The sequence below is a fragment of the Erythrobacter litoralis genome, assembly GCF_001719165.1.
Taxonomy (GTDB): Bacteria; Pseudomonadota; Alphaproteobacteria; order Sphingomonadales; family Sphingomonadaceae; genus Erythrobacter; species Erythrobacter litoralis.
The window spans coordinates 1680962-1735820 of sequence record NZ_CP017057.1 but is presented as its reverse complement, the minus strand read 5'-3'; the positions used below and the strand labels follow the sequence as shown (position 1 = coordinate 1735820).

The 54859-nt window shown below is 65.6% G+C and carries 59 protein-coding genes and 1 tRNA gene (2 of these 60 cut by a window edge); 22 read left to right on the top strand and 38 right to left on the bottom strand.

From position 1 onward, the window contains the following. Both dnaG and Ga0102493_RS08250 read right to left on the bottom strand, forming a co-directional pair. Window positions 1-1665 carry the 5' portion of a DNA primase gene (gene dnaG / locus Ga0102493_RS08255; RefSeq protein WP_051697616.1) on the bottom strand. It extends 264 nt beyond the left edge of the window, so 1665 of the gene's 1929 nt are visible here — the first part of the coding sequence; it begins with the start codon at window positions 1663-1665; its stop codon lies beyond the left edge, outside the window. Between the two features lie 67 nt (window positions 1666-1732). Then, the gene (locus Ga0102493_RS08250) at window positions 1733-2185 is read right to left on the bottom strand and encodes a GatB/YqeY domain-containing protein (RefSeq protein WP_034901340.1); all 453 of its coding nucleotides are present in this window, start codon (window positions 2183-2185) and stop codon (window positions 1733-1735) included. Window positions 2186-2349: 164 nt separating this feature from the next. Between Ga0102493_RS08250 and carA the strand changes: the two genes are divergently transcribed. The 5 genes from carA to greA all read left to right on the top strand — a co-directional run bounded on the left by carA (window position 2350) and on the right by greA (window position 8745). Continuing rightward, window positions 2350-3540 carry a glutamine-hydrolyzing carbamoyl-phosphate synthase small subunit gene (gene carA / locus Ga0102493_RS08245; protein ID WP_034901342.1) on the top strand — a complete coding sequence of 397 codons (1191 nt, stop codon included), beginning with the start codon at window positions 2350-2352 and terminating at the stop codon, window positions 3538-3540. Window positions 3541-3746: 206 nt separating this feature from the next. Continuing rightward, window positions 3747-4274, top strand: a complete 528-nt coding sequence (locus Ga0102493_RS08240; RefSeq protein WP_034901344.1) for a hypothetical protein — start codon at window positions 3747-3749, stop codon at window positions 4272-4274. Then, window positions 4274-4795 (top strand): hypothetical protein, encoded by a 522-nt coding sequence (locus Ga0102493_RS08235; protein ID WP_034901345.1) that lies wholly within the window; start codon window positions 4274-4276, stop codon window positions 4793-4795. The genes Ga0102493_RS08240 and Ga0102493_RS08235 overlap by 1 nt, the downstream gene beginning before the upstream one ends. Continuing rightward, window positions 4795-8130, top strand: coding sequence for a carbamoyl-phosphate synthase large subunit (gene carB, locus Ga0102493_RS08230; RefSeq protein ID WP_034901347.1), 3336 nt, complete (start codon window positions 4795-4797; stop codon window positions 8128-8130). The genes Ga0102493_RS08235 and carB overlap by 1 nt, the downstream gene beginning before the upstream one ends. Window positions 8131-8268: 138 nt before the next feature. Continuing rightward, complete coding sequence (gene greA, locus Ga0102493_RS08225) at window positions 8269-8745, top strand: transcription elongation factor GreA (protein WP_034901349.1); 477 nt, start codon at window positions 8269-8271, stop codon at window positions 8743-8745. Between the two features lie 19 nt (window positions 8746-8764). Here greA and Ga0102493_RS08220 read toward each other — a convergent pair whose 3' ends face one another. From Ga0102493_RS08220 to Ga0102493_RS08195, 6 genes are all read right to left on the bottom strand, one after another. Next, the gene (locus Ga0102493_RS08220) at window positions 8765-9280 is read right to left on the bottom strand and encodes a GNAT family N-acetyltransferase (protein ID WP_034901351.1); all 516 of its coding nucleotides are present in this window, start codon (window positions 9278-9280) and stop codon (window positions 8765-8767) included. A 4-nt stretch (window positions 9281-9284) separates the two neighbouring features. Then, window positions 9285-9515: a DUF4170 domain-containing protein gene (locus Ga0102493_RS08215; protein ID WP_034901878.1), complete on the bottom strand. Its 231-nt coding sequence runs from the start codon at window positions 9513-9515 to the stop codon at window positions 9285-9287. Window positions 9516-9655: 140 nt separating this feature from the next. Beyond that, the gene (locus Ga0102493_RS08210) at window positions 9656-10267 is read right to left on the bottom strand and encodes a hypothetical protein (RefSeq protein ID WP_034901352.1); all 612 of its coding nucleotides are present in this window, start codon (window positions 10265-10267) and stop codon (window positions 9656-9658) included. 115 nt (window positions 10268-10382) lie between these two features. Then, window positions 10383-10703: a hypothetical protein gene (locus Ga0102493_RS08205; protein WP_034901353.1), complete on the bottom strand. Its 321-nt coding sequence runs from the start codon at window positions 10701-10703 to the stop codon at window positions 10383-10385. Window position 10704: 1 nt separating this feature from the next. Continuing rightward, on the bottom strand, window positions 10705-11241 hold the full coding sequence (locus Ga0102493_RS08200; protein ID WP_051697619.1) for a phage holin family protein: 537 nt from the start codon (window positions 11239-11241) through the stop codon (window positions 10705-10707). 4 nt (window positions 11242-11245) lie between these two features. Continuing rightward, a complete protein-coding gene (locus Ga0102493_RS08195; RefSeq protein WP_034901354.1) occupies window positions 11246-11848 on the bottom strand; it encodes a hypothetical protein in 603 nt (200 codons plus the stop codon). A 272-nt stretch (window positions 11849-12120) separates the two neighbouring features. Between Ga0102493_RS08195 and eno the strand changes: the two genes are divergently transcribed. After that, window positions 12121-13410, top strand: a complete 1290-nt coding sequence (gene eno / locus Ga0102493_RS08190) for a phosphopyruvate hydratase (protein ID WP_034901355.1) — start codon at window positions 12121-12123, stop codon at window positions 13408-13410. A gap of 9 nt (window positions 13411-13419) precedes the next feature. Here the strand turns inward: eno and Ga0102493_RS15720 are convergent, their stop codons facing one another. From Ga0102493_RS15720 to Ga0102493_RS08160, 6 genes are all read right to left on the bottom strand, one after another. Continuing rightward, the gene (locus tag Ga0102493_RS15720) at window positions 13420-14157 is read right to left on the bottom strand and encodes a MarR family transcriptional regulator (RefSeq protein WP_083228518.1); all 738 of its coding nucleotides are present in this window, start codon (window positions 14155-14157) and stop codon (window positions 13420-13422) included. Window positions 14158-14482: 325 nt separating this feature from the next. Continuing rightward, a complete protein-coding gene (locus tag Ga0102493_RS08180; protein WP_034901356.1) occupies window positions 14483-14773 on the bottom strand; it encodes a hypothetical protein in 291 nt (96 codons plus the stop codon). A 117-nt stretch (window positions 14774-14890) separates the two neighbouring features. Then, window positions 14891-15313 (bottom strand): 6,7-dimethyl-8-ribityllumazine synthase, encoded by a 423-nt coding sequence (gene ribH / locus Ga0102493_RS08175; RefSeq protein ID WP_034901358.1) that lies wholly within the window; start codon window positions 15311-15313, stop codon window positions 14891-14893. A gap of 5 nt (window positions 15314-15318) precedes the next feature. Beyond that, window positions 15319-16566, bottom strand: a complete 1248-nt coding sequence (ribB, locus tag Ga0102493_RS08170) for a 3,4-dihydroxy-2-butanone-4-phosphate synthase (protein ID WP_034901360.1) — start codon at window positions 16564-16566, stop codon at window positions 15319-15321. Between the two features lie 144 nt (window positions 16567-16710). Beyond that, a tRNA-Lys gene (locus Ga0102493_RS08165) sits at window positions 16711-16786 on the bottom strand. 102 nt (window positions 16787-16888) lie between these two features. Continuing rightward, complete coding sequence (locus tag Ga0102493_RS08160) at window positions 16889-17248, bottom strand: hypothetical protein (RefSeq protein WP_034901362.1); 360 nt, start codon at window positions 17246-17248, stop codon at window positions 16889-16891. Between the two features lie 213 nt (window positions 17249-17461). Between Ga0102493_RS08160 and Ga0102493_RS08155 the strand changes: the two genes are divergently transcribed. Continuing rightward, on the top strand, window positions 17462-18172 hold the full coding sequence (locus Ga0102493_RS08155; protein WP_051697621.1) for a helix-turn-helix transcriptional regulator: 711 nt from the start codon (window positions 17462-17464) through the stop codon (window positions 18170-18172). A gap of 10 nt (window positions 18173-18182) precedes the next feature. Here Ga0102493_RS08155 and rodA read toward each other — a convergent pair whose 3' ends face one another. From rodA to Ga0102493_RS08130, 5 genes are all read right to left on the bottom strand, one after another. Next, window positions 18183-19325, bottom strand: coding sequence for a rod shape-determining protein RodA (gene rodA / locus Ga0102493_RS08150; protein WP_034901364.1), 1143 nt, complete (start codon window positions 19323-19325; stop codon window positions 18183-18185). 5 nt (window positions 19326-19330) lie between these two features. Next, window positions 19331-21424 (bottom strand): penicillin-binding protein 2, encoded by a 2094-nt coding sequence (gene mrdA / locus Ga0102493_RS08145; protein WP_034901367.1) that lies wholly within the window; start codon window positions 21422-21424, stop codon window positions 19331-19333. Beyond that, window positions 21421-21984: a hypothetical protein gene (locus Ga0102493_RS08140; protein ID WP_034901368.1), complete on the bottom strand. Its 564-nt coding sequence runs from the start codon at window positions 21982-21984 to the stop codon at window positions 21421-21423. Before Ga0102493_RS08140 ends, mrdA begins: the two co-directional genes overlap by 4 nt. Next, on the bottom strand, window positions 21981-22886 hold the full coding sequence (gene mreC / locus Ga0102493_RS08135; RefSeq protein ID WP_034901371.1) for a rod shape-determining protein MreC: 906 nt from the start codon (window positions 22884-22886) through the stop codon (window positions 21981-21983). The genes Ga0102493_RS08140 and mreC overlap by 4 nt, the downstream gene beginning before the upstream one ends. 61 nt (window positions 22887-22947) lie before the next feature. Further along, complete coding sequence (locus Ga0102493_RS08130) at window positions 22948-23991, bottom strand: rod shape-determining protein (RefSeq protein ID WP_034901373.1); 1044 nt, start codon at window positions 23989-23991, stop codon at window positions 22948-22950. Window positions 23992-24181: 190 nt separating this feature from the next. Here Ga0102493_RS08130 and mutL point away from each other — a divergent pair, with 190 nt between their 5' ends. Both mutL and Ga0102493_RS08120 read left to right on the top strand, forming a co-directional pair. After that, complete coding sequence (mutL, locus tag Ga0102493_RS08125; RefSeq protein ID WP_034901377.1) at window positions 24182-26053, top strand: DNA mismatch repair endonuclease MutL; 1872 nt, start codon at window positions 24182-24184, stop codon at window positions 26051-26053. 124 nt (window positions 26054-26177) lie between these two features. Beyond that, entirely contained in the window at window positions 26178-26810 is a 633-nt protein-coding gene (locus Ga0102493_RS08120) for a class I SAM-dependent methyltransferase (RefSeq protein ID WP_034901379.1), read from the top strand. Window positions 26811-26814: 4 nt separating this feature from the next. Here the strand turns inward: Ga0102493_RS08120 and Ga0102493_RS08115 are convergent, their stop codons facing one another. From Ga0102493_RS08115 to pth, 4 genes are all read right to left on the bottom strand, one after another. Further along, window positions 26815-27615 (bottom strand): DUF1206 domain-containing protein, encoded by an 801-nt coding sequence (locus Ga0102493_RS08115; RefSeq protein ID WP_069297486.1) that lies wholly within the window; start codon window positions 27613-27615, stop codon window positions 26815-26817. An 87-nt stretch (window positions 27616-27702) separates the two neighbouring features. Next, window positions 27703-28803 (bottom strand): redox-regulated ATPase YchF, encoded by a 1101-nt coding sequence (ychF, locus tag Ga0102493_RS08110; RefSeq protein ID WP_034901383.1) that lies wholly within the window; start codon window positions 28801-28803, stop codon window positions 27703-27705. 64 nt (window positions 28804-28867) lie between these two features. Next, window positions 28868-29173 (bottom strand): hypothetical protein, encoded by a 306-nt coding sequence (locus Ga0102493_RS08105; RefSeq protein ID WP_051697623.1) that lies wholly within the window; start codon window positions 29171-29173, stop codon window positions 28868-28870. A gap of 45 nt (window positions 29174-29218) precedes the next feature. After that, window positions 29219-29788 (bottom strand): aminoacyl-tRNA hydrolase, encoded by a 570-nt coding sequence (pth, locus tag Ga0102493_RS08100; RefSeq protein WP_034901388.1) that lies wholly within the window; start codon window positions 29786-29788, stop codon window positions 29219-29221. Window positions 29789-29899: 111 nt separating this feature from the next. Between pth and Ga0102493_RS08095 the strand changes: the two genes are divergently transcribed. Next, window positions 29900-30112 (top strand): hypothetical protein, encoded by a 213-nt coding sequence (locus Ga0102493_RS08095; RefSeq protein ID WP_150132443.1) that lies wholly within the window; start codon window positions 29900-29902, stop codon window positions 30110-30112. A 79-nt stretch (window positions 30113-30191) separates the two neighbouring features. Here the strand turns inward: Ga0102493_RS08095 and Ga0102493_RS08090 are convergent, their stop codons facing one another. The 7 genes from Ga0102493_RS08090 to Ga0102493_RS08060 form a co-directional block, all read right to left on the bottom strand. After that, a complete protein-coding gene (locus Ga0102493_RS08090; RefSeq protein ID WP_034901393.1) occupies window positions 30192-30878 on the bottom strand; it encodes a 50S ribosomal protein L25/general stress protein Ctc in 687 nt (228 codons plus the stop codon). 124 nt (window positions 30879-31002) lie between these two features. Beyond that, window positions 31003-31944 (bottom strand): TraB/GumN family protein, encoded by a 942-nt coding sequence (locus Ga0102493_RS08085; protein ID WP_051697625.1) that lies wholly within the window; start codon window positions 31942-31944, stop codon window positions 31003-31005. Beyond that, a complete protein-coding gene (locus Ga0102493_RS08080) occupies window positions 31941-32852 on the bottom strand; it encodes a TraB/GumN family protein (RefSeq protein WP_034901397.1) in 912 nt (303 codons plus the stop codon). Before Ga0102493_RS08080 ends, Ga0102493_RS08085 begins: the two co-directional genes overlap by 4 nt. Window positions 32853-32925: 73 nt before the next feature. Then, the gene (locus Ga0102493_RS08075; protein ID WP_034901399.1) at window positions 32926-33366 is read right to left on the bottom strand and encodes a hypothetical protein; all 441 of its coding nucleotides are present in this window, start codon (window positions 33364-33366) and stop codon (window positions 32926-32928) included. After that, window positions 33363-33563, bottom strand: coding sequence for a helix-turn-helix transcriptional regulator (locus tag Ga0102493_RS08070; protein WP_034901401.1), 201 nt, complete (start codon window positions 33561-33563; stop codon window positions 33363-33365). Before Ga0102493_RS08070 ends, Ga0102493_RS08075 begins: the two co-directional genes overlap by 4 nt. Beyond that, window positions 33563-33949 (bottom strand): hypothetical protein, encoded by a 387-nt coding sequence (locus Ga0102493_RS08065; protein WP_069297485.1) that lies wholly within the window; start codon window positions 33947-33949, stop codon window positions 33563-33565. Before Ga0102493_RS08065 ends, Ga0102493_RS08070 begins: the two co-directional genes overlap by 1 nt. 232 nt (window positions 33950-34181) lie before the next feature. After that, window positions 34182-34544: a UrcA family protein gene (locus Ga0102493_RS08060; protein WP_034901406.1), complete on the bottom strand. Its 363-nt coding sequence runs from the start codon at window positions 34542-34544 to the stop codon at window positions 34182-34184. Window positions 34545-34845: 301 nt separating this feature from the next. Here Ga0102493_RS08060 and Ga0102493_RS08055 point away from each other — a divergent pair, with 301 nt between their 5' ends. The 3 genes from Ga0102493_RS08055 to ppdK all read left to right on the top strand — a co-directional run bounded on the left by Ga0102493_RS08055 (window position 34846) and on the right by ppdK (window position 40664). Next, window positions 34846-35712, top strand: a complete 867-nt coding sequence (locus Ga0102493_RS08055) for a glycine--tRNA ligase subunit alpha (protein ID WP_034901889.1) — start codon at window positions 34846-34848, stop codon at window positions 35710-35712. Beyond that, the gene (gene glyS, locus Ga0102493_RS08050; protein ID WP_034901408.1) at window positions 35712-37826 is read left to right on the top strand and encodes a glycine--tRNA ligase subunit beta; all 2115 of its coding nucleotides are present in this window, start codon (window positions 35712-35714) and stop codon (window positions 37824-37826) included. Before Ga0102493_RS08055 ends, glyS begins: the two co-directional genes overlap by 1 nt. Window positions 37827-37952: 126 nt before the next feature. Then, a complete protein-coding gene (gene ppdK, locus Ga0102493_RS08045; RefSeq protein ID WP_051697629.1) occupies window positions 37953-40664 on the top strand; it encodes a pyruvate, phosphate dikinase in 2712 nt (903 codons plus the stop codon). Between the two features lie 3 nt (window positions 40665-40667). On the opposite strand, the gene Ga0102493_RS08040 is transcribed toward ppdK, so the two are convergent. Continuing rightward, window positions 40668-41429, bottom strand: coding sequence for a class I SAM-dependent methyltransferase (locus Ga0102493_RS08040; RefSeq protein ID WP_034901412.1), 762 nt, complete (start codon window positions 41427-41429; stop codon window positions 40668-40670). Window positions 41430-41501: 72 nt separating this feature from the next. Here Ga0102493_RS08040 and Ga0102493_RS08035 point away from each other — a divergent pair, with 72 nt between their 5' ends. The 7 genes from Ga0102493_RS08035 (at window position 41502) to arsB (ending at window position 47661) form a co-directional block, all read left to right on the top strand. Further along, the gene (locus Ga0102493_RS08035) at window positions 41502-42290 is read left to right on the top strand and encodes a ComF family protein (protein WP_051697632.1); all 789 of its coding nucleotides are present in this window, start codon (window positions 41502-41504) and stop codon (window positions 42288-42290) included. A gap of 451 nt (window positions 42291-42741) precedes the next feature. Next, window positions 42742-43140, top strand: coding sequence for a phosphoribosyl-AMP cyclohydrolase (gene hisI / locus Ga0102493_RS08030; protein ID WP_236922187.1), 399 nt, complete (start codon window positions 42742-42744; stop codon window positions 43138-43140). Window positions 43141-43184: 44 nt separating this feature from the next. Continuing rightward, entirely contained in the window at window positions 43185-43667 is a 483-nt protein-coding gene (locus Ga0102493_RS08025) for a MerR family transcriptional regulator (protein WP_051697634.1), read from the top strand. Window positions 43668-43719: 52 nt separating this feature from the next. After that, the gene (locus tag Ga0102493_RS08020) at window positions 43720-45525 is read left to right on the top strand and encodes an acyl-CoA dehydrogenase C-terminal domain-containing protein (protein ID WP_034901414.1); all 1806 of its coding nucleotides are present in this window, start codon (window positions 43720-43722) and stop codon (window positions 45523-45525) included. A gap of 251 nt (window positions 45526-45776) precedes the next feature. Continuing rightward, window positions 45777-46109 (top strand): ArsR/SmtB family transcription factor, encoded by a 333-nt coding sequence (locus tag Ga0102493_RS08015; protein WP_034901416.1) that lies wholly within the window; start codon window positions 45777-45779, stop codon window positions 46107-46109. Next, the gene (locus Ga0102493_RS08010; protein ID WP_034901420.1) at window positions 46106-46594 is read left to right on the top strand and encodes an arsenate reductase ArsC; all 489 of its coding nucleotides are present in this window, start codon (window positions 46106-46108) and stop codon (window positions 46592-46594) included. Before Ga0102493_RS08015 ends, Ga0102493_RS08010 begins: the two co-directional genes overlap by 4 nt. Further along, entirely contained in the window at window positions 46591-47661 is a 1071-nt protein-coding gene (gene arsB / locus Ga0102493_RS08005; protein ID WP_034901423.1) for an ACR3 family arsenite efflux transporter, read from the top strand. Before Ga0102493_RS08010 ends, arsB begins: the two co-directional genes overlap by 4 nt. A gap of 202 nt (window positions 47662-47863) precedes the next feature. Here arsB and Ga0102493_RS16610 read toward each other — a convergent pair whose 3' ends face one another. The 6 genes from Ga0102493_RS16610 to tyrS all read right to left on the bottom strand — a co-directional run bounded on the left by Ga0102493_RS16610 (window position 47864) and on the right by tyrS (window position 52844). Further along, window positions 47864-48112, bottom strand: coding sequence for an energy transducer TonB (locus tag Ga0102493_RS16610; protein ID WP_081845540.1), 249 nt, complete (start codon window positions 48110-48112; stop codon window positions 47864-47866). Further along, window positions 48022-48804 carry a hypothetical protein gene (locus Ga0102493_RS08000; protein ID WP_051697636.1) on the bottom strand — a complete coding sequence of 261 codons (783 nt, stop codon included), beginning with the start codon at window positions 48802-48804 and terminating at the stop codon, window positions 48022-48024. The genes Ga0102493_RS16610 and Ga0102493_RS08000 overlap by 91 nt, the downstream gene beginning before the upstream one ends. Before the next feature lie 43 nt (window positions 48805-48847). Continuing rightward, window positions 48848-49768 (bottom strand): cysteine synthase A, encoded by a 921-nt coding sequence (gene cysK, locus Ga0102493_RS07995; RefSeq protein ID WP_034901426.1) that lies wholly within the window; start codon window positions 49766-49768, stop codon window positions 48848-48850. A gap of 1 nt (window position 49769) precedes the next feature. Further along, window positions 49770-50987: an MFS transporter gene (locus Ga0102493_RS07990; RefSeq protein ID WP_034901428.1), complete on the bottom strand. Its 1218-nt coding sequence runs from the start codon at window positions 50985-50987 to the stop codon at window positions 49770-49772. A 163-nt stretch (window positions 50988-51150) separates the two neighbouring features. Beyond that, window positions 51151-51489: a PilZ domain-containing protein gene (locus Ga0102493_RS07985; RefSeq protein ID WP_174544536.1), complete on the bottom strand. Its 339-nt coding sequence runs from the start codon at window positions 51487-51489 to the stop codon at window positions 51151-51153. A gap of 116 nt (window positions 51490-51605) precedes the next feature. After that, the gene (tyrS, locus tag Ga0102493_RS07980; RefSeq protein WP_034901434.1) at window positions 51606-52844 is read right to left on the bottom strand and encodes a tyrosine--tRNA ligase; all 1239 of its coding nucleotides are present in this window, start codon (window positions 52842-52844) and stop codon (window positions 51606-51608) included. Window positions 52845-52934: 90 nt separating this feature from the next. On the opposite strand from tyrS, the gene Ga0102493_RS07975 reads away from it, so the two are divergent. After that, window positions 52935-53462 (top strand): DOMON-like domain-containing protein, encoded by a 528-nt coding sequence (locus Ga0102493_RS07975; RefSeq protein ID WP_034901436.1) that lies wholly within the window; start codon window positions 52935-52937, stop codon window positions 53460-53462. A gap of 8 nt (window positions 53463-53470) precedes the next feature. Here the strand turns inward: Ga0102493_RS07975 and Ga0102493_RS07970 are convergent, their stop codons facing one another. Next, entirely contained in the window at window positions 53471-53968 is a 498-nt protein-coding gene (locus Ga0102493_RS07970; RefSeq protein ID WP_034901438.1) for a TspO/MBR family protein, read from the bottom strand. Between the two features lie 107 nt (window positions 53969-54075). Here Ga0102493_RS07970 and Ga0102493_RS07965 point away from each other — a divergent pair, with 107 nt between their 5' ends. Continuing rightward, a protein-coding gene (locus Ga0102493_RS07965; protein WP_034901902.1) for an exo-beta-N-acetylmuramidase NamZ family protein crosses the window boundary here: on the top strand, window positions 54076-54859 show its 5' portion. It continues 413 nt past the right edge of the window; 784 of the gene's 1197 nt are visible here — the first part of the coding sequence; its start codon is at window positions 54076-54078; the stop codon falls past the right edge of the window.

The window sequence follows — 54859 nt, the reverse complement described above, 5'->3', positions numbered from 1 at the left end:
CAACGCAACAGCTTCGGCCAGTTCCTCGCGCGCTTCGTCCGGTGTGGTCCCTTCTCTGAGGAAGGCGTATCGATTGTCGACCGGCGGGGCGGGAATGCCTTGCGGAAGGGATATGGCGTTTCGCCCGTGCGAATCAAGCGTTTCGGACAGTTCGATGAGCGATTCGATCGCGGGTGCGGCTTTCGGGTCATGCCGGGCGAGCCGCGAGAGCGCCTCGACATGCCCTGCGATCCATTGCGGATGGCGCACGAAACCGGCCATGACCGCCGCCATCAGCGAACTGCGCGCACCGCCTTCGATGACCGCGCGCAGAGCCTTGCGCGCTTCGGGCGATAATGCGGGCGTGCGCGCCGGGCCGCCCTGCCAGCGGCCTGCCTGCGGGGCCGCGCGCTGGGGGCGGGGCGGATAGGCGAAAGCGGAAAACCGGTCGAGCAATTCGCGCCGGTAGAGCGCGCGGATGTCGGTATCGGCAATCCGGTCGACATGCTCCATCAGCCGCGCCTTAAGCCCGGCCTTCGCCTCCGGGCTGTCGAGACTGTGCGCGTCGCGTTCATATTCCCACAGCGTGTCGAGCAGGCTCGCAGGCTCGGCCAGCAGCGCCTCCATCGCCTGCGCTCCCTTCTCGCGCACCAGATCGTCGGGATCGAGCCCGGCGGGCAGCCTTACGATGCCGAGCGTGCGGGAGGGCTTCAGCAGCGGCAGCGCTCGGGCGATCGCGCGCATCGCCGCCTTCTGCCCCGCCGCATCGCCGTCGAAGCACAGCAAGGGCCGTTCCACCATCCGCCACAGCATTTCGAGCTGCGTTTCGGTGAGCGCGGTGCCCAGCGGCGCGACGGCATCGGGAAAGCCCGCCTGCGCCAGCGCGACAACGTCCATGTAGCCTTCGACCACGATCACCCGCCCGGACTGGCGCGAGGAGGGCGCGGCGCGGTGGAGATTGTAGAGCGTGCGGCCCTTGTCGAACAGCGGCGTGTCGGGGGAATTGAGATATTTCGCCACCCCCTCCCGCTTGTCGAGAATGCGCCCGCCGAACGCGATCACGCGGCCGCGCGCATCGTGGATCGGCAGCATGACCCGGCCCCGGAAACGGTCGTACATCGCGCCGTCATCGCTGCGGATGCGCATGCCGGTATCGACCAGCATCTCGTCCTCGAACCGGCTCAGCGCGCGGGCGAGGGCCTGCTTGTCCTCGGGTGCATAGCCGAACCCGAATTCGCGGCATGTCGCGGAGGTAAAGCCGCGTCCCTTCAGGTAATCGAGCGCCGCGCGCCCGTTCTCGCCCGACAGCTGCTGCACGAACCAGTCCTGCGCCGCGCTCGTCACGTCGATCAGGGTCGCGCGCTGTTCGGCCCGCTGCGCGGCGACCGGGTCAGGCGCGGGTACTTCCATCCCGGCTTCGGCGGCAAGCTCCTTGATCGCGTCCATGAAGGCGAGCCCGCGCTGTTCGATCATCCAGCTGATGACATCGCCATGCGCGCCGCAGCCGAAGCAATGGTAGAAACCCTTGTCGTCGCTGACGGTGAAGCTGGGCGTGTTCTCGGAATGGAACGGGCAGCACGCCTTCCATTCGCGCCCCGCCTTGGTGAGCTTGGTGGTGCGCTGGATCACGCTCGACAGGGTGATCCGCGCCCGCAGCTCGTCCTTCCATTGCGGGGTGATGGTCATGGCGCGAGAGTGCGCGGGTTGGCCGGCGCGATCAAGCGCATCTGTGCAAGACCCTGTGCCAAACCCCTCAGCTCAGCGATTGCTTGACCAGCGCGCTCGCCATCTTGCCGTCGAGCACCGCGCCGTGGCGCTTTTTCAGCTCGCCCATGACCGCGCCCATGTCCTTCATGCTGGCGGCGCCCGTTTCCGCCTTGATCGTGTCGATCGAGGCCATGACGTCCGCCTCGCTCATCATCTGGGGGAGGAATTCCTCGATCACGGCGAGTTCGCCCTTCTCGCGCTCGGCCAGTTCCGCCCGGCCGCCGCTTTCGTACATCTCGATCGATTCGCGCCGCTGCTTGGCCATCTTCTGCAGCACGCCGGTGACCAGTTCGTCGTCGTCGGTCTGCTTGTCGCTCGTGCGCAGTTCGATGTCGCGGTCCTTGATCTTCGCCGCGATCTGGCGAAGCGTGTTCGTGCGCTCCTTTTCGCCGCCCTTCATCGCCTGCACGGTCGCGGCCTTGATGTCGTCCCTGATCATTGCGGTTTGTCCCGATTGGTCCTGTTAACTGTGGATGAGATGAATATGGGGCGCGACCTATCGCATTGGAAGCGCCGCGCCTAGCTTGACGAGGGGGATGCTGCGCCCTAGCGGATGGGACTTAGCACGCATTGCCGGTCAACCTCTTCCAACGGAGCGCCCCCATGGCCCTTTCCGCCTCTACGCCTGCGCAACCGAAAGGTGCGACGGGATGCCTCGTTCTGGCCGACGGAACGGTCATCTGGGGGAGGGGCTTCGGAGCCGGGGGCGCGGCGGTGGGCGAGGTGTGCTTCAACACCGCGATGACGGGCTATCAGGAGGTGATGACCGATCCTTCCTATGCCGCCCAGATCGTCACCTTCACCTTCCCGCACATCGGCAATGTCGGGGCCAATGCCGAGGACATCGAAAGCGCGTTCCAGAACGGGGTCGAAAGCGCGGTCGGCTGCGTGGTGCGCGAGGATGTGACCGAACCCAGCAATTTCCGCAGCCTCGAACGCTTCACCGAATGGATGGTGGCGGCGGGCAAGATCGGGCTTTCGGGCGTCGATACGCGCGCGCTGACCCGCCGCATCCGCAAGGCTGGCGCGCCCAATGCGGTGATCGCGCATGATCCCGAGGGCAATTTCGACATTCCCGCGCTGGTCGGACGCGCGCGCGAATGGGCCGGGCTCGAAGGGATGGACCTCGCCAGCCGCGTCAGCCGCGAAAAGAGCGAGGAATGGAAGGGCGGCCACTGGACGCTCGGGGCCGGCTATGGCGAGGCCGGATCGGAAAAGCCGCACGTCGTCGCGCTCGACTACGGGTCGAAGGACAACATCTTCCGCAATCTCGTGCGTGCGGGCGCAAAGGTGACGGTGGTCCCTGCCCGGGCGAGCTTCGAGGAGATCATGGAGCTTGCGCCCGACGGCGTATTCCTGTCGAACGGCCCCGGCGATCCGGCGGCGACCGGCGAATATGCGGTCCCGGTGATCCGGCAATTGCTCGATGCGGACGTGCCGATCTTCGGGATCTGCCTCGGTCACCAGATGCTTGCGATCGCGGCGGGGGCGAAGACGATCAAGATGCACCAGGGCCACCGCGGCGCGAACCATCCCGTGCAGCGCGTGGGGACAGGCTGGGGCGAAACCTCAGGGCTGGTCGAGATCACCAGCATGAATCACGGTTTCGCCGTCGATGCCGACACCCTGCCGGAAACGGTCGAACAGACCCACGTTTCGCTGTTCGACGGGACGAATTGCGGCATTGCGATCAAGGGCAAGCGGGCGTTCGGCGTGCAATATCACCCCGAGGCCTCGCCGGGGCCGCAGGACAGTTTCTACCTGTTCGAGAAGTTCGTCGGGGGGCTGGTGTGAGGTTGCCTGCGTCGCTTTCCTCCAATTCCCTCAGGCCCGATCTTCCTTCCGCTTGGGGAAGCGTCGGGGGCAGGGGTTCGGCGGAGAAAGGGCGGGGCTTCGTCTCGGACGTCGAACTCCCTTTTCCCGGCTTCTTCGCCCGGGGGAGGGGGTTTCTTGTATTTGCCGCTGCGTTCGCCGCACCACTCGCCGCCCAAAACCCCGCGATGACCCAGCCGCCGCTCGCCGAATGGCCCGGCGCGGAGATCGCCAGCGGCGTTGCGTTCCAGGGCGATGGCTCGGTCACGCTTCAGGCGGGGGAGGGCGGGCTGCCCGTGCTCGCCTTCTGGCGGCCGGTCTTGTTCCGCGAGGACACCGACAGGCCCGTCGCGGGGCGCATGGACTGCCTTGTCGCCGCCAGCGAGGCTCCGTTCGCCGATGATGCCTTCGACCCCGAAGCGCGCCACGATGCCGTCGCCGATCGCCGCCGCGAACAGGGCTTCTACGACCGCAAGCGCCTGCGCGATTACGGCGAGAGCGTCCGCCGGCTCGATGTCGTCGGGCGCCGCCACAATCCCTCTCGGCCCTATGTCCTCACCTACGTGCTCGTGCGCGATGGCGAGCGGCTGATCGACATTCGTCGCAATTGCACCTTCGTCCACGGCGACGGGGTCGGCAATCCCGACGTGCTGCCCTATGTCGAACGCTACACGCGGCTGATCTTCGATTTCGGACCCGAGGGAGCCACCGGCTGATGCGCACTGCCCTGACATTGCTTGCCGCAAGCCTTGCGCTTGGCGGGTGCTCGCTGATCTGGCCGGAGGACGAACGCGTCGGCGGCGAAGACGCCGATGACTGCGCCGCGCGGGTTGCAAAGCTGCTTGGCCCCGGCTCGAACTTTCGCCTCTACGAAGGCGAGGCGGGCGTGCCGACCTTCACCTACGACATCACCAAGCTGGGACTGGAAGAGGTGCAGGCGCTGCTGCGCAAGGGCGGGGACGAAACCGCCGGCACGCGAACGATGAACCAGACCAACATGACCTCGACAGCGGTGGAGGAATTCATGAACCGCGAGGTGGATGAAAAGGGTGCCTTCTTCCTCGGCCGCGACCCGGCGCTCTACCGCGTGCGCGGGCAGCGCCAGCCGGTCGAAGGCATGATCGCGAACGGCTGTGAACGCCAGGAGGCCGACATGCGCCTGATCGACATTGCGATATCCGCCTCCGCTTCCAAAGCCGCCGCAGACAGCGAACAAGAACAAGAGACCGACAGCTGATGCCCAGACGCACCGACATTTCCTCCATCCTCGTCATCGGCGCAGGCCCCATCATCATCGGGCAGGCGTGCGAATTCGATTATTCGGGCACGCAGGCGATCAAGGCGCTGAAGGAGGAAGGCTACCGGGTGATCCTGGTGAATTCGAACCCGGCGACGATCATGACCGATCCGGAATTTGCAGATAGCACCTATGTCGAACCGATAACGCCGGAAATCGTCGCCAAGATCATCGCCAAGGAAAAGCCCGACGCTCTGCTGCCGACGATGGGCGGACAGACCGCGCTCAATTGCGCGCTGAAGCTCGACGAGATGGGCGTGCTGGCCCAATACGGGGTGGAGATGATCGGCGCGCGCGCGGACGCGATCGACAAGGCGGAAAACCGCCAGCGTTTCCGCGAGGCGATGGACGCGATCGGATTGGAAAGCGCGCGCTCGGGCGTCGCCAACACGTTGGACGAAGCGCGCGAGGTGCTGGAGCGCACGGGCCTTCCCGCGATCATCCGGCCCTCCTTCACGCTCGGCGGGACGGGCGGCGGGATCGCCTACAACACGCAGGAATTCGAACGCATCGTGCGCGAAGGGCTCGATGCCTCCCCCACCACAGAGGTCCTGATCGAGGAATCGCTCCTCGGCTGGAAGGAATACGAGATGGAGGTGGTGCGCGATTCCAAGGACAACGCGATCATCATCTGCGCGATCGAGAACGTCGATCCGATGGGCGTTCACACCGGCGATTCCATCACCGTCGCCCCGGCTCTGACGCTGACCGACAAGGAATACCAGATCATGCGCTCGGCCAGCATCGCGGTGCTGCGCGAGATCGGGGTCGAGACGGGCGGCTCCAACGTCCAGTTCGCCGTGAACCCGAAGGACGGGCGGCTGATCGTGATCGAGATGAACCCGCGCGTTTCGCGCAGCTCTGCGCTGGCATCGAAGGCGACCGGCTTTCCAATCGCCCGCGTCGCGGCGAAACTGGCGGTCGGCTACACCCTCGATGAACTCACCAACGAGATCACCGGGGCGACGCCTGCCAGTTTCGAGCCGACGATCGATTACGTGGTGACGAAGATACCGCGCTTCGCCTTCGAGAAGTTCAAGGGCGCCGAAGCCACCCTTTCGACCGCGATGAAATCGGTCGGCGAAGTCATGGCGATCGGGCGCAATTTCCAGGAATCGATGCAGAAGGCGCTGCGCGGACTGGAGACGGGGCTCGACGGGTTCAACCGCGTGCCCGAACTCGAAGGCGTGGCCAAGGACGTGATCACCGCCGCCCTGTCGCGCCGTACGCCCGACCGGATCCTGAAAGTGGCGCAGGCCTTTCGCGAAGGGCTCACCATCGAGGAGGTCGCCGCCGTGACCTTCTACGATCCGTGGTTCCTGCGCCAGATCCACGCCATCATCGAAGCCGAACGCGAAGTGCAGGCGGACGGCCTGCCGCGCGATGCCGAAGGGCTGCGGCGGCTGAAGGCAATGGGCTTTTCCGACCGACGGCTCGCCACGCTCGCGGTGCGTTCGGTCGGCGTTGCGGGCGGGCTTGCCGAAACGCAGGCAAAGCGGTCCGGGCTGCTGCACGACGCGCTCCAGGCGATGGCGGGTGCGACCAGCGAGGACGAGGTGAGAAAGCTGCGCGCGAAGCTCGGCGTCTATCCCGTCTTCAAGCGGATCGATAGCTGCGCCGCCGAATTCGAGGCGATCACGCCCTACATGTATTCGACCTACGAAGCGCCCAGCTTCGGCGAAGCGGAATGCGAGGCGGATCCCTCCGACCGCAAGAAGATCGTCATCCTTGGCGGCGGACCGAACCGGATCGGGCAGGGGATCGAATTCGACTATTGCTGCGTCCACGCCTGCTTCGCGCTCGCGGAGGCGGGGTTCGAGACGATCATGGTCAATTGCAATCCGGAAACCGTCTCGACCGATTACGACACTTCCGACCGGCTCTATTTCGAACCGCTCACGGCCGAGGACGTGCTCGAGATCCTGCGGGTCGAACAGAGCAAGGGCGAGCTGGTCGGGGTGATCGTCCAGTTCGGCGGGCAGACGCCGCTCAAGCTGGCGCAGGCGCTGGAGGATGCAGGGATTCCCATTCTCGGCACCAGTCCCGACGCGATCGACCATGCCGAGGACCGCGAACGCTTCGCCAGGCTCGTCAACAAGCTCAAGCTGAAACAGCCCGACAACGGGATCGCCTATACCCGTGACGAAGCGGCGGCGGTGGCGGCGCGGATCGGCTATCCGGTGTTGCTGCGGCCCAGCTTCGTGCTCGGCGGGCGAGCGATGGAGATCGTCGATTCCGAAGCCCAGCTGGACGATTACATCGCCAATGCAGTCACCGTGTCGGGCGAATCCCCGGTGCTGGTCGACCAGTACCTGCGCGACGCGATCGAGGTCGATGTCGATGCGCTGTGCGACGGAACCGAGGTCCGCGTCGCCGGCGTCATGCAGCATATCGAGGAGGCGGGCGTCCATTCGGGCGACAGCGCCTGCACCCTGCCGCCCTATTCGCTGCCGCCTGAAATCATTGCGGAGATGGAACGGCAGGCCGAATTGCTCGCACGCGCCCTCAACGTCGTGGGCCTCATGAACATCCAGTTCGCGGTTAAGGACGGCGAGGTCTATCTCATCGAGGTCAACCCACGCGCGAGCCGCACCGTGCCGTTCGTCGCCAAGGCGATCGGCCAGCCGGTGGCCAAGATCGCCGCGCGGGTCATGGCAGGCGAAAAGCTCGCCGATTTCGAACCCTTCCGCCGCGACCTCGATTACATGGCGGTAAAGGAGGCGATCTTCCCCTTCAGCCGCTTCCCCGGAGCGGACCCGGTGCTTACGCCCGAAATGAAATCGACAGGCGAGGTGATGGGGATCGACCGGACCTTCGAGGCGGCCTTCCTCAAGTCGCAGATGGGCGTCGGCATGGCTCTCCCGCGGGAGGGCACCGTGTTCGTGTCGGTCAAGAATTCGGACAAGGCCGGCATCGTCGAGGCGGTGCGCACCCTGATCGGAGAAGGCTTTCGCATCATCGCCACCGCCGGCACGCAATCCTATCTCGCCGAACAGGGGCTCGACGTGGAACGCGTCAACAAGGTCGCCGAAGGCCAGCCGCATATCGTCGACCGGATCATCGACGGAGAGATCGCGCTCATCTTCAACACCACCGAAGGCTGGCAGTCGCTGCTCGATTCCAAATCGATCCGGGCGAGCGCGCTCGAAAAGAAGGTCCCCTATTACACCACCGCAGCGGCAAGCCGCGCCGCGGCGGCGGCGATTTCCGCGGTCAAGCCGCACCAGCTTGAAGTCCGCTCCTTGCAGGACTATTATGATGGGCCGACCACGTAACCTTCCCTTCCGACATTGCGGGTGCGCACTAGGCCCCTTCCTTCGAAGAGGGGGCGCGATCCCGAAGTGACGAATGGCCGGACCTTTCGGCCACGGGAACAGTTCGGATGCGGGGGCTTTGGAGGAAAAAGGACGGACATGGCAACAATGGAAAAGGTCCCGATGCTGGTTGAGGGCTATGAGCGGCTGACCGCCGATCTCAAGGCCCTGCGCGAGGAACGCCCCAAGATCGTCGACGCGATCGAGGAAGCGCGCGCGCATGGCGACCTGTCGGAAAATGCCGAATATCACGCCGCGAAAGAACGGCAGGGCCAGGTCGAGGCGCAGATCGCCGAGATCGAGGACAAGGTAACCCGCGCCCAGATCATCGATCCCAAGTCGCTTTCGGGCGACAAGATCATCTTCGGCGCGACCGTCACCCTTCTCGACGAAGACGACAAGCCGGTGAAGTACCAGATCGTCGGCCAGACCGAAGCGGACGCGGCGAAGGGGCGGATTTCCTACAGCTCGCCCATGGCCCGCGCCCTGATCGGCAAGCAGGTCGGCGACGAAATCGAGGTGACGGTGCCATCGGGCGACAAGTTCTACCTCGTCGAGAAGATCGAGTTCATCTGAACCTCGCGGGACAAGCGCTTCAATCCTCGCGCTTTTCCCCGATAGTCTTTGCCATGGCGTAATTGTGGATCGGCACCGCCGCGCCCGCGTGTTCCAGCGCGAAGTCGCGGCGGTGAATCTGCTTGAACCCGGCCCGCGCGAAAACGGGCCGCGCGATCTCGCTCGCTTCGGCGAAGAGGCGCGCGATGCCGCGCCTGCGCGCATCCGCCTCGATCCGCGCGAGCAGCGCCGCGGCAAGACCCTTTCCGCCATGGTCCGGGTGGCAATAGAGCATGTCGACATGGCCGTGCCTCTCCATCAGGACATAGGCTGTCGGCATGTCGGCCTCGTCCGTACAGACGAGGATCGTGTCGCCCTTCGCCGCGCTCTCGCGAAAGCGGCGCGGATCGGTATGGCGCGCGGCCCAGGCTTCGACCTGATCGCCGTCATAGGCCCGCGCCCCCGTCTCGCGGATCGCGGCGAGGGTCAGCGCGCCGAGCGCTTCGGCATCGTCGGGGCGGAACGGGCGGATCGCGGGCGCATTTTCACCCGGCACCGCTTCATTCCTCGGGGGTCAGCAGCTTGTGGATGTGGACCACGACATATTTCATCTCGGCATCGTCGACCGTGCGCTGCGCCTGTGCGCGCCAGGCTTCGACCGCGGCCTCGTAGGAGCTGAACACGCCGACCACGTGCAGGCTTTCGGGATCCTGGAATTCGTGGCCGCGCGGGTCCTTGACCCGGCCGCCCATGACGAGGTGGAGGCGCTGGTTCGGGGTGGTCTCTTCCATGTCTGGCATGTCCTTGAACGTGTCGCCCCTTTCGTTTCGCGCACGAAAAAGGGCCGGGGGAGGAATCCCCGCAGCCCTTAATCGCTTTGGCGCGCGGGGCAAGGCCTGCGCTCGCCGCGCGGCTGCCCCTGCAAACGATGTCAGCCGGCGATGCGGCCCTTGATGTCGCGCACCGCGCGGCTCGCCTTGCGCTTGGTGCGGCGGGTGGTGTCGCGGGCGCTGTCGGCGGCATTGCCGGCGCGGTAGCCGGCTTCGCGGCGAGCCTTGCGCGCGGCGGCCTCGGCGCTGTCGGACAGATCCTCCAGCCGGTCCTGCGCTGCTTCGGCGGTGGAAAGTGCCTCGTCGACCAGTTTCAGCACATAGGCGGTGAGCGCGTTCATGAACGGTGCGAACAAAGTCTCGCTTCCGCGCTTTGCCGCGCTGCCGGCAGCGTTTGCCGCGCCGCCGACCGCGCCTGCCGTGGCGCTCGCCGCGCGGCTCGCGGCGCGCCGGCCGGGGGGCGTTGCAAGGCCGATCAGGATGCCGATCCCGATCGCGCCGGCGACCACGGTAAGCGGATGGGCGCGGGTGTAATCGCGTGCGGCGACCGCGGCATCGCGCGCATCGTCGGCAAGGGTGCGCTCCGCGATGCGGCGCTCGCTCGCCTCGATCTTGGCGCGCAGTTCGTCGCGCTTGTCGTGGCCATTGCTGCCCGCATGGGCGGCATCGGCGGTCTTTTCCCAGGTCGTCTCGCCAGTGGTGGTGTCGGTCATGGTCTCTCCTTGCCCGCCCGAAGCGGGCTGATTTCTCACGGCGCGCAATATACGCGCACTAAGGTTCTTGTGAAAGCAACGGGACGAGGGCGGTGGGTGTTCCCGCTTCGCTCGTTCACCCGTGCCCTGCCTCGCCGTCATCGGGTTCGCTTTCGAATGCGTCCCCGAGGCCGAAAATCTCCAGAATGGGCTGGCGAGCAAGGAACAGGAACAGCGCGCCGATCAGTACGGCGATAACGCCGCGATTGTCGTCGGCCTTGTCGATCGCGAGATCGTAGACCTCCTCGGCGCCTTCCTTCATCCGGGTCCCGGTGCGCCGCGCGATGCTTTTGGGGGCGAAGCTCGTCTTTGCATGTTCGATATCGGCCTTGAGCACGGCGAGCGCGGCGTTCCGCAGCGCGCGGTCTTCGGCAAGGCGGGGATCGATGTCGGGCAATTCATTCCTCCCCTGCAGCGGCGGGCGGATCGTCGTTGGCGAAGATCGCCCCGATCCGCTGGCCGTGCTTCGCCGCCTTCCAGCCGAGCAGGCCGGTGACCGCGAGCAGGCCGCCCACGACGATCGCAATGGCGCCCCATATCGTCACCAGCGGGGCGAGCGCCATGACGAGGCCGACCGCAAGCGCGAGGACCGCGACATGCAGCACGACGACCGCGACGATGGCGAGGCCGAGCGCGATCCCTGCATTCTTGCCGGCAAGGCTCGCGCGGGTCTTCTGGAAATTGAGCTCGGCACTGACATAGGTGCGCCCGTCATCGATCAGCGCGGCGAGTTCCTCGGTGAGGGATTCGCTCAGCCCTTCTTCCGGCGGGCCGACCGTGGTCGGATCGGCGGGCATGTCGATCGGCGCCCCGGAGGGATCGAAGGGGTCCTCGATCCCGTTCGGGCTGTCGGGGGGCAAGGCTTCATCGGCGGCTCGCGGATCCCTCGCAAGCGTGCCGGGATCCTGCCCCGGGGCCGTCCTGGCTTCGCTCACGTCCTCAGTCGCGCGAACCGCGGAACATCCGGGCGAACAGGAAGCCCGCAAGCGCCGCGAGGCCGACCGCGAGGCCGGGGCTCTTGCGAACGAATTCGCGCGCGTCCTCGCCCAGTTCCTCGACGCTCTTTTCCTCGAGCTTGGCCGAAGTCTCGGTCAGGCTGCGCGAGGCCTTGCGGGCATAGTCGCCATATTCCTCGCCGAAGCGTTCGTCGATCCTGGTCGCCGTGTCGGAGACGACGTGCGAAAGCGAAACGAGCCCTTCGCTGACCGATTTCTTGCCGTCGCTGGCAAGCTCGCTCGCGCGGGTGCGGGCCTTGTCGGTGTAGGCTTCGCCCTTGCCCGATGCCTGTTCGCGATAGGCGCCCGCGCGGGTCTGCGCTTCGTTGCGCAGGGCGGCGGCGCCGGCCTTGGCTTCCTCGAGCGCGGCATTGAAGCGGCTCTTCGCCTCGGCGGCGTGGTTGCTGTCGGCGCCCTTGGCGGTCGCGCCGGTCTTGTTCGAGGATCCGGCCTTTTTCGGACCTGACGACTTGGTGGTCGAACCCTTGGTCGATTTCGCCGGGGTCTTCTTGGTGGTCGTGGATTTCGTGGTGCTGCTTTCTGCCATGGTCTTTCGTCACCTCCCGTGATCGAATTGATGCAATAGGAATTCACTGCTTCGCATGTCTATGCAATGGCCATGAGCCGAAAAGGGTCCGAAACTTTGCCAAGCCGTTTTCCGGCGCCTGGTCCATGGCGGGCAATCGGCGATGAGCGAACCGCCGCTTGCGCAGCCCCGGCGGGGCGCATAGGGACGCATCGGACAGCGCGAAGGCGTGCCGCCGCGCCGCCCCAATTCCTGCGTTGCACCTTTACACCACATCACAGCCGGAGCCAAACATGACTGCGATCATCGATCTTCACGGGCGCGAAATCCTCGACAGCCGGGGCAATCCCACCGTCGAGGTCGATGTGCTGCTCGAAGACGGCAGTTTCGGCCGCGCGGCGGTGCCTTCGGGCGCATCGACGGGCGCGCACGAGGCGGTCGAACTGCGCGACGGCGACAAGGATCGCTACAAGGGCAAGGGCGTGATCGGCGCGGTGAACGCGGTCAACACCGAGATCCGCGAGCTTCTGGTGGGCAGCTTCGATGCCGAGGACCAGCGCGATGTCGACATGGCGCTGATCGCGTTGGATGACACCCCCAACAAGGCCCGGCTCGGCGCGAACGCGATCCTCGGCACCAGCCTTGCCGTCGCCAAGGCGGCGGCCAATGCGCGCGGCCTTCCGCTGTATTCCTATATCGGTGGGGTTTCGGCCCACGTCCTGCCAGTCCCGATGATGAACATCATCAATGGCGGCGAACATGCCGACAACCCGATAGACATCCAGGAATTCATGGTCATGCCGGTCGGCGCCGACAGCATCGCCGAGGCCGTGCGCTGGGGTTCGGAGATATTCCACACCCTGAAGAAGGGCCTATCGGACAAGGGGCTTGCGACCTCCGTCGGCGACGAGGGCGGCTTTGCCCCCGACCTTGCCAGCACGCGCGACGCGCTCGATTTCATCATGGGGTCCATCGAACAGGCCGGGTTCACCCCGGGCGAGGACGTGGTGCTGGCATTGGACTGCGCGGCGACCGAATTCTTCAAGGGCGGCAAATACGAGATTTCTGGCGAGGGGCTCAGCCTGTCGGGCGAGGAAATGGCCCAATATCTCGCAAAACTGTGCGCCGATTACCCCATCCGTTCGATCGAGGACGGCATGAGCGAGGACGATTTCGAAGGCTGGAAGGCGCTGACCGATCTCATCGGTGATCGCGTCCAGCTGGTCGGCGACGACCTGTTCGTGACCAACCCTGCGCGCCTTGCCGACGGGATCGAGCGCGGCCTTGCGAATTCGCTGCTGGTCAAGGTCAACCAGATCGGCACGCTCAGCGAAACGCTCGAAGCGGTCGATATGGCGACGCGCGCGCGTTACACCAGCGTGATGAGCCATCGTTCGGGCGAGACCGAGGACGCGACCATCGCCGACCTCGCGGTCGCGACCAATTGCGGGCAGATCAAGACCGGCAGCCTGGCGCGGTCTGACCGGCTTGCGAAATACAACCAGCTGATCCGGATCGAGGAAGAGCTCGGCACCAGTGCGGTCTATGCCGGGCCGGGCTGTTTCGGAGCGCTCAAGCGTTAGAGAGCGCTTCTAGGACGCCCCGGCGGCAAGCGTGAAATAGCGATCCATCGCGTCCAGCCCGGCGGGCGTCAGGCGCACCAGCACGCGGCGCTGATCGGCGGGGTCATGTTCGCGCAGGACCAGTCCGTGATCCGCCAGCACGCCGAGCCAGCGCAGCCCCGTCGTGGGCGGGGCGGCCGAGCCGATGCACGCGCTCGACACCGAGACGTCCTTTCGCTCGACATGGGCGATGTAAAGGTCGAGCAAGATGTCCCAGGCAGGTTCGCCGAACAGGTCGGGATTGCCGAAGATCGCCGCGCGGCGGCGGCGGGCGGCATAGGCCTTGCGCGCGAGCACGCCGTGGCGCCGGCGGCGCTGGTCGGGATCGAGGGATTGATCGTGCGCTTCGCCGTTCGCCCGGTCTTGCGTCCGGTCGTTGATGGCGCCGGAATTGGCCGGAGACTGCGGAAAAACCGAAGCGCCCGGCAGCGCTTCTGCCATGTCGCGCGCGACGGCGGCGAATTCGGCGCCGCGCAATTGCCGTGCGATGGCCATGAGCTGGTCGGCGAGCGGTTTGAGATCCGAGGGTTTCAGATTTGCAAGCTCATGGTCCTTCGGGCCGGTTTCGACCGGTCGCAGCCTGCGCGTGGACGTGGAACGGCAGGCAGTGCGGCGTTCCGACACGCGATCGGTTTCATCGTTCGCCCCTTCTTCGCCGGAGGATTCGCCGAAACGGTCCGGAAAGGCGGAAATGCGGGCGTCATCCACTGCATCTGCTCCGCTGCTGTTCATCGATCGGGTCAACGAATAGCGGCAGGTCGCGCAGGAGCTGCTCGGCGGGTTCCGGCACGGGGCCACCGGCCGCAGGGGGCCGGGATGCACGACACAGCGTGCAGGTGGCAATGTGCGGGCAAGCCATGGAATTGCGACCTTCCAAATCCGCAGGACGCTTTATGGCCGCAAGCCCCCACGGCCCATCGACCAAATCGCCCCTTCTGCGAATTTCAATAGCTTACCGGCGGCTCACTGGCTTTACGCAGGACTACTCAGGTAAAGTACGTAGTCCTGCGCGCCGGTTCGGGAATGATCGCCGTCAGTGGGGCTGGCCCGTCGCGGGAAGGATGCACAGCAGGCGCGGATCGATCGAGGCAAAGCGCTCGCCCGCGCGCCCGGCTGAGCGCTGTCGGGCCGCATCCATGGCATCGGGGGCAGCGGCGAATCGCGCTGCCGCCCCTTCTCCAAGGGCCGCGAGATGTTCGATCGCCGCATTGACATGGATTGCGGCGATCCCCGCGCCGACCCGGTCGAGCCGGGCGAGGCATTCGCGAAGGATGCGTGCGACCTCGGCCAGTTCGGTCTCGGCAGCGGTCTGTTCGGTGTTCAATTCGGATCCCCTGAGCTTGCTGGTTTCGCCGCGACCCTCCGGGCGATTGCGTAGCCTACCCTTATGAAGACCTATATCCGGGCAAACACCTAGTCCGCGCTCGGGCCGGGGGGTGCATCAGCGTGCGAAACGTTCGGCGAGCGCCATCATCGCGAGCGCCGCGCGGGCCGCTTCGCCGCCCTTGTCCTTCTGTGCCGGGTCCGCGCGCACCTGCGCCTGGGCCTCGTTCTCGACCGTCAGGATGCCGTTGCCGATCGCGATGCCGTCCATTGTCAGAGCCATGATCGCGCGCGCGCTTTCGCCCGCGACGATCTCGAAATGATAGGTTTCGCCCCGGATCACGACGCCGATCGCGACGAAGCCGTCGTAATCGCCGCTTTCCGCGGTAAGGGCGATCGCCCCCGGAACCTCGAGCGCGCCGGGTACGGTCAGCACCTCCGTCTCGTGGCCCGCAGCCTCGATCACGGCGCGCGCGCCTTCGATCAGCTGGTCATTGAGGTGTTCGTAAAAACGCGCCTCGACGATGAGAATGCGTGCCATGGTAATTACTCCGGGATCGGCCGGTGGCCGGTGATGGTGAGCCCGAATCCCTCGATCGCAACGAGGTCGGGGCGCGAATTGGACAGCAGGATCATGTCGTGCACGCCGAGATCGGCGAGGATCTGCGAACCGATGCCGATATTGCGCAGCTCCTCGTCCTTGCTCCACGCGCCGGTGCCGACGCGGCCCGTCAGGATCACGATGATCCCCGCGCCGTGTTCGCCCACCGCCTCCATCGCGCGCTGCAGCGTGCGCTTGCGCGGGCCAGGCGCACCGAGCACGTCGTCGAAGACCGAAATCGGGTGGACGCGGGCGAGGGTGGGCTCGCCGGGGACGACATGGCCTTTCTGCAGGACATAGGCTTCGTTCCCTTCCACCCGGTCGCGATAGGTGATCATGCGCCAGTGGCCGCCGTAATCGCTTTCGAACGAGCTTTCGCCGGTGCGCTCGACGAGGTGGTCGTTGCGCATCCGGTAGGCGATGAGATCGCGGATCGTGCCGATCTTGAGATCGTGCTTGCGCGCGAATTTCACGAGGTCGTCCATGCGCGCCATGGTCCCGTCCTCGTTCATGATCTCGCAGATGACGCCCGAGGGGTTGAGCCCGGCAAGACGGGAGATGTCGACCGCGGCCTCGGTGTGCCCGGCGCGCACCAGCGTGCCGCCGTCGCGCGCGGCGAGCGGGAAGACGTGGCCCGGCGTGACGATGTCGTCGGAGCCCTTCGTCGCGTCGATCGCGACCGAAATGGTGCGCGCCCGGTCGGCGGCCGAAATGCCGGTGGTGACGCCTTCCTTCGCCTCGATCGAGATGGTGAAGGCGGTCTGCATCGATTCCTTGTTGTTCCGGCTCATCGGTTCGAGCCCGAGCGTATCGACGCGGGCCTTGTCCAATGCGAGGCAGATGAGGCCGCGGCCATGCGTCGCCATGAAATTGACCGCGGCAGGCGTTGCCATCTGGGCGGGGATGATGAGATCGCCCTCGTTTTCGCGGTCCTCGTCGTCGACGAGTATGTACATGCGGCCATTGCGCGCCTCGTCGATGATCTCCTCGATCCCGACGAGCACGGGGCGTTCGTCATTGTCGTCGAGGAAGGCGGCGAGCTTGGCGAGGGTTTCGGCGGTGGGATTCCAGCCTTCCTCGGCGCAGTCGCGCAGCGTGTTGGCGTGGAGCCCGGCAGCGCGGGCAAGGCCGGCGCGCGTGAAAGCGCCGCTTTCGACGAGTTCGCGGACGCGTGTGATAGTGGATGTGTTCATACAGGCGCTCTATCACACGACAATGTGAAATCAAGTGCAGTGATTGGCGCCGAAAACCCCATCGCGTATGAACTAAGCGAACGAAACGCCCGCGCGATGTGGCGCAGGATGTGACCTGCATCGCAGGAACCGGCAAGGGGGTGGTGGTGGACGCACTAGGGCTCGAACCTAGGACCCGCTGATTAAGAGTCAGCTGCTCTACCAACTGAGCTATGCGTCCGTACCGATGGGCATCGGAAAATTCACCGCGAGGGGGTGCTGGGCACGGTCCCGAATCGCGTGAGGCGCTGCATATAGCGCGCTTGGCGCCAATGGGAAGGGGCTATGCCGTGTCGACCGCGATATTCTCTTTCGCCAGGGCCATGAAGCGGCGCTGCGTCTCGGGCGAGAGGCGCACCGTGCTTTCGAACCTGTCGGACATGTTCTCCTCGATCCGCACCACGCCCTCCCGCGCGAGAAGGTGGGCGATCCTCAGCGCACTCGGCTGCGATATGCCGAGAACGCAGTGAAGCTGGCGCAGGGTCGTCTGGTGTCCTCCTGCCTCGCGCTGGCGGATCGCCTCGGTCATCAGCGCGGCGAGCACGATGCCGCCCTCGCGCAGGGGAGGGTCGGCCGGGGAGCACGGCTCGCGCGCGCCGATCCGGGCAAACAGGGAGCGAATGGGACGCAGGGGGGAAAGCATTGTCTTGGGGCCGATTTCGAAAGGGTGTTCCTGGCGACAGGCTGGCCAAAGGGGGAGTAGCCGCTGCCGCCAGGTTCCGGGCTTTCAGCTTTCCCGCCCTCGTGGGGCAGGGTGCGACCCGAAGGCCCGAACTGGTTTCGTGGCGCGCCTATGCCGCCGGTTTCCGGGAGGGGAAAGTCGCCCATCCGGGTGACTTCGTGTATGCCCGGCAGAATGCACCGTCATTTTGCAAGGATCGACCGGATCGAAGACATCGCCGAGGCGATCGAATATGGCTGCGATGTCGCGAGGGCAGAAGGCGTGGTGCGCCACAGCTATCATGTCACGCCGCTGTTCGAAGAGCCGACCTCGCCGTCCACCGTCGTCTACGCGCGCGGCTTTTCGGACGAATGGCTCGCCCTTTACGAACGGGACGATTTCCGCCGGGACGACCCGATCCCGGGAAGAGTGCTTGAACACGGTTCGATGCTGACCTGGCAGGAGGCGATGCAGGCGGGGCCGAACACGCCGGGGAACGAAGCCTATTTCAAGGCCATGCGCGAACACGGGCTGATCCATGGCTTTGGCGTCCCGCTGTTCGGCATGCACGGGCGCGACGGCTATGCCGCGTTCGATTTCGACCGCCCCCTGGCGGATGTGCCTGACAGGACGCTGGGTCTCGTGCGCGCCATCGCGCAGGCCTCCCATCAGCGCGTATGCGTCCTCATAGAAAGCGCGCCGACCCGGATCAGCCTGTCCGAACGCGAGCGCCAAGTGCTCGAATGGCTGACTGAGGGAAAGTCGCTTTCGGTCACTGCAGAGATCATGGGCCTGTCGCCCGACACGGTGAAGACCTACGCCCGGCGCATCTACGCAAAGCTCGATGCGTCGGACCGGGTCGGGGCGGTGGTGAAGGCGTTGAGGCTGGGGCTGGTGCGGGTCTGAGCCGCGCCGTTCAGGTCGTGAGCCCGCCCGAAAGGCTCCCGCTCAATCCTCTGCCCGGCGCGCGCTTGTTCCAGCGGTCGACCATCATCAGCGCGCCGATGCAGATCATGTTGGTGAGCATGGACGAGCCGCCATGGCTCATGAACGGCAGCGGGATGCCGACGACGGGCGCAAATCCCATCACCATCAGCAGGTTGACCGCCACATAGAAGAAGATCGTCGCGACCATGCCACCTGCGAGCAGCTGGGCGAAGCGATCGCGCGAGGCGCGGGCGACCTCGAGCCCCCAGCGCAGGATGACCCCGAAGATCGCGATCACGAACAGGCCGCCGAGAAGGCCCCATTCCTCGGCCATGGTGGCGAAGACGAAATCGGTGTGCGGTTCGGGCAGGTATTGCAGGTGGCTTTGCGAACCCTCGTTGAAGCCCTTGCCGAACAGGCCGCCCGATCCGATCGCGATCTTGGACTGGGTGATGTGATAGCCCGCACCCAGCGGATCGGCTTCGGCGTCGAACATGGTGAGCACCCGGCGCTGCTGGTATTCCTTGAGGCCGAAGAAGAACGCGACAGGTGCCGCCGCGGCCGCCGCGACGGCGCCGCCGATGAACCAGCGCAGCGGCAGCCCTGCAAGCAGCATCACCACCGCCCCGCCGAATGCGATCGCAAGGCTGGTGCCGAGATCGGGCTGCAGCAGGACGAAGGCGACCGGGGCCGCGATCATCGCTCCGGGCAGCAGCACCGCGCGCCAGCCGGTGATGAGGCCGACCGGCAGCGAGGAATAGAAATGCGCCAGCGTCACCACGATCACCGGCTTCATCAGTTCTGAAGGCTGCAACACCATGAAGCCGAGATCGAGCCAGCGCTGGCTGCCGCCGCCGACCTGGCCGATGATCTCGACCGCCACGAGCAGGGCGAGCACTACGAGATAGGCCGGATAGGTGAGGAAACGCACCAATTCGCGCGGGAAGGCCGCGATCACCAGCGCCATGACGAGAAACACCCCGAAGCGCACGAGATGCGAACTCGCGAAGGGATCCATCGAGCCTCCGGCGGCCGAATAGAGCACCGCCGCACCGAAGCCGACCAGCAGGAAGAGCGGAATCAGCATCCCCCAGGGCTGGCGCGCGATCGGATCGGGTATGACACTGGCCATGGCGGTTATTCGCCTCCGTCCCGCGCCGGAACCGCGCTGTCGGGTGGCGGACTGCCGGAGGCGGTGGGATCGGGGCGCGGCGCGATCGCGTCGTCGGCGATCGCCTGCGTGCGCGCGGCGGCGAGCCTCGCCTCGGCCTCCACCTGGTCGAAGATATCCTCGTCCCGGCGCGGCGGGGGAACCACGGTTGCCCCGCGCTCGGCGGCATAGGCGGCATAGCGTTTTTCCAGCCGCTGCTGGGCGGTGCCGCCCCATTGCTCCTCTAGCTTGGTGAGCGCGTCCATGCCCTTTTCCGGATCGAACATGAACGTCATCACGTCGCGCGCGATCGGATAGGCCGCGCCCGAGCCGCCGCCATGTTCGATGACGACCGCGCCGGCATAGCGCGGGTTCTCGAACGGGGCGAAGAAGACGAACAGGCCGTGGTCGCGGTATTTCCAGGGGCCGGACTTGCCGTCGGAAACCGAAAGCGAGACGACCTGCGCGGTGCCGGTCTTGCCCGCCATCAGGACGTCCTCCAGCGGAAGCCGCCCGCGTCCCGCCGTTCCGGGGCCGTTCACGACATCGCTCATCGCCTGGCGCACGAAGGCGACCTGGTCATCGGCGAGGTCCACCTGATCGATGCCGCGCGTCGGCGTGTTCATCACCAGCCGCGGCATGACATGCCGCCCGGTCGCGAGCCGGGTCGCCATCACCGCGAGCTGGAGCGGGCTGGTGAGGTAATAGCCCTGCCCGATCGAGGCGTTGACCGTGTCGAAATCCTGCCATTCGCGGCCGAACTTGTTGAACTTCCAGTCGGGCGTCGGGACCGTGCCGTAGAACTGGCTGGTGACCGGCAGCGGGAATTCCTTGCCCAGCCCGAACTGGCTCGCCATCGCGGCGACCTTGTCGAAGCCGACGGCCTGCGCGTAGTGATAGAAATAGCTGTCGCATGACTGATAGATCGCCTTGGCCATGTCGACGGTGCCGTGATTGCTCCAGCAATTGAAGAAACGGTTGCCGATCCGCCGCCCGCCGCCGCAGGAAATCGTCTCCTTGGGGTCGATCCCGGCTTTCAGGAAGGCCATGCAATGCATCGGCTTGACCGTAGAACCGGGTGGGTAGAGCCCTTGCAGCACCTTGTTGCGCAGGGGCACGCGCTCGTCCTCGCGCAGCATGGCGTATTCGACCGATCCGATGCCGTCCGAAAAGCTGTTTGGGTCGAAGCTCGGCATGGAAGCCATGCAGAGTAGGTCGCCGGTCTTGCAGTCCATGACGACGACCGATCCGCTTTCGAGACCAATGCGGCGCGCGGCATAATCCTGCAGCGGCCCGTCGATGGTGAGCTTGACCGGATCGCCTTGCACGTCCTCGCGCGTTTCGAGGTCGCGCACGATGCGCCCGCCCGCCGTCACCTCGACGCGCCGCGCACCCGGTACGCCGCGCAATTCCTGCTCGAACTGCTTTTCGAGCCCGTCCTTGCCGATCTTGTAGCCCGGCGTGATGAGGAGCGGGTTGCGGTCCTCCTCGTCATATTCCTCGGCATTGGCGGGGCCGACATAGCCGATCAGGTGCCCGACCGAGGGCCCCGTCGGGTAGAAGCGCGAAAACCCGCGCTGCGGGACGATCCCCTGGAGATCGGGCAGGCGTACGCTCAAAGCGGCGAATTGTTCGTAATTGAGCCCGCTCGCGACTTCGATCGGCTGATAGCCTTTCGACTGGACCACCTTCTGCTTGATATCGGCGATCCGGTCGGGCTCCAGCGCCAGCAGCGTTCCGATCTGTTCGATCGTCGCCTCGGGCTCGGACAGTCGTTCGGGGATCACGTCGACGCGGAAATCGGCGCGGTTCGAGGCGAGCGGCGCGCCGTTGCGATCGAGGATCCAGCCCCGCCGCGGCGGGATTAGCGACAGGTTCACCCGGTTGCTTTCGGATTCGAGCCGGTACTTCTCGTTCTCCGCGATCGCGAGATAGCCCATGCGCACCGCGAGCAGGGCGCCGATCCCGCCCTGCACCGCGCCGATGACCATTGCGCGCCTGTCGAACGTGTTGCGCAGGCCGGACGCGGTTATCTTCGGCCCGGCGCGCCTCAGCCCGCTTTTTCTGAACCAGCGCTTCATCCGATCCTCCGCGTGCGCGCCAGACGGAAGAGGTCGAGCCGCGAGACGAGCCTCGCGAAGACGGGATAGAGAACCACCGCCACCACGATCTGCGGCAGCATGGCAAGGAGCAGGGCAGGAGAGACGGTCGCGCGGGAAAGGGCCATCGCGGCAAGGATATACAGGACGATGGCTAGACCTGCGGTGAACCAGTCCTGCCAGAATCCGCGCCACGGGACCTGTTGCTCGAGATATTCGAACGCGATCATGGTCAGCGACCATAGCAGCACCGCGCAGCCGATCGGCTGCCCGCTGACGAGGTCGTCGAACAGGCCGAGCGGCACGCCAGCCCAGATCGGCAGCAGGCCAGGCCGCATCAGCCGCCAGGCGACGAGCATGATGTACCCGAGCGGCGGCGAGAGCGGCATGACATCGGCCTGGAGGAGCAGCACGGGCAGCAGCGAGCCGGCGAGGATCGAGACATAGGGAACCGTGCCCGCCCTCAGGGGCGAGGCTTCGCGGTTGATCCCGCTGCCGCGATAGCGCGTACTGCGCGTCGGCCTGCCGCGTCGTTCGATCACTCTTCCAGCTCTTGCTCGGTCAGCTCGTTCTCTCCGCCCACGCGCGATGCGGCGACAGCCTCGCCTTCGTAGATCGGCTCGATCGAGACGAAATCCGTCGCGGAAGGGTCCGCGATCAGCCGCGCAAGCCCGCCATCGGGAGTGAGTTCGCTCAAGACCGCAACCGCCACGCCCGGGCGGTAATAGCCGCCGGCGCCGCTGGTGACGAAGACATCGCCTTTCTTGAGAGGATTGAGTCCGAGATTGATCAGTCTGATCCGCAGCAATCCGTCGCCGCGCCCTTCGGCGAAGGCGACGGTGTTATCGCCCGCGCGGCGCACCGGAAGCACGCTTTCGCTGTCGGTCAGGAGCATTACCCGCGCCGAACCGCTCGCGACTTCGAGCACGCGCCCGACCACGCCGCGCGGCGAACGCACCGGCATGCCCGGCTCAAGACCGTCGGCACGGCCCACGCCGATATAGGCAAATCGCCGCGCACTGGCGGCGCTAGAGCCGACGAGCCGCGCGGTCGCGATCGGTTCGACCTCGCCCTTCGCAAGATCGAGCAGCGCCTTCAGCCGGCGGTTCTCGTCCCTTACCGCCTCGGCTTCGGCAAGACGGATGCGCGCTATCTCGTTCTCCTCGCGCAGCCGGGCATTCTGCGATCCGGCATAGAAATAACCGGACACGACATCCCAGGCCGATTGCGACCCGGTTCGTGCGGCAGCCGGGACTTCGCCCACCGGGGTGACGGCATCGCTCGCCGCGCCGCGCAGCGGCGCGAAGCTGCCCGGCTGCCAATAGGACAGCGCAAGCAGGCCCGCACCAAGAAGGGCACCGAGCGCCGCCAGCAGGTATCCGGTGAAGACGGAATATTGCGCCTTCTTCGAGAAACCCGAACGGCGCGATGACGGCGGCGCCATGGCCTGCTGCCCCTTCTTTCCCTGTCGAGCCCCCCGCATAGGCTGCGGGGGCTCGTGCGGATCATGCCGTCATCAGCACGCCGCGATAGATCGGATCCTCCATCGCCCGGCCGGTGCCGATGGCGACGCAGGTGAGCGGGTCCTCCGCGATCGAGACCGGCAGGCCGGTTTCCTCGCGCAGATGCTCGTCGAGCCGGCGGATCAGCGCGCCGCCTCCGGTGAGCACTATGCCCTGGTCGACGATGTCCGCGGCAAGTTCGGGCGCGGTGTTCTCGAGCGCGATGCGCACCCCTTCGACGATCGCGCCGATCGGTTCGGAAAGGGCCTCGGCGACATGCGCCTGGTTGATCGTGATCTCCTTGGGCACGCCGTTGACGAGGTCGCGCCCCTTCAGCGTGATCGTCTCGCCGATGCCGTCCTCGGGCACGACCGCGATGCCGTAATCCTTCTTGATCCGCTCTGCCGTGGCATCGCCGATCAGGAGGTTGTGATGCCGCCGGACATAGGAAACGATCGCCTCGTCCATCTTGTCGCCGCCGGTGCGGACCGAAGTGGTATAGGCAAGGCCGCGCAGCGACAGAACCGCGACTTCGGTCGTCCCGCCGCCAATGTCGACGACCATCGAACCGACCGGTTCGGTCACCGGCATGTCGGCGCCGATCGCGGCGGCCATCGGTTCGAGGATCAGGTGCACTTCCGATGCCCCCGCATTGGAAGCGGCATCGCGGATCGCGCGCTTTTCAACCGAGGTCGAGCCGGAGGGAACGCAGATCACGATTTCGGGATAGCGGAACAGGTTGCGCTTGCCATGGACCTTGCGGATGAAGTGCTTGATCATCTCCTCGGCGATTTCGATGTCGGCGATGACCCCGTCGCGAAGCGGGCGGATCGCCTCGATCGTGTCGGGCGTCTTGCCCATCATCATCTTCGCATCGTCGCCGACCGCCTTGACGCGCTTGACGCCGTTGATCGTCTCGATCGCAACCACGCTGGGCTCGTTGAGGATGATGCCCTGGTCCTGCACGTAGACGAGCGTGTTCGCGGTGCCGAGGTCGATCGCCATGTTCTGCGATCCGAATTTGAACAGGTTCGAAAGGAAACTCATTTGTTCTTGTTCCGTGAGCTCTTTGGGCAAGTACGGCAGGGCCCCTGCCGGACATGGGTCACTCGAATGTGACGTGACCCGATGCGCCTAGCGTTTTCGCATTCAAAAGGCCAAAAATATTGTTGACGCTGTTGCCGATTATGGGGGGTTACCCTCGAATTTGCGACCGCTGACGTCTAGGCTGCGACCAATGTCGCATATTCGCCGCCTTCCTTCGGTCCTTGTCAACCGCATCGCTGCGGGCGAAGTGGTCGAGCGCCCGGCTTCCGCGCTCAAGGAAGTGGTCGAGAACGCGATCGACGCGGGCGCCGCGCGAATCGCCATTGCGCTGACCGATGGCGGGCTCACGCGGCTCGAGGTGACGGATGACGGCTGCGGGATGGATGCGGCGGAAATGGAGCTCGCTCTCGAACGGCACGCGACTTCCAAACTGCCCGATGCGCTGATCGGCGAAGAGGGCGCGATCGAAATGGTCGAGACGCTGGGCTTTCGCGGCGAAGCGCTGCCTTCGATCGCGAGCGTTGCGCGCCTCACGCTGGAGAGCCGGGTGCATGGCGCGGCCGACGGATGGCGAAGGGTGGTCGATCACGGCGACCTAATCGAGGAAGGGCCGGCCGCATTGCCGCCCGGGACGCGCGTGCGGGTCGAACAGCTTTTTGCCCGCGTGCCCGCTCGCCGCAAGTTCCTGCGCACCGCGCGCAGCGAATATATCGCCAGCCTAGACGTGATCCGCCGCCTTGCCATGGCGCGCCCCGAAATCGCCTTCACTCTTACCAATGGCGCCGAAGGCAAGGAGCGCACGGTTCTGCGCACGCAGGCGGGAGAGCCGCTGGCCACTCGCGTCGCCCAGATCATCGCGCACGAACTCAAGGACAATTCGGTTGCGATCGATCTCACTCGCGATACGCCCCACGGGACGATGCGGCTGACGGGGATCGCGGGGCTGCCGACCTACAATCGCGGCGTGGCGGATCATCAATACCTCTTCGTCAACGGCCGCCCGGTGAAGGATCGCCTGCTGGTCGGGGCGGTGCGAGGGGCCTATTCGGACATGCTCGCGCGCGACCGGCACGCAGTGCTCGCCCTGTTCCTCGAGCTGCCGCCGCAGGATGTCGACGTCAACGTTCACCCCGCCAAGACCGAAGTGCGCTTTCGCGATGCAAGCGGGGTGCGCGGTTTCATCGTCTCCGGGCTCAGGCAGGCTCTTGCGACCGGCGACCGGCGCAGCGCGCAGGGCCCCGACCGCAAGGCGATGGAGCGCTGGCAGACCGAACCTGCCGCTCCCATGACCGCTCCGCCGCAATCGGGCGCGCTGGAAAGCATCTTTTCTGGCCGCGACTGGACCGCGCCGCAATCGCGCCCCGCAAGTGTCGGGGAAGCCCGGAGTGGATGGGGCGACACGAGCGATGCCCTGCCCATGGGCCGCGCCGAGGAAGCCGCGCCAATCCCCGCGGAAACCCGCCGGTACCCGCTCGGCATCGCCCGCGGGCAGGTCGCGAACACATATATCGTCGCCGAGGCCGCCGACGGCCTGGTCCTGGTCGACCAGCACGCCGCGCACGAGAGGCTCGTACTCGAACGGTTGCGCGCGGCCGGCGCGGGGGAAGCCGCAAAAAGGTCGCAGGCGCTGCTCGTGCCCGACGTGGTCGAACTGGACGAGGTCGATTGCGACCGGCTCGAGGAAGCGGCCGAGGGGCTCGCGCGCTTTGGCCTCGTGATCGAGCGTTTCGGCCCGGCAGCCATGCTGGTGCGTGCCGTGCCCTCGGCCATCGCAAAGGCGGATACGGGCAGGCTGCTGCGCGATCTTGCTGACGACATCGCCCATCACGGCCACCAGCAGGACAGCGGCGCGCTGCTGCTTGCGGAGCGGCTTGAATACACGCTCGCGACGATGGCATGCCACGGATCGGTTAGGGCAGGGCGGGTGCTCTCGGTCGCCGAGATGAACGCGCTGCTGCGCGAAATGGAAGCCACGCCGCGTTCGGGCCAGTGCAATCATGGCCGCCCGACATGGGTGAAGCTGTCGATGGAAGACGTCGAAAAGCTGTTCGGACGACATTGAGGGCGCGCCGCCGCGTTCGTCGGCGTGTGCAGGGAACGGACCTGTAAGCCCCTTGGTTTGACCACATGATTGCGAAAAGCGCATATGGATAAAGCGCGCGCAAGGATCAGGAAGGGCAAGAGGAATGACAACAGGCACCAGAACCGCCACCATGGCTAAATACACGCGCAAAGGTTTGGGCCGGGTGTTCGGACCTCTCGCCGTGTTCTTCCGCGGTTTTATGGAGGCGCCGCGCATGGTCGGCTCGGTCATCCCTTCCTCGCGGGTGACGATCGACGCCATGCTCGACCGGGTCGATTGGGACAATTGCAAGCTGTTCGTCGAATATGGACCCGGTGTCGGGACCTTCTGCCCACATATCCTCGACCGCCTGCCGGAAGACGGCAAGCTGCTCGTGATAGAAACGAATGAGCGTTTCGTGGACTATCTCAAGCGGACGGTTCGGGACGATCGGTTCCATGCACGGCTCGGCTCGGCCGAGGATGTCGAACGGTTCGTGAAGCAAGTGGGCCATGAAAAGGCCGACTTCGTGCTTTCGGGCCTGCCGATCTCGACTCTGCCCGAAGGCGTCGCCGACCGTATCGTCGCTGCGACCGAGCGGGTGCTCCGGCGCGGCGGGGCATTCCTGACCTACCAGTTCCGCCCTGCCGCTCGCGATCTTACCGAGCAGCATTTCGACAGGCTCGAGACCGACTTCGTCTGGCGCAACATTCCGCCCTGCATTCTTGCCTGGGGCTGGAAAGAGCGTCCGGCCTGACCGATCAGGCCGCGCGGAATTTCGGCACGCCCTGATCGCTGTCGATCTCGGGAATGATCCGATAACGCGCGAGGATAAGGCTGAAGAGGCCGAACAGGATCAGCCCGGCCGCCGTCAGCGTGAACAGCCAGCCCGTCCCCGCGAGCGAAGCGACCGCCTCGCCAAGGGTCTTTACCTGCGAAGGACCGCTGGACAGGAAACCGGCCTGCACCAGCGACCACCCGATCACGACATAGACGACGCTGCGCGCGGCAAAGCCCGCCCCGCCGAGCCAGCGCGTCGAATCGGGCGCACGCGCAGAGATACGGTGCATGAACTTGCCAGAGATCGCCTTGTCGGCCTGGTTCACCGCGGCAAGGAAGAAGGCAACGCCCAGCAGGCCGAGCACCACTCCGCCAAATTCGACCGAGAGCACGCCGGCGGCTGCCCCGCTTGCGCCGCTCCCGCCTGATGGGGAACCGGTCGCGACCTTGTAGCCGGTCCAGGCCAGCGCCAGGTGCGCGATCCCGCTTCCCGCATGGCCAAGCCGCTTGCCCCAGCCCTTTTTGTCCGACCCGTTGTTCTCGATGTCGAACAGCGGCGACGCGAAGCGGAACAGGGCGTAGGCCGTCAGCCCCACGACCAGCACCCACAGCAGTGCGGTGCCGGCGGGAAATTCCTCGACTGCCTTGAAGATGCCGTCGGAGCCCTGACTGATGGCGCCCGCGCTGGTGAGCGCGAGCAGACCGAGCACGAAATAAAGCACCGCACGGGAGAAATACCCCACCCGCACGAGCCAATTGAACTTTTCCGATTTGTCTACCATGACCGCTTGTCTCCCGATGATCGTTGTCGGGAAACCAACGGGGGCTTTGTCGCTATCGTTCCGACAAATGCGCCGGGCAGAGCTGTCCTACACGTTGAACTTGAAGAGCATGACGTCGCCGTCCTGCACGAGATATTCCTTGCCCTCCTGCCGGAGCTTGCCCGCATCGCGCGCGGCCGCTTCTCCGCCCAGGGTGACATAATCCTCGTAGGCGATGGTCTCGGCGCGGATGAAACCTTTTTCGAAATCGGTGTGGATCTCGCCCGCCGCCTGCGGGGCCTTTGCGCCCTGGGGGAAAGTCCAGGCGCGCGCTTCCTTCGGTCCGGCGGTGAAGAAGGTCTTGAGACCGAGCAGGGTATATCCGGCACGGATCACGCGGGCGAGCCCGCTTTCCTCGAGGCCGAGACTTTCTAGGTATTCCGCGCGGTCCTCTGCCGGCATGGCGACCAGTTCGGCCTCGATCGCGGCCGAAACGACGGCCGCCTGCGCGCCTTCGGCCTTTGCCCTGGCGAAGACCGCTTCGGACAGCGCGTTGCCGGTTGCGGCCTCGTCTTCGGCGACGTTGCAGACATATAGCACGGGCTTTGCGGTGAGCAGCTGTGCCTGGCGAAAGAGGCGCGCTTCCTCCTCGTCCTTCGGCTCGGTCAGGCGGGCGGGCTTGCCCTCGCGCAGCAGTTCGAGCGCCTGGCCGAGCACGCTGGCGGTGATCTTCGCTTCCTTGTCCCCGCCGGTCGCGCGCTTTGCGGCTGCGGGCACGCGCTTTTCGAGGCTTTCAAGATCAGCCAGCATGAGTTCGGTCTCGACCACCTCGGCATCGGCGATCGGATCGACCTTGTTGGCGACATGCTGGATGTCGTCATCCTCGAAGCATCGCAGCACATGGACGATCGCGTCGACTTCCCGGATATTGCCGAGGAACTGGTTGCCGAGCCCTTCGCCCTTGCTCGCACCCTTCACGAGACCGGCGATGTCGACAAAGGCGAGCTGGGTGGGCACCACCTTCGCGCTTTTCGCGATGGCGGCAATCCTGTCGAGCCGTTCGTCGGGGACTGCGACCTGGCCGACATTGGGTTCGATCGTGCAGAACGGATAATTCGCGGCCTGCGCGGCCTGCGTCTCGGTCAATGCATTGAAAAGGGTGGACTTGCCCACATTGGGGAGGCCCACGATGCCGCAGCGGAAACCCATTTGTCACTCCGTGAAAAGATGGCGGGGCGATAGAGAGGTCACGGGGCAAAGGCTAGGCCCGAGTTCACACCCCTTTCAGCTGCCGGGCGAGTTCGTCCATGTCGGCATCGGGCGTGATGATGCGCCATTGGCCCGGCGTGCGGCTGTCGACCAGCACCACGCCGTTCTTCGGACAGATATCCAGGCAGGGAACCTCGACCAGGCCGAGCGAGGCCTTGCGCCCCTTCTTTGCCCCGAGCGCCGACTTGAGCGCCTTCTTGAATGTCTCGTCCTTCTTGCCGAAGGTCAGTCCGCGTTTCTTCGCTTTCTTGCCGCACTTCGCGCAGACGAGGATCGCGTGGCTCCAGTTAGATCGGATTTCGGTTTTCATACTGCCCCACCAACGCATGGGGGCGGGACGAGTTGCAAATCCGGATCAATCCTGCTGGCGCAGAGCGACATCGCTCATGAAACGGGCATCTTCGCCCTCCGCGAGCCAATGCGCCTCGCTACCCATCGCGCCGAGCATGGTGGCAAGGTCATCCTGTTCGGCCTTGGCGTAGTTTCCGAGGACATGACCGGTCACCCGGTCCTTGTGTCCGGGATGGCCGATTCCGATCCGCACGCGGCGGAAATCGGGGCCGAGATGGCGGTCGATCGACCTCAGCCCGTTGTGCCCCGCGGTCCCGCCGCCGCGCTTTACCTTGACCTTGAAGGGGGCGAGGTCGAGCTCGTCATGGAACACGGTCAGGGCGTCGGGGGTGAGCTTGTAGAAGCGCATCGCCTCGCCAACGCTGCGCCCGCTTTCGTTCATGAAGGTGGCGGGCTTGAGCAGCAGCACCTTCTCGGAGCCGATCCGCCCTTCCTGCACCCAGCCGGTGAATTTCTTCTGGATGGGCGAGAAACCGTGCATGTCGGCGATGACGTCCAGCGCCATGAAGCCGATATTGTGCCGGTGAAGCGCATATTGCGGTCCGGGATTTCCGAGGCCAACCCAAATCTGCATGGGGAGCGGCTCTAGAGCGCCGGTCCGAAAGTTCAAGCGCTTGGTCGACAGCCGCTCGCCGACCCGATCGATACGGCGCAGGGGCGGAATCCCTGCATGGAGACCTCAAAGATGCCGCTATTTCGTCCTGTTGCTCCTCTACTTGTGCTGACCGTTCTCGCCGCCTGCGCGACCACGGAGCCGGGCTGGACCGGCGAAGGCGCGGTGCCTTTCGACACGGCGCTCGCCCAATGTCAGGACGATGTGGCGAACATACCCGTCCAAGCGACGCGCGAGGCGAAGCTTGCCGAATGCATGGCTGCAAAAGGCTGGACGCGCGAATAGGCCCAGACACGAAAACGCCGGGGCGGTTTCCCGTCCCGGCGTTCCCTGGTGATCTTTGGTGCTGAGAGGGAAGCGCAGCTTACTCGCTGTCTTCTTCGCCCTCTTCCTGGTCGTCGCCGCCCTGTTCGGTCGCTTCGACCTCATCGGCAGCCACTTCGTCCTCGCCTTCGGCAGCAGCCGCGCCTTCGCTCTTCTTGAGCGCCGAGGGGGCAACCAGCGTCGCGATGGTGAAATCGCGGTCGGTGATCGCGCTTTCGCTGCCCGCGGGCAGGGAGATTTCGCTGATGTGGATCGAATCGCCGACCTCGCGGCCCGTCACGTCGATCTCGATCTCGCTCGGGATGCGGTCCGCTTCGCAGACGAGTTCCAGTTCGTGGCGCACGACGTTGAGCACGCCGCCCTTCTTGAGACCGGGCGCCTGCTCTTCGTTGATGAAGACCACGGGGACCTGGACCTCGACCTTCGAATCCTTCGACAGGCGCAGGAAGTCGGCATGGATCGGGCGATCGGTGACCGGGTTGAGAGCGACGTCCTTGGGAAGGGTGCGGACACTCTTTCCGCCGAGTTCGATCGTCACGATCGAGTTCATGAAGTGACCTGTGCCAAGCTGCTTGACCAGTTCCTTCTCCTCGACGTGGATCGGGGTGGGTTCTTCCTTGCCGCCATAGATGACTGCGGGAATCCGACCTTCGCGGCGAAGTGCTCGGGAGGCTCCCTTGCCAGCCCGTTCGCGCGCCTCGGCCGGCAGTGTAAGAGCGTCGCTCATGATATCTGCCTTTCGAATGCGTGATAAAGATTATGTCAGCGGCGCCGCGCCTCCAGGGATGACCATGGCGCCGAAGGGCGGGCCGTTACAGCGCTCCTGCACGCTTGGCAAGGCGTTTCGCGCCTCAGCGAAGCCGCCTGACCCGGTAACCTTCGGCCTCGATCAGGCCGACAAGGCCCTCGGGCCCGACCACATGGGCAGCGCCCACGGCGACCAGCGGACGCGCGCCGCTTTCGAGTTCGGTGACCACGGGACCGAGCCACGCGCGGTTACGTTCGGCCAGCAGGGCCTCGCGCAGACCCGGATCGGCAAGGATCCCGCTGGTTGCCGCCTCGACCAGCGCCGCCTCGTCGCCGGCGAGCCATGCCCGGCGGAGCGCCGCGGGGTCTGCGCCGATCTCCGCTGTCCCTGCGACGACCTCCCGCAACAGGTCGCGCTGATCCGCCTCGGTGAGCCTGTCGAAGATCGCGAGCTGCGCCCGCGCGCCTTCGAGCTCGCGCACATCGCGGCCCGCGAAATCGGCGATCACAGCGCGGTCGACGCCATTGGCCGCGCTGCCATCGGCCTGCACCCGGGCAAGCATCAGCGCCGCCGCCCAGGTTTCTATCCGGGTCGTGTCGCGTTCGGAAATGCCCGCTTCGTCCATCAGGGTCGAAAGCTCGCTGCGCAGGCCCGGCACGATCCGCTGCGACAGCGGCGGGAGGTCGGGTGTGGCCGCAAGCTCCCCGAAGGTTTCGGCGATGCCGGCGCGGTCCTCGAGATCGGCGATTTCGACCATCAGCATGCCCGCCTCTTCGATCGCCCGCTCGATCGCCGGGGTGCGCCAGCGCGTGCCGTCGGGCAGGACGTGGATCGTCCCGAAGAGCCAGCCGCGCACCGCGCCATCCGGCCCCGCGATCTCGTAAATCAGCGGCGTGGCGGACGCGTCAGGCCCGGTCTCTTGATCTCCGCCCGAGCAGGCGGCGAGCAAGAACGCTTGCGCCGCAGCGACCAGCGCCAGTGCGAAGACCCGCAGGCGCGTCGGCGCACTGCGGGTCCCCTTTCTTTCTGCGATGCCTTGGATCACTGGACCCGGGCAGTCTCGATGCCTTTCTCGGCGAGATAGTCCTGCACGCTGTTCGCGCCCGCAAGGTGGCCAGCGCCGACCGCGATGAACACGGTGCCCGGCTCGGCGAGCCGTGCCTCGATCCAATCGGCCCAATTGGCATTGCGCTGGTAGAGCAGCGCCTCGGCGAGGGCGGGATCGTCCATGTCTTCGTTCATGATTTCGGCGAGCGCGTCGGCATCGCCCTCGACCCATTCGGCGACCATCGCATCGAGCGTGGCCTTGACCTCGTCGATGCCCTCCGCCGCCGACATCATGAACGCGATCTGCTGGTCGATCGGCAGGCCATCGAAGATGCCGAGCTGGAATTCCGCCGTTTCCAGCGCATCCTGCGGCTTGTCCCCGGCCTTGGAAAGGACGATCTTCTCGACCCCGCTATCGGGCGAATAGCCCTGCTGCATCAGCGGGACCATAGTCAGCGACAGGCCGACCATCCACGGCTTGAGCTGGTCGAAGGCCTGCGCCGGAACACCGATCTTGCCGAGCGCAGCCTCGTAGCTTGTGGTCTGCTCCTCATCGAGCAGCGAACGCAGCGTTGTACCGGCGGGCAGCATGCCCTTCGACATGGCGAGCTGCTGCATCGCCGCCTCGCTGCCGGGATCCATCTTGATCTCGGTGACGATCGTGTCGGCTTGCGCCAGCGCTCCGGCGATTTCGGGATCGTACCACTTCACTTCCTTCGGAAGGGCATGGACCGTTCCGAACAGGTAGATCGTCGTGTCCTCGTCAGAAACGCTCCACAGCGCCGGACCTTCGGGGCCTGCGGGCAGGTCGGCTGCGGGAGGTGCTGCGTCCTCGGCGATGGCGGGTGCGCCGGCAAACAGGGCGAAGGCTGCGGCGGAAGCGGAAAGCAGGGACTTGAGTTTCATCGGTGTCGGTTCCTTTCGATTGTCGGATCTAGAGTACAAAGGTGACGCTGTCTTGAACGAAGGGCGCCCTTGGTCAGCGAACGAAGCAGGCGATGGGATAGGAAACCATCATCGCGACGAAGGCGATGGCGAACACGCCGAAGGCATGCGGGGCCGGCACGAAGCCCCCGGCATAGAGCACGGCCCACACCGGAAAGCCGGTGATGACCGCGATGCAGCCGCCGGTGAAGGCGATGAGATTGTATTCGCGCTTCATCTCGTCGACCTGGGTGAAGCCGTAGAGAGGCAGCACGGTAAATCCGGCGACGAGCGCAAGGGCGAGGATCACGGCGATGGCGGGATCGAGCGAGAGCGCTTCCCACTCGCCGGTGAAAAGGCTCCCGTCGCCCTTGTCGAAAAAGCCGGTGACGAAGCCGATCCCTCCGCCCAGCAGGGCGGCGATGGCGACGTAGACGATCTGGCGGCGTTGGCGCTGGCGGGTGCGCACTTCGCCGGGGCCGATGGGTTTGGTCATTGCTGTTCTCCGTCGTCGAAGATGTCCTCGATCCGCATCTCGAACAGGCGCGCGATGCGAAAGGCGAGGGGGAGGGAGGGGTCATGCTTGCCGGTCTCGATCGCATTCACCGCCTGGCGCGACACGTCGAGCCGTCCGGCAAGCTCGGCCTGGCTCCAGTCGCGTTCGGCGCGCAGGACCTTGAGGCGGTTCTTCATCAGTAACCCCTCAGGCGCTTGAGATTGAATGCCAGCGCGAAACAGGCGAGCGCGACGATCGAAGCGGCAGCGGCGGGCATGTCTTGCGCCGCCTCATCGCCGCGAATGCCGTCGATCACGCCTTCGATGAACGGCGCGAAAAGCAGCCAGCCGATCGCGCCCAGAAACCCAGCGCTCGCGCCCGCGCTCCAGAGGGAGGCGACCCATTCATCGCTCCGCCTTGTCGCGAACATGAAGATGAGAGCGATCATCGCGCCGAGCGCGGCGACCATCGCGATCGCCCGCGGGACGAGATCGAACCCGGCTGCGATCACGACCAGCGTCGCTATCGTCACGACATGGCCCATCGCAAGGTGAAGGCGTGTCTTCCTGTCGGCTCCGGACATGGTTCGGGTCTCCTTGGGATGCGCCTAGAAACCAAGCGCGGAGGTGGTCTTGGCAAGCATGTTGCCGATCGCAAAGCCGCTGAGGCCCAGCATCACACAGGCCTGCCAGCGCTTCATACGGATCGTTTCGTTCAATCTGGTCACAAGGGTTTTCCTTTCCCGGTCGTGGCAAGGGCCGCCCCGCCGCCGACGCGAGCCGGGGAGCTCGCAAAGAGCGGGGCGGCAAGGCGCATCAGCCACCCGGAGTGTCGGTCGCAGATGTGGCGGTCACCTCGGCAAGACGCACGCGGTCCGCATTGGCTTCGGCGATGGCAAGGCGGACCTGCCCCTCTGCCCGGGCGAGCGCGGCCCTGCGGCATTCGCGCTCCAGCCGGAGCGAGGCGAAATCCCGCCCTCCCGTGGCGCAGAGCCGGTGCACGCGGGTGTCGATCCGCGCCTCGAGCAGGGCGACCCCGCGCGGCGTGGTGAGGTCGAGATCGTCGTGCCCGACGGTCTCGCTGAAGACGGCCGGATCGTTCGGCGCGGCGCCGACATTGGCGGGCGCAAGGGCGAGTAGGGATGCGGACAGTGCGGCGGCGTAGTTGACATAGTTCATTCGCATGGCGGTTTCTCCTGGGGAGGAAAGTTGGAAAAATGTGTAGCAGCAACCTTCCATTATGTCAGGTTGTGCTGACTATATGTCGCGATTCACTGACTATGTCAAGATATCCTGACTTTTCGTCAGGCGAGGCTTACCAATTCCGTCCCGGATCGGGTCGCCCGCCGTGCTTCGCCCATGGCCTGCTGCGCTGCGGCATTGACGCTTTGCGGGGCTTGAGCCATGGGCGAGCGCCATGAGCCACGCGCCGCAGACAACCGCGAAAACCGGCCGCGACCCGACCCGGTCTTTCCAGGACATGATCCTCACGCTGCACGATTACTGGGCGGCGCACGGATGCGTGATCCTGCAGCCTTATGACATGCGCATGGGGGCGGGGACGTTTCACACCGCGACCACCCTGCGCGCGCTCGGCCCGGAAAGCTGGCACGCCGCCTTCGTCCAGCCCTGCCGCCGCCCGACCGACGGGCGCTATGGCGAAAACCCCAACCGGCTTCAGCATTACTACCAGTATCAGGTCATCCTGAAGCCATCGCCGCCCGACATCCAGGAGCTCTATCTCGGCAGTCTCGAGGCGATCGGCATCAATCCGATCGCGCACGACATCCGCTTCGTCGAGGATGACTGGGAAAGCCCGACGCTGGGCGCATGGGGGCTGGGCTGGGAGGTCTGGTGCGACGGGATGGAAGTCACCCAGTTCACCTATTTCCAGCAGATGGGCGGGTTCGACTGCAAGCCGGTTTCGGGCGAACTCACCTACGGGCTCGAACGGCTCGCCATGTACATCCAGGGCGTCGACAACGTCTACGATCTCGCCTTCAATTCGGGAGGCGTGTCCTATGGCGACGTGTTCCTCGAAAACGAGCGCCAGATGTCGAAATGGAATTTCGAAGTCGCCGACACGGACGGCCTGTTCGCGCTCTTTGCCAAGGCCGAGGCGGAATGCCGCAACGCATTGGCCGAAAACGTCCCCATCGCCGCCTATGAGCAGGCGATTGAGGCGAGCCACATCTTCAACCTGTTGCAGGCGCGCGGCGTCATCAGCGTGCAGGAACGCGCAAGCTACATGGGCCGGGTGCGCGATCTGGCGCGCTCGTCCTGCGAGGAATATGCGAAAGCGATGGCCCCGAGCTGGGCCGAGAGCCATCCGGAATGGAGCCTGTAATGGCCGATTTCCTGCTCGAACTGCGCTCCGAGGAAATTCCCGCCCGCATGCAGGCGGGCGCGCGCGGCGAACTCGAAAAGCTGTTCCGCCGCGAGATGGAAGCTGCCGGGATCGAAACGGGCGAGGTCACCGTCTGGTCGACCCCGCGCCGCCTCGCGCTCATCGCGCGCGGTCTTCCCGAACAGACGCAGGCCGTGCGCGAGGAGGCGAAGGGCCCTCCCGTCGGCGCGCCGGATCAGGCGGTGGAAGGCTTCTGCCGCAAGAACGGCGTCACCCGCGAGAGCCTCGAGGAACGCGAGGTCAAGGGCCGCGCGACGTATTTTGCCGTTATCGAGCGGCCGGGTCAGGCGGTCCTCGACCTTCTTGCCGCCGCTATCCCTGCGATCATCCGCGATTTTTCCTGGCCCAAATCGATGCGCTGGGGCGATGCCTCGATCAGTTCCGAAAGCACGCGCTGGGTGCGTCCGCTGTCGGGCATTGTCGCGCTGCTGGACGGCGAAGTCGTGCCCTGCGTGATGGAGGGGCTGGCGAGCGGGCGCGAGACGATGGGACACCGTTTCCATTCATCCGGCCCGGTCACGATCGACAGCGCCGAGGATTACGCCGCGAAATTGCGCGAAGCCTTCGTCATCGTCGATCACGAAGAGCGCGCCGGGATCATTCGCGAAGGCGCGCGCAAGGCGGCGAAGGCAGCAGGCCTCGTTCTGGTCGAGGACGAGGGGCTGGTGGTCGAGAATGCCGGCCTTACCGAATGGCCCGCCCCGCTGCTCGGCCGGTTCGACGAGGCGTTTCTTGAGGTGCCGCCCGAGGTCATCCAGCTTTCGGCGCGGGTAAACCAGAAATATTTCGTGTGCGAAGACAAGGCTGGCAAGCTCGCCAATGCCTTCGTGTGCACCGCCAATATCGACGCGCTCGAACCGGCGGTGGTGGTCGACGGCAACCGCAAGGTCCTCGCCGCCCGCCTCGCCGATGCGCGGTTTTTCTGGGAGGTCGACCAGAAGAAGACGCTCGAAGAGCACGCCAAGGGGCTGGAGCGGATCACCTTCCACGAAAAGCTCGGCACTCTCGCCGACAAGGTCGAGCGCGTGGCGAAGCTCGCGCGCTGGCTGTGCGAGGAAGGCATCGTTGATGGCGATCCCGACATGGCCGAAAAGGCTGCGCGGTTGTGCAAGGCTGATCTCGTTACCGAAATGGTCGGCGAATTCCCCGAATTGCAGGGGCTTATGGGTGGCTATTACGCCCGCGCCGAAGGTCTGCCGGACGCGGTCGCCGACGCGATCCGCGATCATTACAAGCCGGTCGGTCAGGGGGACGATGTGCCGACCGCTCCGGTGACGGTGGCGGTAAGTCTGGCGGACAAGCTGGATACGCTTCGCAGCTTCTTCGCCATCGATGAGAAGCCGACCGGTTCCAAGGATCCTTTCGCGCTGCGCCGCGCAGCGCTTGGCATCATTCGCCTCATAACCGAGAGCGGCCTGCGCATGGGCGTCGCCGAGGGCGACCTCCTCGAATTCTTCGCCGACCGCCTCAAGGTCCAGCAGCGCGAAGCCGGTGTCCGCCACGACCTGATCGACGCGGTCTTTGCGCTGGGCGGCGAAGACGATCTCGTCCGCCTGCTCGCCCGTGTCCATGCGCTCCAATCCTTCGTCGAGACCGAGAACGGCGCGAACCTGCTCGCTGGCTACAAGCGCGCGGCCAATATCCTCAAGAAGGAGGAATGGGACGCCGCCCCGCCGCACGCGGGTGAACCGGTCGCCGAGACGAGCGAGGAGGACCCGCTCGCGCTCGCCGGGAAGCCCGAATTCGACGAAGCCTTTGGCCGCGGTGCGGGGAGCCGGGTCGATGCGCTGTCCCATGAACCCGAACCGGCCGAACGCGCTCTGATCGAGGCGCTCGATGCGGCCGCTCCGCAGGCGGCGAAGGCGGTCGAGGAAGAACGTTTCGAGGATGCGATGAAGGCGCTCGCCAGCTTGCGCGCGCCGATCGACGCCTTTTTCGACGAGGTCACGGTCAACGACGACAATCCGGATAAGCGTTCAAGCCGCCTCGACCTTCTCGCCCGGTTCACCCGCGCGGTCGGTCAGGTCGCCGATTTCAGCCGGATAGAAAGCTGAAATGGCGCGTTTGGTGCAAGACGGGATCAGAATGCCAGCAATGGCAGGGCCAGCAACGGCAGGACCAGCAAGGGCAGGGCGCGAGCCAACCTTGCACGGCATGCATGTTCACAGGGGAAACCATCGATGACGACCGCCACCGCGACGCAGACCGGCACCGATACCGAATTGCGCACCGTCTACCGTTTCGGCGGGGACGCCCCGCATGACGATCCGCGCCAGCGCGACAAGGTGGTGACCGGCGGCAAGGGCGCAAACCTTGCGGAAATGGCGTCGATCGGCCTGCCCGTTCCGCCGGGCTTCACCATCACGACCGAGGAATGCGTGCGCTACCTGCAGGCGGGCGAAGCGTTCCGCGACGAATTGCGCGCCGAAGTCGCCGAGGCGCTCGCCCATGTCGAGCGCGCGGTCGGGAAGAAGTTCGGCGATGCGGCCGATCCCCTGCTCGTCTCGGTGCGTTCGGGCGCCCGGGTTTCGATGCCGGGGATGATGGACACCGTGCTCAATCTCGGCCTCAACGACGAGACGGTCGAGGGGCTGGCGAAGGTGAGCGAGGACGAACGCTTTGCCTGGGACAGCTATCGCCGTTTCATCCAGATGTATTCCGACGTGGTGCTCGGCCTCGACCATGGCCTGTTCGAGGAAGCGCTCGAGATCGCGAAGGAAGACCAGGGTTATTACAACGACACCGAGATGAGCGCGGATGACTGGCGCTCGCTGGTGAGGGAATACAAGCGGATCGTGCGCGAGGAACAGGACGAACCGTTCCCGCAGGACGTGAACGATCAGCTCTGGGGCGCAATCGCGGCGGTGTTCGGGAGCTGGGATTCGGAACGGGCCAAGGTCTATCGCCGCCTCAACGACATTCCGGCCGACTGGGGCACGGCGGTCAACGTGCAGGCGATGGTGTTCGGCAACATGGGCGATACCAGCGCCACCGGCGTCGCCTTCACCCGCGACCCTTCGACCGGCGATCGCAGCTATTACGGCGAATACCTCATCAACGCGCAAGGGGAGGACGTGGTCGCGGGGATCCGCACGCCGCAATACCTCACCAGGGCCGCGCGCGAGGCAGCGGGGGCAAAGCCGCTTTCGATGGAAGAGGCGCTGCCTCAGGCTTACGAGGAGCTGGCGCGGGTCTTCGACCTGCTCGAAAGCCATTACAGGGACATGCAGGACATCGAGTTCACCGTCGAACGCGGCAAGCTGTGGATGCTCCAGACCCGCACCGGCAAGCGGACGGCCAAGGCGGCGCTCAAGATGGCGACCGACATGGTGGACGAAGGCCTGATCGACCGCGCCGAGGCGGTGCGGCGGATCGACCCGATGGCATTGGACCAGCTGCTCCACCCCACGCTCGATCCCGATGCGGAACGCGACGTGATGACGACGGGCCTGCCCGCCTCGCCGGGCGCGGCGGCGGGCAAGATCGTGCTCGATGCCGACACCGCCGAACAATGGGCCAACCGGGGCGACAAGGTGATCCTCGTGCGGGTCGAGACCAGCCCGGAGGACATTCACGGGATGCATGCCGCGCAGGGCATCCTTACCGCACGCGGCGGGATGACGAGCCATGCGGCAGTGGTCGCGCGCGGCATGGGACGACCCTGTGTCTCGGGTGCGAGCGGGATTTCGATCGACCGGACCGAGCGCACGCTCAGGATCGGCTCGCAGGAGCTGAAGGAAGGCGACACGATCACTCTCGACGGCGCCAACGGCCAGGTCATGCTGGGCGAGGTGCCGACGGTCGAGCCGGAACTGGCGGGCGATTTCGCGACGCTGATGGAATGGGCCGACGAACTCAGGCGGATGCGCGTGCGCACCAATGCCGAAACCCCCGAGGACTGCCGCATGGCGCGCCAGTTCGGGGCCGAGGGCATCGGCCTGTGCCGGACCGAGCACATGTTCTTCGATGCAGGCCGCATCAAGGCAGTGCGCCAGATGATCCTCGCCGAGGACGAGGCCGGACGCCGCAAGGCGCTGGACCAGCTTCTGCCCGAACAGCGCGCCGATTTCACCGCGATCTTCGAGGTCATGGCGGGCCTTCCCTGCACGATCCGCCTGCTCGACCCGCCGCTGCACGAATTCCTGCCCACCCGCGACGAGGATTTCGCCGATCTTTCGGACGCGACCGGGCTCGGCGTCGACCATCTCAGGCGGCGCGCGAACGAACTGCACGAATTCAACCCGATGCTCGGCCATCGCGGCTGCCGGCTCGGCATCACCTATCCAGAAATCTACGAAATGCAGGCGCGCGCGATCTTCGAGGCGGCCTGCGCGGTCGAGGCGGAAAGCGGCGATGCGCCGCTGCCGGAAATCATGATCCCGCTGGTCGCGACGAAGAAGGAACTCTCCCTGCTCCGCGCGCTCGTCGACAGGGTGGCGGAGGAAGTGTTCGGCGAAAAGGGCACGCGCATCGCCTATCTCGTGGGCACGATGATCGAGCTGCCGCGCGCCGCGCTCCTCGCGGGGGAGATCGCCGAAGAAGGCGAATTCTTCAGCTTCGGCACGAACGACCTTACCCAGACGACTCTCGGCCTGTCGCGCGACGATGCCGGGCGCTTCCTCGGCACCTATGTCGACAAGGGGATTTTCCCGCGCGACCCCTTCGTCAGCCTTGACGTTGACGGGGTCGGCCAGCTCGTCGAACTCGCCGCGACCCGCGGGCGGGCAACGCGCCCCGAGATCAAGCTCGGCATTTGCGGAGAGCATGGCGGAGACCCGGCCAGCATCGGTTTCTGCGAGAATGTCGGGCTCGATTACGTCAGCGCCTCGCCCTATCGCGTGCCGATCGCGCGGCTTGCCGCGGCGCAGGCGGCGCTTGCCGTTTCGAAATAGGTCCTACGTCCCCGCGAGCGACCGCCGCCCGGTAAGGGTGACGATCTCGATCCGCTCGGGGACCTTTCCGCCTTCGTCCGCGCGGTCCAGAAACGCAGCGCGTGCGCGCCCCAGCGCCGCCTTGCCGATCGGTGAGCCTGCATCGGCGAGCGCATTGCCGAGCGCCTGGTCGCGCAGGTCCGAAACCAGCACGTCGAGCGCGGAATAGCGGATCGTCAGCGTCTGCGTGTCCACCACCGGGTCCTTCCAGCCCGCGCGCTGGAGCAGTCCGGGCGCGGCGCGATGATCGACCAGCGGATGCATCCGCGCTGCCGGCCGGTCCGGTTCGGCAGCGAGCATCGCGGCGCGCAGCGAAGGCAGGCTCTGCCCGCCAACGAAGCTCGCGATGACGAGCCCGCCCGGCTCCAGTGCATTGCGCAGATGGATGAGCGCGCCGGGCAGATCGTTCACGGCATCAAGCTGGCCCAGCACCGCGATGAAATCGAACCCGCTCGCCGGAAAGGGCGATTCGGGATCGATGGCATTGCCGTCCTCGACGTGCCCGCCGCCGCGCGCGAGATAATCGCCGAGCGGGCTTGGACACGGCCCGATCACCAGTGTCCGCTTCGGCTCATGACGGACGAAGGCAAGCCGCTCCGCCATCTCCTCGGCCATGTCCTCCCACACGAAACGCGCCGCCTCGTCACGGCGCTGGCGGGCGAGGGCGCGTGCAAGGCGAAGGGCGCGGCGCCGGGGGCTGAAGATGCGGGGAACCTGCGAAGTCATGCGCTGCCTCCTGCCGCGCTTGCCTCTTCGCCGCAAGCCGTGCGAAGACGGGCGTTCAGGGGAGGGTCGCGTATGGGGAAGAGGTCGCTTCTTGCCGCGGGGCTGAGGCCGCTTGTCGATCTCGTCTATCCGCCGCGCTGTCCGCTATGCGGGGGGGCGGTGGTCGAACAGGGCGGGCTGTGCGCCGAATGCTATGGTGAACTCGAAATCCCCGGCGATCCCGCATGCTCGCTGTGCCAGCGCCCCTTGGGCAGCGCGAACGCCGTCAAGAACGAGACCTGTTTCGGCTGCCGGGCCGATCCGCCGCGCCATTCCGGGATCTTTGCCGCAACGCTCTATAACGACGCTTCGCGCAGGCTGCTCCTGTCGTTCAAGCACGGCGGGCGGATCGCGCTCGCCGGGCTGATGGCGCGGCTGATCGGCGTGCGCCTGCCAGAAAGCGAAGCGGGGGAGGGCGCGCTGCTGGTCCCGGTCCCCCTCCATCGCTGGCGGATCTGGCAGCGCGGCTACAACCAGTCGGCCCTGCTCGCTCGTGAATTGTCGCGGCAGGGTAGGGGGGAATTGCTGGTCGATGCCCTGATGCGGCGCAGGGCGACGCGCAGTCTCGGCGGGCTGGGGCGCGAGGAACGCGAATCGATGCTGGCGGGGGCGATCGCGGTCAGCCCGTCGCGCGCGCGTCGGATCAGGGGGCGAAACGTGATCCTCGTCGACGACGTTCTCACCAGCGGGGCGACAAGCAATGCCTGCGTCGATGCGCTGCTTGATGCCGGGGCGAAGGACGTGGCGGTCGCCTGTTTCGCCCGCGTGGTCGACGGGCGCGGGATGGGCGGCGCAAAGGCAAGGGCGGAAGAAGCGTCCTGAAAAGGACGGGAATGACCCGGAAGGCGCGCCGCAAGATGCGTTCGCCACAAAACACTTCGCCACAAAACACAACGCCCGAGGCCATTACAGCCCCGGGCGCCACGTGACGAAATGATGCGGACCCGCTCCTTTCGGAGCTATCGGCGGCCACCCCCTAACTTGGCCGCCGGGATCCTATCCCTCATCGTTCAACCGGAAGCGCCGACACCCCGCTGTCGGCTGCTGCCCGGTCACCCCCTGAACCTGGCGGCCTGATTCCGTAGTTAGGTCGCCGGTGTTCGGTGGTGGGCCGTTTCCGACCCATGCGCGTGTTTTTCCATCCCCACTCGCAATCGTGAAGGTGAAAACGAAAACTGGCCGATTTTCGTGATCATCTGTTGTCATCGTGCAACAAGGGAGGCTTGAGGCGTGCGCGCGATGGGGTAATGGCGGGCGGGAAAGGAGAGACGGCGTGGACCGAGGCGAAATTTCAAACGATGAGCGCGAGCGCGGATCACGCTTTGCCCCCGTGTTCGATGCGGCGGGCCTGCTTCCCGTGGTGGTGGTCGATGCCGGTTCGGGCGAGGTTCTGGTTCTTGCCTGGATGAACGAGGAGGCGCTTCGCCTGACGCGGCAGAACGGGCGGGTGACCTTCTGGTCCCGTTCGCGCGGCAAGCTTTGGACGAAGGGGGAGACCTCGGGAAACTTCCTCAAGGTCGAGGAAATGCTGGTCGATTGCGACCAGGACACGCTCGTCATCCGTGCATGGCCCGAAGGTGCGACCTGCCACACCGGAGCGCGCAGCTGCTTCTACCGGCGGCTCGATCCGCTTGCCGACGATGCGGAGGCGCTGTCGCCGCTCTCTCGTTAGGGTCAAGACTTGACGCTGACGTAAAGGGAAGGTAGATATCGGGCATGGTAACCGCACCGGCCCGCAAACCCGCATCCGGATCGATCGATGCCAAGCCCGCTGCCGAAACCGAGCAGCGCCGCAGCAGCGCGCATCTCGACCGGCCCGACAAACATGCGCGAGAGCAATATTCGATCTCGGACCTGACGTCCGAATTCGGCTGCACCGCGCGTGCGCTTCGCTTTTACGAGGACGAAGGGTTGATCAGCCCCGCGCGAGTGGGGCTAACCCGCGTCTATTCGAAGCGCGACCGGGCGCGGCTCGCCTGGATCATGCGGGCCAAGAATGTCGGTTTCTCGCTCAACGAGATCCGCGAGATGATCGACCTCTACGATCTCGACGATGGCCGCGTCGAACAGCGCCGCGTCACGATCGAGAAATGCCGCGAGCATATCGCCAAGCTCAAGGAGCAGCGCGCCGATATCGACTCGTCGATCAAGGATCTCACCGAATTCGTCGCCGAGATCGAAAAGCTCGACCTCGGCTGAATCCGACACCTACCCGACCAGACCAATACCGCTTGAAAAAGGGATCAAAGCGATGCCGACCTATACCGCCCCGACCCGCGACACGCGTTTCATCGTCAACGAGATGCTCGACCTTGCAAGCTACGGCAACCTGCCCGGCTTCGAGAACGCGACGCCCGACATGATCGACACGGTCATCAACGAGGCGGGCAAGTTTTGCGCCGAGGTGCTCGCGCCGCTCAACCAGATCGGCGACGAACATGGCTGCACCCGGCACGAGGACGGATCGGTCACGACGCCCCCGGGCTTCAAGGAAGCCTATGACGCCTATGTCGAAAGCGGGTGGGGCACGATCGCCAAGCCCGAGGAATTCGGCGGGCAGGGCCTGCCGCACGTGCTTGGCTTCGTGATCGAGGAATATACCGGCACCGCCAACCAGGCCTTCGCCATGTATCCCGGCCTCACCAACGGCGCGACCGCCGCGATCGAGGCGGCGGGATCGCAGGAACAGAAGGAAATGTACCTGCCCAAGATGATTTCGGGCGAATGGTCGGGCACGATGAACCTGACCGAGCCGCATTGCGGCACCGATCTCGGCATGATCCGCACCAAGGCCGAACCGAACGACGACGGGTCCTATTCGATCACCGGCACCAAGATCTTCATTTCCGCCGGCGAACACGACCTCACCAGCAACATCATTCACCTCGTGCTGGCGAAAACGCCGGGCGCGCCCGACTCCTCAAAGGGCATCTCGCTGTTCATCGTGCCCAAGTACATCCTCGATGAAAACGGCGAACCGGGTGAGCGCAATGGCGTTTCCTGCGGGTCGATCGAAAAGAAGATGGGCATTCACGGCAATGCGACCTGCGTGCTCAACTACGACGGCGCGAAAGGCTGGATGGTCGGCGAGGAGAACAAGGGGCTTGCCGCCATGTTCATCATGATGAACGCCGCCCGTCTCGGCGTCGGTCTGCAGGGCCTCGCCCAGGCCGAAGTCTCCTATCAGAACGCCGTCACCTATGCGCTCGACCGGCGCCAGGGCCGCGCGCTGACCGGACCGAAGGACACCGACGCCAAGGCCGATCCGATCTTCGTGCACCCTGACGTGCGCCGGATGCTGATGGACGCCAAGGTGTTCAACGAGGCGATGCGCGCGCTGTGCCTGTGGGGCGCCCTGCAGGTCGACCTCACCCACAAGGCGCAGACGCAGGAAGAGCGCGAGGAAGCCGACATGCTCATCGGCCTCATGACCCCCGTCATCAAGGGCTACGGCACCGACAAGGGCTATGACATCGCGAACAACATGCAGCAGGTCTATGGCGGGCACGGCTATGTGCGCGAATGGGGCATGGAACAGTTCGTGCGCGATAGCCGCATCGCCATGATCTACGAAGGCACCAACGGCGTGCAGGCGATGGACCTGTGCGGCCGCAAGCTGCCGGCCAAGGGCGGCAAGGCGATCCAGAAATACTTCGCCGTGATCGACGAGGAAATCGCCTCGGTGAAGGACGACGAGACGCTTGCTCCTATCGCCGCAGTCCTCGAAAAGGCGCTGGGCGAACAGAAGGCTGCGACCATGTGGTTCATGCAGAACGCGATGCAGAACCCCAACCATCTCGGCGCGGGCGCGCATCACTACATGCACATCATGGGCATCGTGACGCTGGGCTATATGTGGCTCAAGATGGCGAAGGTCGCGAAGGAAGCGCTGGCGGGCGATCCGTCGGACAAGGCGTTCTACGAAGCCAAGCTGACTTCGGCCGCCTATTACGCCGAGCGCTGGCTGCCGGACGCAGGCGCGCTGCGGCGCAAGCTCGAGGCGGGCAGCGAGAACATGATGAAGCTGACCGAGGACGCCTTCGCCACCGCGGCCTGAGGCAATCTGCAGGCACCGCGGCCCAAAGTGGCGCGGACTTGTCTGCCCCTTTCCATTCGCGGGTCGTCATATTTCGGTATGACGGCCCGCGTTTTTGCGTGTGGCGCCTCTGGAAAGGCCGCGCGCAAGGCTGGCAGTGCGCATTCGGGCCAGAAAGCGCCGATCCATGCGGTCGCATTTGCGCCAGTGCGTGTTGACGCCGCGCGCCAGCGCCAATATTTCGATATTTATCGAATCGTTGGAGTTTCCGCGTGCAATCCCATCAGGTCATAAGCTCTCTTGCAGCCCTCGCGCAGGAACATCGCCTCGCGGCCTTTCGCCTGCTCGTCGAAGCGGGCGCCGAAGGCATCCCGGCCGGCATGCTCGCCGACAAGCTGGGAGTGCCCCCGTCTTCGATGAGCTTCCATCTTGCCCAGCTGTCGCATGCAGGGCTGGTTACCCAGCGGCGGGAGAGCCGGTCGATCATCTATTCGGCCGACTACGCGGCGATGAACGCGCTGATGGGCTATCTGACCGAGAATTGCTGCGGCGGCGATGACTGCGCGGCCGTTTGCGCTCCGGCGGATCGCAAGGAACCGGCATGAAAAACGTCCTTTTCCTGTGCACCGGCAATTCGGCCCGTTCGATCCTGGCCGAGGCGATCCTCAACCATCATGGTGCCGGGCGGTTCGCCGCCTACAGCGCCGGGAGCAATCCTGCGGGCAGGGTCAATCCCTTCGCGCTGACCACCGTCGAAAAGCGCGGGCTTCCGGTCGACGGCTTCCGTTCGAAAAGCTGGAGCGAATATGCCGAGGGGCCCGAATTCGACCTGATCTTCACCGTCTGCGACAGCGCCGCCGCCGAAAGCTGCCCGGTATGGCCGGGGCGTCCGATTTCGGCCCATTGGGGCATTCCCGATCCCGCGGCGGTCGAAGGACACGATACCGAAAAGCAGGCCGCATTCGAACTCGCCTTCGAGCGGCTGAAAAGCCGCATCGATCGGTTCATCGCCCTGCCGATCGACAGCCTGACGCCCGAAGACCTGCGCCATGAACTGGCGGCAATCGGCAGGGAGGCCGAACGGGCATGACCGCCGCGAGCGCCGACATGGAACCCGCCGCAGCGGGGCTTGGCCTGTTCGAGAAATGGCTGTCTGTCTGGGTCGCGGCCGCGATCATCGCGGGCGTTGCGCTGGGCAATCTCGCGCCGGAGGTATTCGCGGTTCTGGCGGGGATCGAATACGCTTCGGTCAATCTGGTCGTCGCGGTGCTGATCTGGGCGATGATCTTTCCGATGATGGTCGCGGTCGATTTCGGCGCGGTCCGGCGCGCGGGGGACAAGCCCAAGGGGCTGATCATCACGCTTGCGGTCAACTGGCTGGTCAAACCGTTCACCATGGCGGCGCTGGGCGTGCTGTTCTTCGAAGTGGTCTTCGCGCCGCTGATCGACCCCGCCGATGCGCAGCAATATATCGCCGGGCTGATCCTTCTGGGGGCGGCGCCTTGCACTGCGATGGTGTTCGTCTGGTCGCAGCTGACCAAGGGCGATCCGGCCTATACGCTGGTGCAGGTGGCGGCGAACGATCTCATCATGATCGTCGCCTTCGCGCCCATCGTCGCGCTGCTGCTTGGCGTCACCGACATTGTCGTGCCCTGGGAGACGCTGCTGCTGTCGGTCGCTCTCTACGTGGTGGTGCCGCTTGCGGCCGGGGCATTCGTGCGCCAGCGCCTGCTGGCAACCCATGGCGGCGACGACAAAGCGGTGTCGGATTTCACCGGGCGGATGAAGCCGCTCTCGGTCGTCGGCCTGCTCGCGACGGTGCTGCTGCTGTTCGGCTTCCAGGCCGAAACCATCGCCTCGCGTCCGCTGCTGGTGGCGCTGATCGCGGTTCCGATCATCATCCAGAGCTACGGGATCTTCTTCATCGCCTATGGCGCGGCCAAGGCGTGGCGCGTGCCGCACGCCATTGCGGCACCCTGCGCACTGATCGGCACGTCGAACTTCTTCGAACTGGCGGTGGCGGTCGCCATCGGCCTGTTCGGGCTCGGCAGCGGGGCGGCGCTGGCGACGGTGGTGGGTGTCCTCGTCGAAGTCCCGGTGATGCTTTCGCTCGTCGCAATCGCCAATCGCACCCGCGGACATTTCGCCGCCGATTAGGCTGGCTAGCGTTCGCCGGTGTCGTAATTAAGCCCGTCACCCGCGTTTCTTCGCCCAGTTAGGGCAGGCTGGTGGGGTTCGCGCGCAGCGCCTGGCGCTCGCTTCCTATGGAAAGGCCGAGTTTCGAATCAAGAAATTCGCGGCGGGTTCGGGCCGGGTTTGCACCGGCATCCCGCTGCGCAGCCCAAGCGCCGGTTCGCCCTTAACCGAGCCGCCATCGCAGTGTCCCCGAATATTCGCCCGGCAGCGCCTCCCCCGACGAGCCGCGCGCCGGTTCGAACCGCGCCGATCGGCCGATCAGCTTGCAGGTTGCGTCGTCAAGCGGGGCCTGGCCAGAGGAGTTTGCGACAAGGCATTGCGTCACGCGCCCCTGCGCATCGACAAAAGCGCGAAAACCGACATCGCCTTCGATCCCTTCGCGCAGGGCGCGCGAGGGATAGTAAGCACCCATAGCTGCGCCGAGCCCCGCCGGATCGAGCAAGCGCGGCGGGTGGGCAGGGACAGTGCCGGGCGTAATTTCACCCGCCGCGGGCGGAGCGGCCGGGGAGGTGCGAGAGGATCACTCGCCGCGATCGTCACCGGATCGAAAGCGGCTTCAAGCGCGGCCTCGCGCTGGTCCGCGCCGTCGATCCGCTTGAGCGCGATCGTCAGCATGCCCAGCCATATCCGGTAAGCGGGATTGTCGGCCTCGAGCTGCCGCCGCTCCTCGCGCGCCCGCCCCTCGGCAATCAGATCCTCGATGAACAACCGGACATGGCGCATCCGGCTCTCGAAACTTGCGGCGTCCTCGTCTCCCGAACCCTCGGCAAAGGCCGGACCCTGGCAGAAGAACAGGCTGAACAGCGCGGCGAGGGCCGTATAAAGGCCCACCAGGCGCGCAACTTCGTCCTCGACATCATCAAGCGCCGTGGACTTCGCGACCGTATCGGCGGCCATGGCCTCGACAATGCCCTGCCGTTCTTGCGCGGGATCGCCCTTTGCGACCTTCCTTCGCCAACTCCTGCGCTGGCGGCGCAGGACACTTTCGTTCCTGTCAATCTCCGCTTCGAGATCGAAGCCCGCCGTCGTGCAGGCATCGGCGAGATTGTCGCGATACCAGGCATAAAGGCCTGGAAATTGCGTGCGGGTATTCCTGCCGAACACGGACGTCCCCTGCTTTGTTTTCCGCCTGCGATTGCGCCGGGCCTCATTCCACCGGCAGGAAATCCGGGACCGACAGGTAACGTTCGCCGGTGTCGTAATTGAAGCCCATCACCCGCGTTCCTTCGCCCAGTTCGGGCAGTTTCCTGGCGATGGCCGCCAGCGTCGCTCCGGAGGAGATGCCCACCAGCATCCCTTCCTCACGCGCGGCGCGCCGGGCCATTTCCTTCGCTTCCTCCGCACCGACCGGGATCGCGCCGTCGATGGCGTTGGTGTGAAGGTTGTCGGGGATGAAGCCCGCGCCGATGCCCTGGATCGGGTGCGGGCCGGGTTCGCCGCCATTGATGACGGGCGAGGCTTCGGGTTCGACCCCGTAGGCCTTGAAATCGGGCCAGACCTTTTTCAGCTCCTCCGCGCAGCCGGTCAGGTGGCCGCCCGTGCCGACGCCGGTGATCATCACGTCGATCGGGTCGTCCTTGAAATCGCGCAGGATTTCCTGCGCCGTCGTGCGCGCATGGACCGCGACATTGGACGGGTTCTCGAACTGGCTGGGGCTCCACGCCCCATCGGTCGTCTCGACCAGCTGCGCGGCGCGTTCGATCGCGCCCTTCATGCCCTTTTCCTTGGGCGTAAGATCGAAGCTCGCGCCGTAGGCGAGCATCAGGCGGCGGCGTTCGATCGACATCGATTCGGGCATGACGAGGACGAGGCGGTAGCCCTTGACCGCGGCGACCATGGCAAGCCCGATGCCGGTGTTCCCGCTGGTCGGCTCGACGATGGTGCCGCCGGGCTTCAGCTTGCCCGAGCTTTCCGCGTCCTCGACCATGGCGAGAGCGATGCGGTCTTTGATCGAACCGCCGGGATTGGCGCGTTCGGACTTGATCCAGACTTCGTGGTCGGGAAACAGGCGGGCGAGGCGGATATGCGGCGTGTCGCCGATGGTTTCGAGGATATTGGCTGCTTTCATGTCAGGCCTCCTGTGTTTTCGTTGGTTCGCTATCTAGCAGGTCCGGAGGGGGATCGAAGGTCTTGGTGGTGACAAGCACGGGGAACAGCCTCGCCCACAAGGCGACCGTCACGACCGCGCCCGCGCCTCCGGCGACCACGGCCGCGACCGGGCCGATCAGGAAGGCGAGCGAGCCGGAGAAGAAATCGCCGCCCTCGTTCGATGCGCTGATGGTGAGGAGACTCACCGAGGAGACGCGCCCGCGCTTGTCATCAGGCGTGTGAAGCTGGATCAGCGACTGGCGGATATAGACGCTGAACATGTCGGCCGCGCCGACGATGAACAGCATGGCGAGGCTGAGCGGCATGGATTTCGACAGGCCGAAGACGATCGTCGCACAGCCGAAGATCGCGACCGCGCCGAGCATCTTGGGGCCGACATTGGAATTGATCGGCCGGAACGAAAACCACGCGGCGGTGAGCGCAGCGCCCACCGCGGGCGCCATGGCGAGCTGGCTGAGCCCGGTCTCTCCCACCTCGAGGATGTCGCGCGCATAGACCGGGAACAGCGCGGTCGCTCCGGCGAGGAAGACCGCGGCAAGGTCGAGCGTGATCGCGCCGAGCACCATCTTGTTGTGGACGACATAACGCAGCCCGTCGACGATCGCGCCGATGGGGCGCTGGTCCTTGCGCACGGCGGGCTGGGAAACGCGGCCGATGAAGGTGAGGGCGGTGGCCGACACCGCGAACAGCACGGCGGCGACGGTATAGGGCAGGTGCGGTTCGATCGAGAACAGGTAGCCCCCGAGCGCCGGCCCGCCGATCATCCCGACCTGCCACGCGATCGATGACAGCGCGATGGCAGTGGGCAGGATCGCCTTGGGCACGAGGTTCGGGGCAAGGGCGGACAATGCCGGCCCGGCAAAGCCGCGCGCGACGCCCAAAACGATCGCTACCGCATAGAGGATCGGCAGCGCGATCGCCCCGCTCGCGGTGGCCCAGGCGAGCACTGCCGCGCAACCCAGCTGCAAGAGCACGGTGAGCCGTCCCAGCGCGCGCCGGTCGAACCGGTCGGCAGCCAGGCCTGAAAACGGCGTGAGGACGAACAGCGGCAGGAATTGCAGCAGGCCGATCAGCGCAAGCTGGCCCGATGCCTCGGCAATCGTCATGCCCCCGTCGCGCGCGATGTTGTAGGTCTGCCATCCGATGATGAGCAGCATCGCATATTGCGCCAGCGTCATCGCGAGGCGGCTGACCCAGTAGGCGCGGAAATTGGCGACCCGAAATGGGTGGGGCCGAGAAGGTCGGGCGGATGCGGTTTCGTTCACGCCATCGCCCATGGCAGGCTGATGGCGTGCTGCCAAGCGAGGGCTGCTAGGCTCCCCTCAAGCCGGGCTTTCCCGTTCAGCGTCCCCGGCGAAGGCGCGGATTGGGCTGGAGCGTGTCGATCATCGTGACGAAATCGTCGATCCGGATGATCCGTTCGAACTGGAAGCCCGCCCGCACGTCGCGGGTCCAGATGCAATAGGCCTCGATTCGGCCCACCACCGGCAGGCGGATGATGATCCGGTCTCCCCGCGCAAGGCTGTGCGCATCGTCCACCATGAAGCCGTGCGCCGACAGGTTGCAGACATGCAGGTTGAGGTCGCCATGCTGAAAATGTTCGACGATCACCGGGAAATCGACCGGGTGACGCGCCGCGCGGCGCATGTCTGTAACGCTCAGATTCGCTCCGACGGACACTGCGCCCCTTCCTCCATTGGCTGTCGCAAGGCTTTCCTAATGGGAGATAAAGGCTGACATTTGGTAAAGTGCGATGCTTACGCCGGTCTTTACCCTGCGATTGGTCGCCCCGCGGTTCAGCGCGTGACGAGAGCGTGCTTCTTCTTGCCGAGGCTGAGCCGCAGGCTCGAGCCCGCATCCGGCAGGACCAGAAAGCCGGGATCGTTCACCGTCTCGCCGTCCAGTTTCACCGCTCCCTCGGCAAGCTTTCGCTTCGCCTCGCCATTGGACGCGGTGAAGCCGAGCTCGGTCAGCACGGCGCCGATCCGCATGCCTTCCTCGCTCACGGCAAGGGTCGGCAGGTCCTCGCCCGCGCCGCCCGCAAAGGTCTCGCGCGCGGTCGCCTCGGCGGTGCGCGCGGCTTCTTCGCCGCGGACCAGCTTCGTCACCTCGTTCGCCAGCACCACCTTGGCCGCGTTGATCTCGGCCCCTTCGAGCGCTTCGAGCCGAGCGATCTCGTCCAGCGCAAGGTCGGTGAACAGGCGCAGGAACCGCCCGACGTCGCGGTCGTCGCAATTGCGCCAGTATTGCCAGAAATCGTATGCCGGAAGCTGGTCATCGTTGAGCCATACCGCGCCTGCCGCAGTCTTGCCCATCTTCGCCCCGTCGGCGGTGGTGAGCAGCGGCGTCGTCAGGCCGAACAACTCGCGCCCTTCCATCCGGCGGCCCAGTTCCATGCCGTTGACGATATTTCCCCACTGGTCCGACCCGCCCATCTGCAACCGGCAGCCGTAACGCCGCGCGAGTTCGAGGAAGTCGTAGGCCTGGAGGATCATGTAATTGAATTCGAGGAAGGTCAGCGGCTGTTCGCGCTCGAGCCGCAGCTTGACCGAATCGAAAGTCAGCATCCGGTTGATCGTGAAATGCGGCCCGACATCGCGCAGCAATTCGATATAGCCGAGCGAGGAGAGCCATTCGTCATTGTTGACCATGACGGCATCGGTCGGCCCGTCGCCGAAGGTGAGCAGCCGCTCGAACACGGTAAAGATCGAGGCGATGTTGGCGTCGATCACATCGGGGGTGAGAAGCTTGCGGCTTTCGTCCTTGCCCGACGGATCGCCGATCTTGGTCGTGCCGCCGCCCATCACCACGATCGGCTTGTGCCCGGCCTGCTGCAACCTGCGCAGCATCATGATCTGGACGAGACTGCCCACGTGGAGCGAAGGCGCGGTCGCGTCGAAGCCGATGTAACCGGGCACGATGCCCTTCGCGGCGAGCGTGTCGAGGCCTGCAGGGTCGGTGACCTGGTGGATGTAGCCGCGCTCCTCCAGCAGGCGCAGAAGGTCGGAATCGTATGTCGTCGTGCCCGTGCTCATGACGCGGGCGCTTATCAGCGCTTGTCGCAATCGCCTAGAGCCTTGCGCAGCGCCCCTTGCGCAGGCGCGGCGCTGTGGCATCAAGGGGGCATGATCCCCCTCATGCTTCACCGCTCGTGCGATCTCGGCCCCATCCGCGCCGTGACCGCCCGGATCGACGCGACCGCGACCGGCCTCGAGGCTGAATTCCGTCTCGACGGGACGCTCGAAGGCATCGTGCTGCCGCCCTCCGGCCCATCGATCCGCGCCGATGGATTGTGGAAATCGACCTGTTTCGAAGTGTTCTGGCAGGGGATCGGCGAGGAAGGCTACCGCGAGTTCAACTTCGCGCCATCGGGCAAATGGGCGGCCTATGGCTTCGACAGCTACCGAGAGGGAATGCGCGAGGCGCCGGTCAAGGCGATCGCCTTGTCGTGTTCGCATGCAAGCGCGAGGGGGTCAGGGGAAATGGTACTGAGGGCGAATGTCGCCGCCGACCTCGCCTCACCCGCGCAGGTCGGGCTGAGTGCCGTGATCGAACATCGCGGCGGGGGGCTGCAATATTGGGCGCTCGCCTTTGCGCCCGGGCAGCCCGATTTCCATTCCGAAGCCTGCCGCCAGTTGATCGTCGAGCGCTAGCCGGCGCCTCACGCCTCGGCGGGGCGCTGACCGAACGGGGCGTTGAGTTGCACGATCTTCCAGTTGAGCAGCAGCGCGAAGCTCACCCAGGAAATGTAGGGAAGGTTGAGCCATCCCGCGAGCGGCGACCATAGGGGCAGGAACAGGCACAGCGCGAACACCGAAAGCCACAGGAAAACGTTCTCGATCAGTGCGAAATCGGGCCGCTTCAGCTTGAAGAAGAGCGGCGACCAGGCGAAGTGTAGGACGAAATTCACCCCGAACAGCGCGCCGATCGCGATGCCGGCGGCGGTCGTTTCGGCGGCGGTCCAGGCGAGGTAGAAGCTCCAGCCCGATAGCCCGAGAATGATCGTCCATGCCGGGCCGAACAGCCAGTCGGGCGGCTGCCAGCTGGGCTTTTTCAGATTGCGATACCACTCTCCGATATCGGTCAGCGCACCGCCCGCGCCGCCAAGAATTATCGCCCATGCGGCGGCGACAATCGCGGGGGTCCATTCGATATCCATGTTGCACAAGCGAAACAGGGGCCGCCTTGTTCCCGCGCGCGGGGGCTGGCGTGCAAAAGATTTGCCTTTGCCCCATCGCTGTTCCAACGCTTGCGCCCATGACTGACGTGAAATTCGGCATCGACCGCCTGCTCGAAAACCGTTCCCTCCTGACCGAACTGGAAGGGCGGCGCGTCGCGCTGGTCGCCCATCCGGCCAGCGTGACCGCCGACCTGACGCACAGCCTCGATGCGCTCGTGGGGGCGGGGGTGAACGTCACCAGCGCCTTTGGTCCCCAGCATGGGCTGAAGGGTGACAAGCAGGACAACATGGTCGAAAGCGCGGACGAATTCGATCCCGTCTACGGCATCCCTGTCTTCTCGCTCTATGGCGAAGTCCGCCGCCCGACGGCGCGGATGATGGAAAGCGCGGACGTCTTCCTGTTCGACCTGCAGGACCTCGGCTGCCGGATCTACACCTTCGTCACGACCCTGCTCTATCTGCTCGAAGAGGCCGCCAAGGAGGGCAAGAGCGTCTGGGTACTGGACCGTCCGAACCCCGCCGGGCGCCCGGTCGAGGGGACGATGCTGGTGCCGGGGCAGGAAAGCTTCGTCGGCGCCGCGCCGATGCCGATGCGCCACGGGCTTACGATGGGCGAGATGGGCCATTGGTTCGCCCGCCATTTCGGCCTCGATGTCGATTACAGGGTGGTGGCGATGGAAGGCTGGCAGCCCGACGGCGAGGGGAAGGGGTGGCCGACGTCGCGGGTGTGGGTGAACCCCTCGCCCAATGCCGCCAACGTGAACATGGCGCGCTGTTATGCCGGGACCGTGATGCTCGAAGGCACCACGCTGTCGGAGGGTCGCGGGACCACGCGGCCATTGGAAGTGCTGTTCGGCGCGCCAGACATTG

Bases quoted from the DNA above. Each gene is read 5' to 3' on its own strand.
- Ga0102493_RS08250 (WP_034901340.1), bottom strand. From the start codon at position 2,185: ATGATCAGGGACGACATCAAGGCCGCGACCGTGCAGGCGATGAAGGGC.
- carA (WP_034901342.1), top strand. From the start codon at position 2,350: ATGGCCCTTTCCGCCTCTACGCCTGCGCAACCGAAAGGTGCGACGGGA.
- Ga0102493_RS08240 (WP_034901344.1), top strand. From the start codon at position 3,747: ATGACCCAGCCGCCGCTCGCCGAATGGCCCGGCGCGGAGATCGCCAGC.
- Ga0102493_RS08235 (WP_034901345.1), top strand. From the start codon at position 4,274: ATGCGCACTGCCCTGACATTGCTTGCCGCAAGCCTTGCGCTTGGCGGG.
- carB (WP_034901347.1), top strand. From the start codon at position 4,795: ATGCCCAGACGCACCGACATTTCCTCCATCCTCGTCATCGGCGCAGGC.
- greA (WP_034901349.1), top strand. From the start codon at position 8,269: ATGGCAACAATGGAAAAGGTCCCGATGCTGGTTGAGGGCTATGAGCGG.
- Ga0102493_RS08215 (WP_034901878.1), bottom strand. From the start codon at position 9,515: ATGGAAGAGACCACCCCGAACCAGCGCCTCCACCTCGTCATGGGCGGC.
- Ga0102493_RS08210 (WP_034901352.1), bottom strand. From the start codon at position 10,267: ATGACCGACACCACCACTGGCGAGACGACCTGGGAAAAGACCGCCGAT.
- Ga0102493_RS08195 (WP_034901354.1), bottom strand. From the start codon at position 11,848: ATGGCAGAAAGCAGCACCACGAAATCCACGACCACCAAGAAGACCCCG.
- eno (WP_034901355.1), top strand. From the start codon at position 12,121: ATGACTGCGATCATCGATCTTCACGGGCGCGAAATCCTCGACAGCCGG.
- ribH (WP_034901358.1), bottom strand. From the start codon at position 15,313: ATGGCACGCATTCTCATCGTCGAGGCGCGTTTTTACGAACACCTCAAT.
- ribB (WP_034901360.1), bottom strand. From the start codon at position 16,566: ATGAACACATCCACTATCACACGCGTCCGCGAACTCGTCGAAAGCGGC.
- Ga0102493_RS08160 (WP_034901362.1), bottom strand. From the start codon at position 17,248: ATGCTTTCCCCCCTGCGTCCCATTCGCTCCCTGTTTGCCCGGATCGGC.
- Ga0102493_RS08155 (WP_051697621.1), top strand. From the start codon at position 17,462: ATGCACCGTCATTTTGCAAGGATCGACCGGATCGAAGACATCGCCGAG.
- rodA (WP_034901364.1), bottom strand. From the start codon at position 19,325: ATGGCCAGTGTCATACCCGATCCGATCGCGCGCCAGCCCTGGGGGATG.
- mrdA (WP_034901367.1), bottom strand. From the start codon at position 21,424: ATGAAGCGCTGGTTCAGAAAAAGCGGGCTGAGGCGCGCCGGGCCGAAG.
- mreC (WP_034901371.1), bottom strand. From the start codon at position 22,886: ATGGCGCCGCCGTCATCGCGCCGTTCGGGTTTCTCGAAGAAGGCGCAA.
- Ga0102493_RS08130 (WP_034901373.1), bottom strand. From the start codon at position 23,991: ATGAGTTTCCTTTCGAACCTGTTCAAATTCGGATCGCAGAACATGGCG.
- mutL (WP_034901377.1), top strand. From the start codon at position 24,182: ATGTCGCATATTCGCCGCCTTCCTTCGGTCCTTGTCAACCGCATCGCT.
- Ga0102493_RS08120 (WP_034901379.1), top strand. From the start codon at position 26,178: ATGACAACAGGCACCAGAACCGCCACCATGGCTAAATACACGCGCAAA.
- Ga0102493_RS08115 (WP_069297486.1), bottom strand. From the start codon at position 27,615: ATGGTAGACAAATCGGAAAAGTTCAATTGGCTCGTGCGGGTGGGGTAT.
- ychF (WP_034901383.1), bottom strand. From the start codon at position 28,803: ATGGGTTTCCGCTGCGGCATCGTGGGCCTCCCCAATGTGGGCAAGTCC.
- Ga0102493_RS08105 (WP_051697623.1), bottom strand. From the start codon at position 29,173: ATGAAAACCGAAATCCGATCTAACTGGAGCCACGCGATCCTCGTCTGC.
- pth (WP_034901388.1), bottom strand. From the start codon at position 29,788: ATGCAGATTTGGGTTGGCCTCGGAAATCCCGGACCGCAATATGCGCTT.
- Ga0102493_RS08095 (WP_150132443.1), top strand. From the start codon at position 29,900: ATGCCGCTATTTCGTCCTGTTGCTCCTCTACTTGTGCTGACCGTTCTC.
- Ga0102493_RS08090 (WP_034901393.1), bottom strand. From the start codon at position 30,878: ATGAGCGACGCTCTTACACTGCCGGCCGAGGCGCGCGAACGGGCTGGC.
- Ga0102493_RS08080 (WP_034901397.1), bottom strand. From the start codon at position 32,852: ATGAAACTCAAGTCCCTGCTTTCCGCTTCCGCCGCAGCCTTCGCCCTG.
- Ga0102493_RS08075 (WP_034901399.1), bottom strand. From the start codon at position 33,366: ATGACCAAACCCATCGGCCCCGGCGAAGTGCGCACCCGCCAGCGCCAA.
- Ga0102493_RS08070 (WP_034901401.1), bottom strand. From the start codon at position 33,563: ATGAAGAACCGCCTCAAGGTCCTGCGCGCCGAACGCGACTGGAGCCAG.
- Ga0102493_RS08065 (WP_069297485.1), bottom strand. From the start codon at position 33,949: ATGTCCGGAGCCGACAGGAAGACACGCCTTCACCTTGCGATGGGCCAT.
- Ga0102493_RS08060 (WP_034901406.1), bottom strand. From the start codon at position 34,544: ATGAACTATGTCAACTACGCCGCCGCACTGTCCGCATCCCTACTCGCC.
- Ga0102493_RS08055 (WP_034901889.1), top strand. From the start codon at position 34,846: ATGATCCTCACGCTGCACGATTACTGGGCGGCGCACGGATGCGTGATC.
- glyS (WP_034901408.1), top strand. From the start codon at position 35,712: ATGGCCGATTTCCTGCTCGAACTGCGCTCCGAGGAAATTCCCGCCCGC.
- ppdK (WP_051697629.1), top strand. From the start codon at position 37,953: ATGACGACCGCCACCGCGACGCAGACCGGCACCGATACCGAATTGCGC.
- Ga0102493_RS08040 (WP_034901412.1), bottom strand. From the start codon at position 41,429: ATGACTTCGCAGGTTCCCCGCATCTTCAGCCCCCGGCGCCGCGCCCTT.
- Ga0102493_RS08035 (WP_051697632.1), top strand. From the start codon at position 41,502: ATGGGGAAGAGGTCGCTTCTTGCCGCGGGGCTGAGGCCGCTTGTCGAT.
- Ga0102493_RS08025 (WP_051697634.1), top strand. From the start codon at position 43,185: ATGGTAACCGCACCGGCCCGCAAACCCGCATCCGGATCGATCGATGCC.
- Ga0102493_RS08020 (WP_034901414.1), top strand. From the start codon at position 43,720: ATGCCGACCTATACCGCCCCGACCCGCGACACGCGTTTCATCGTCAAC.
- Ga0102493_RS08010 (WP_034901420.1), top strand. From the start codon at position 46,106: ATGAAAAACGTCCTTTTCCTGTGCACCGGCAATTCGGCCCGTTCGATC.
- arsB (WP_034901423.1), top strand. From the start codon at position 46,591: ATGACCGCCGCGAGCGCCGACATGGAACCCGCCGCAGCGGGGCTTGGC.
- Ga0102493_RS16610 (WP_081845540.1), bottom strand. From the start codon at position 48,112: ATGGGTGCTTACTATCCCTCGCGCGCCCTGCGCGAAGGGATCGAAGGC.
- cysK (WP_034901426.1), bottom strand. From the start codon at position 49,768: ATGAAAGCAGCCAATATCCTCGAAACCATCGGCGACACGCCGCATATC.
- Ga0102493_RS07990 (WP_034901428.1), bottom strand. From the start codon at position 50,987: ATGACGCTGGCGCAATATGCGATGCTGCTCATCATCGGATGGCAGACC.
- tyrS (WP_034901434.1), bottom strand. From the start codon at position 52,844: ATGAGCACGGGCACGACGACATACGATTCCGACCTTCTGCGCCTGCTG.
- Ga0102493_RS07975 (WP_034901436.1), top strand. From the start codon at position 52,935: ATGATCCCCCTCATGCTTCACCGCTCGTGCGATCTCGGCCCCATCCGC.
- Ga0102493_RS07970 (WP_034901438.1), bottom strand. From the start codon at position 53,968: ATGGATATCGAATGGACCCCCGCGATTGTCGCCGCCGCATGGGCGATA.